The organism is Catellatospora aurea, assembly GCF_042663325.1.
Lineage (GTDB): Bacteria > Actinomycetota > Actinomycetes > Mycobacteriales > Micromonosporaceae > Catellatospora > Catellatospora aurea.
In genome coordinates, this window is record NZ_JBHTAC010000036.1 from 1 (window position 1) to 57,671 (window position 57,671).

Genomic DNA, 57,671 nt, shown 5'->3' on the forward strand with positions numbered 1-57,671 from the left:
GTGGGCCAGCGCCGCCGCGGTGACCAGCGCGGCCTCGGCGCGTGGGGCGGGATCCGGTCCGGTCCGCGCCCGGTCGGCCAGCCGCAGCGCGGCGTCGAGGTCGCCGGTCAGCGCGCCCGCCCGCGCCTGCCGGGCGGGTGAGGCCGGGCCGCCCGCGGCAGCGGCGGCGGCGAGCAGGTCCACCGCGAGCGCGGGCTCGTCGGCCAGGACCTCGTCCGCCGCCGCCGCGAGCGCCCTGGTCAGCCGGGTGTCGGCGAGCCCGGCCCGGCGCAGCAGCCGGACCACCGGGAGTGCGGGCGCGCCGCGCTGCAGGTGGAGTTCGGCCAGGCGCTGCCAGATGCTCTCGCGTTCGGCCGTGGGGCTGTGTGCCACGACCGCGTGCCGCACCAGCGGCGACAGCCGGCCGCCGGGCCCGAGCAGGCCCGCGGCGCGGGCGGCCGCGTGGGTCGCGTCCAGCTCGTCGGCGGTGCGGCCGAGCAGCGTGCCGGCGAGCGCCAGCGGCAGGTCCACCCCGGACGCGGCGGCCAGCAGCCGGCGGCGTACGTCGGGGCCGGCGTCGTCGAGATCGGCGGCGAACGGGGCGAGCGCCGCGGGCGGCAGTTCGGGCAGGTCGGCGGCTCGCCGCTCGGGCGCGTCGGCCAGCGCCCGGGCCAGCCGGTCGACGTGGCCGGGCACGCCGGCGGTCTGCGCGTGCGCGAAGCCCACGATCGTCTGCGCCGGGGCTTCGCCGAGCACGGCCGCCAGGTGCGCCGCGGTCTGCTGCTCGCCGTACGGGCCGAGGACCAGGGGCGGGCGGTGCCGGCGCAGCACGTCGGCCAGCTCCGCCAGCCCTGCCGGGCGCGGCCAGGGCCGATAGGCGGCCACCAGCCGGCAGCCGTTGCCGGTGACCAGTTCGCGCAGCTCGTGCAGGCTGTCGGCGGTCAGGGCGTGGGCGTCGTCGACGAGCAGCACGCTGCCGGGGGTACGCGGCGTGGTGCGGTCTCGCCAGTGGTCGATGACGACGGCTCCGGCGGATTCGTGGGCGCGGGCCAGTTCCCGCAGGACGGTGCTCTTGCCGTGGCCGCCGGGGGCCTGCACGGCGAAGCACGCCCGAGGGGGTGCGTCGGCGGTGAGGAAGTCGCGGACGCTGCCGGGCAGGTAGGGGGAGTGGGGGGTCGTCCTCGGGCGGGGCACGGTGGTTCCTTACTGGGCGGGAACGGATGATCCGGTCTGGTCGGCCCGGCCCTGCCGGGCGGCGCGGCCGCGGGCGTGGGCGAACATCGCCGACGACCTTCGGGGCAGGCTCAGGTCGGTGATGCGCACCGGCGGGCGGGGCGGCGCGATGTCGTGCCACGCGCCGGTGTCGGGCGGCAGCGGGTCGTCGTCCGCGACGGCGTGGTGGGCGGCGTGCCGTCGCGGCTCCTCACGCTGCGGCTGCCCGGCGGTGGCGACCAGCCGCTGAGCCACCAGCGCCGCGCCCATGGCCGCCGTCGGCTGGGTGTCGGCGTGCACCGTGACGTCGCCGGACAGCTGCTCGCCGAGCAGTTCGGGCAGCAGCGGCAGCTGTGCCGCGGCACCGGTGAGCAGCACGCCGTCGAGCCGGTCCGGCTCCAGCCCGGCGGCGCGCACGGTGCGCAGCAGGGTGTCGGCGACCAGCAGCAGCATCGGGCGGACCGCCTCGCCGTACGCGGCCCGGCCGACCGGCACCGCCGTCAGCCCGAGCGGCAGCGGGACCAGGACCTCGGTCTCGGCGGCGGTGGTGAACGCCGACCGTGCCCTGGCACAGGCCGCCTGCAGGTCCAGCAGTGCCAGCTGGATCTGCGGGTTCTGCAGGTAGCCGCGCCCGAACTCGCGGGTCAGCCGGGCCCGGACCAGCTCGGCCAGCGCCTCGTCGAAGTCGTCGCCGCCGAGCGGGTCGGCCCCCTGGCGGCAGCTCGGCATGGCGAACCCCGACGGCGTCCGGCGCACCACGGCCGTCTCGAATCCGTTGCCGGACATGCCCAGCACGGCCAGTGTCCGGACGCCGGACTCGCCCCGGGCATGGGCCGCCGCTGCGGCGACGGGTGCGGGCAGCAGGGTGACCTCGCCGAGCCCGATGTCCCACAGCGCCCGCCGGAGCAGGCCGCGGCGGTGCTCGCCCCAGGTCGCCGGATGGCTGACCGCGAGGTGCTCGGGCCGCCGGCCGGTCTGCTCCTGTGCCCGCTCGACGGCCCAGCCGGCCAGCACGGCGGTGAGGGTGTGCGGCAGGCACGGCTCCCCGGCGACGAGCTGCGGCACGTCGTCGCCGACCCGCTGCACGAAGCCACGGGCGATGCGGTGGCCGTCGACCATCGGCCCTTCGGCGACCTGGTCGCCGACGGTGAACGCCCCGTCGGCGGCGACCCGGAGCACGGCGGGCACGGCGTACGCCTGCGGCCCGAGCCGCACGGGCTCGGGCGGGCCCCACGTCCGGTTCGCGAAGCTCGACCTGGCGACGCTCAGATGGGTGCCGCCGAGATCGATCCCCAGGACGTACGACATCAGGCTCCTTCCCCCGAGGGGCGATCGCCGCCCCCGGTGGGCCCCGGCCAGGCCCACGGGGTGTGTATCGCTCCGGCTCCCCCATTCGTTACAGCGGACCTCCCGAACGGTTTCCCACCTCACACCGAACAGGCATCCCCCCACCCCCTAACGCCCGAGTAGGGGATGATCCCCGGCCCCCTGCCGCGGTGATCGGGGCATCGTCCCCGACGCCCGGCGGCCCCGGCGGACCCTACGGTCGGAGCCGATCACGGATCGACCACCGACACCCCGAAGGAGATCGTCTGACATGGACGGACACCAGACGCTGCGCGAATTCGTGCTGGAACTGATCACGGATGCGCAGGCCCGCGCGGCGTTCGAGCTGGACCCGGAGGGCAGCCTGCAGGCGGCGGGCCTCGGTGACCTGACCCCCGCCGACGTGCAGGACGTCATCCCGCTGGTCGCCGATCTCGCGCCGGCCCAGGGCCTGACCAGCCCGGTCCAGTTCGCGCAGAACCTGGGGCTGGACACCCTGCCCGCCGACGGCACGGCCGCCGTCAACCAGCTGCAGCAGCTCGCCGACCTGCTGCCGGTCGGGACGCACTCGGTCAACAGCGACCTCAACTTCGCGACCCTCGGCGCGGTCAGCACCGCACCGGTGCTGTCCGCCGTCACCGGCAGCCTGTTCACGCCCGCCACCCTGAGCACCGGCGCCGACACCACCCTGAGCACCGGGGACGGGGGCGTCGGCCTGACCTCCGAGCACGACGTCTCCGGCACCCTGGACGCCGGTTTGACCGTCCCTGGCCTGACCGGCGCGGGCCTGCTCCCGGCCGGCGGCGACGGCGGGCTGCTGCAGCCGGTCGACGGCGCGCTCGGCGGCGTGGTCGACGGCACCGTCGGCTCCGTCGTCGACGGCGTGGGCGACCTGCCCGTGCTGGGTTCGGTGACCGGTGAGCTCGACAGCGTGCTCGGCGGTGTCGGCGGGCTGACCGGCAGCGTCGACGGCACGCTCGACGGCTCTGGCGGGGTCGGCGGCCTGCTCGACGGGGCCCTGCACGGGACCGCCGGCGTCACCGGCGATCTCGGCTCCACACTCGGCGTCGGCCACGTGACCGGTGACCTCGGCCTGGGCGGCGACGCCCACGCCGGCGGCACCGGCGTGCTCGGGCTGGCCGACGGGCTGCTCTGACCCGGCGGTCGACGCCACCCCGGCGGCCGGACCGCACGGCGACGAACGGTCCGGCCGCCCACTACTTGATAATTCCTCTGATATCGGCAGAATCCATCCCGTGATTGCACCAATCTGGCTTGATGTACTCGACGAAACCGCCCGCCTGAGCGCGGCCCACGGCCGCACCGACCTGGTCGAGTCCGTGCAGCACAAGCGCACCCAGCTGCTGGACCCCCGCCTGCGCGTCGTCGTGCTCGGCGAGCCCAGACAGGGCAAGAGCCAGCTCATCAACGGCCTGCTCAACGCCCCGGCCTGCCCGGTCGGCGACGAGGTCACCACGGTGCTGCCCACCGTCGTCACACACGCCGACACCCCGGCGGCCGCGCTGGTGCAGACCCCGCGTTACCGCCCCGGCGGCCCGGCCGCCGAACCGGACCGCACCCCGCTGCCGGTCGACCAGGCCGCCGCGGCGGTCGGCGGCAAGCTCGGCGGTCACCCCGGCACGGCACATGTCGAGATCGCCCTGCCCCGGGCCCTGCTGGGCAGCGGCATGGTGCTGATCGACACCCCCGGCCTGGACGCCCTCGATCCGGCCCAGCTCGACGCCCTGACCGCCTTCGCCCGCGCGGACGTCGTCCTGGTCGTCTCCGACGTCAACAGCGACCTGTCACCGTCGGAGATCTCGACCATCGGGCGCCTGGCGCAGTCGCACGCCCGCGTCGTCCTGGTGCTCACCAAGACCGACATGTCCGCGCGGTGGCGCGACGTCGCCGAGCAGTCCCGCCGCCGCCTCGCCGCGATCGGCGTACGACCGGCGGTCATCCCCGTCTCCGCCGAGCTGCGGCTGCGGGCCGCCGGCAGCAACGACAGCACCGTCAACGCCGAATCGGGGTTCCCGGCCCTGCTCGCCCGCCTCAACGCCGACCGCGCCGCCAAGACCGACGAGCTGGCCAGGGCCGCCGTCGGGCAGCTCACCCGCACCGTCATCGAGCAGCTGGCCGCGCCGCTGCGCGCCGAAGCGCCCGAGGCGCAACCCGCGCCCGCCCCCGGCCCGATCTCGCGGCTGCACGAGGCCCAGCGCACCGTCGACGAGCTGCGCCGGTGCTCCGTACGGTGGCAGCACACGCTCAACGACGAGATGGCCGACCTGCTCTCCGACCTCGAATACGACCTGCGCGACCGGACCCGCAAGATCCTGCGCAAGGTCGACGAGGTGTTCGACAAGGCCGACCCGCTGTCGGACTGGGACACCTTCGCGCAGTGGCTCGACGAGAACCTGCTCGAAGCCGACGAGGCCAACCAGGGCTGGATGCTGCAGCGCTTCGACGTCATCGGCGCGCGCGTCGCCGAGCACTTCCTCGCCTACGGCTACGGCGTCGACACCGCGCCGCGCTGGTCGCCGCACTCGCGCGACCACCTCACCGAGAACGTTCCGCTCATGGAGCAGCCCTACGTCGAGCGGTTCACCTACGCCCAGAAGTTCTTCACCGGCCTGCGCGGATCGTACGGCGGAATCCTGATCTTCGGCCTCGCCACCAGCCTGGCCGGCCTGCCGCTGATCAACCCGGTGTCGCTCGGCGCGGGCGCCCTGTTCGGCGCGAAGACCGTCCTGGACGAGAGCCGCACGCTGCTCAAACGCCGGCAGGCCACGGTGAAGGCGGCCTCCCAGCGCCACGTCGACGACTTCTTCCTGCTGGTCAGCAAGGACTGCCGGGACATGGTCCGCCGGCTGCAGCGGCTGCTGCGCGACCACTACACGGCACTCACCGAGCAGCTCCAGCAGGAGATCGTCGAATCCCTGCGCCGGGCCAAGCAGGCGGCCGACGCCGACGTCGCCGAACGCGACCAGCAGATGCGACAGCTGGCCGTGCTGCAGGAGCAGGCCCGCCGCCTGGCCGCCACGGGAACGCGCGGATGAGCCGCCACGCCCGCGCCGACACCCTCGACGACGCGGTACGGCAGCTGATGCAGGAAGCCTGGGACCTCAGCGGCGAGGACGCCCGCACCGCCGCGGAACTCGACCACCTGTACGGCCGGCTGCAGGAACCGGTGCGCCTGGCCGTCGTCGGGCCCGCCCGGTCCGGCAAGTCCACGGTGGTCAACGGCCTCGTCGGCGAGCAGGTCGCACCGCTGCCGCTCGGCGACGGCCACGACGTCGTCACCTGGTACGCCGACGGCCCGTCCCCGCGCGTCACCGCCTGGACCGCCGACGGCGCGGCCCAGGAACTCGCCACCACTCGCTCCGTCCACGGCCTGCGGCTGGACCCGCGCCCCACCCGGCGCTCGGGGATCACCGACCTGCGGGTCGCCTGGCCCGCCCGCTCGCTGCGCCACCTGACCCTCGTCGACACCCCCGGCCACGACTCCACCGCGGACGGGCACCGCGCCGCCGGTGAACCCGCCGTCGCCGAGGCCGACGCGGTCCTCTACGTGACCCCGGAGATCCGCGGCGCCGACCTGCAGATCCTGCAGACCGCCCAGGACGGCCCCGTGGCGGCGGCCGCACCCGTCAACACGGTCATCGTGCTGACCCGCGCCGACGAGGTCGGCGGCGGCCGCATCGACGCACTGCTCACCGCCCGCCAGCGGGCCCGCCGCCAGCAGCGCGACCCCGCGGTGGCCGCGATGTGCACGGGCGTCGTCGCCTATGGCGGCCTCGTCGCGCTGGCCGGGCGCACGCTGTCCGACGCCGACTTCACCGCCGTGGCCGCCATCGCCGGCGAGCCCCGCGACACCCAGGACGTCTGCCTGCTGTCGGCCGACCGCTTCGCCGGCGACGACAGCCCGCTGCCGGTCGACGCCGACCTGCGGCGGCGGCTGCTGCACCGGCTCGGCATCCACGGCGTACGCCTGGCCACGACGCTGGCCCGCACCGGCTGCGCCACCCGCGCCGAACTCGCCGCCGAACTCGTGCGGCGCAGCGGCCTGGCCGAACTCCGCGAGGTCGTCAACGGCTGCTTCATCGAACGGCGCACCGTGCTCAAGGCCCGCACCGCGCTGGCGGGCCTGGACCGCCTCGCCCGCCGGCTGCCCGGCCAGGACGGCGTCCACCTGCGCGCACGGGTGGAACAACTGCTGGCCACCGCGCACGACTTCCGCGAGCTGCGGCTGCTCGCGGCGATGCGGGCCGGGCAGGTCGCCTTCACCGGCGAGGCCGGCACGGAAGCGCACCGGCTGCTGGGCGGCCACGGCACCGACGCCGCGGTGCGGCTGGGGGCCGACCACGAGCTGTCCGGCGGCGAGCTGTGGGACCTGACCGCCGACGCCATGCACCGCTGGCAGCAGCACGCCGAGGACCCGCGGCTTGGCCTGCACCAGCGCCGCGCGGCCGCCGCCGTCGTGCGCAGCTGCGAAGGCATGCTGGTCGCCCTGGGCAGCTGACCGCAGGATGACCGGCCGGGTGCCGGAGCACCCGGCCGGAGACCGCTAGGCGGCGCGGTGCGGCTCGGAGCCGCGCGGGCGGAACATGGTGCGCGCCATGATCACCAGCATTGCCAGCAAGCCGCTGAGCAGGGCCAGCCACGACCAGGCCCAACCGACCGTCAAGGTCAGCACCACGAAGCCCGCGAGCGCGGCGAGCCAGATGGCCGCGGTGTAGATGCCGAACCGGGCGGCGGCGGCCGGGTCGCCCGCGAACACGTCGGCCATCTCCTGGTGCTCGCGCTGCAACCGGACCATCCACGGCTTGTGCCGGTTGGTCTGGGTCACGCCCAGGTAGGTGAACGCGACGGCGGAGGCGACCAGCAGCACCCCGGCGGCGACCAGCAGCCCGACCGGCCATTCGGGACGGGCGGCCGCCACGCATCCGGCACCGGCCAGGCCCAGTGTCGCGGCCGCGCCGTAGCCGAGTGCGCGAGCCGCGGGCAGGGGATAGCTGGAGGTGGTCTCCTGCCGCAGCGCGTCGGCCACGATGACGCCGCCGGTCAGTGCCAGCACCGCGGCGGCGAGCGGCTGCCAGCCGTGCACGGCCGTGTCGAGCACGGACCAGACGAGCACGGCCAGCGCCGCTGCCGCCGGCAGCGAGAGCAGCAGTGTTCGGATGACGTACGCCGGTCGTGGCCGCACCCGCTGGTCGAGCCAGGGCGCGGCGGTCGGCGTCGCGGCGGCCTCGGTCACGATCGCGCGGATGTCGCCCAGTTCCGCCATGGCGCGGCGGGCGGCCTCGGCTCCGCTGACGCCGGATCCTTCGAGTTCGGCCATGCGGGCGACCAGGTTGGCGCGCATCTCCTCCTTGAGGTCGCGTGCCTCGGGGGTCATCTCGATTCCGGCGTACGCCTCGTCGAGCAGGCGGTGGATCGCCAGGCTGTCGTCGGTCATCATGGCCGCCTTCCGGGTCGGGGGATGCCCGTGCGGGCGGGCTTGCCCAGTTCGAGCAGGGTGTCGATGAGGCCTCGGGTGATCTCCCAGGCGTTGACGTTGTCGTGGTACACGGCGCGTCCGGCGTCGGTGATGCGGTAGTACTTGCGCCGCCCGCCCTGGGTCTCGTCGCCCCAGTAGGCCTCGACCAGGCCGTCCTTGAGCAGCCGGCGGTAACTCGCGTAGAGGGTCGCTTCCTTGATCTCGTAAGCGCCGCCGGTGGCGTCGCGGATCGTCTTGAAGATCTCGAAGCCGTAGCTCTCGCCCTGGCTGAGGACCGCCAACACGATCGTGTCGGTATGCCCTCGCAGGAGGTCGGCGGCGAACGCGTCGCTCGCCAGGAAGGTATCGCTGTCAGGTATCTCGGGCACGTCGAGTACTGTAACAGATAAAGTACTAGTGCAAGAAGAGTCGATGTGAAGGTCGCCTGTCGCCACGTCAGCGCAGGTCGCGGCGCAGCGGATGGTCGGGGGGCACCTCGACCAGCACGATGGGCACCCTGTCCGGATCCTCGATCCACATCTCGTCGAGGCCCCAGAACTCGCGCCGCGGCTCGCGCACGATCGTCGCGCCCAGGGCCGCGAGCCGCTCGTGCTCGGCCCGCAGGTCGCGCACCTGCAGCCAGATCCGGACCGGCCCGGCGGGTCCGATGTCGGACCGGCCGGACACCTCCAGCAGCCCCTGGCCGAGGAAGAACACCACGCCGGGGTGCTCGGGCGGCCCGAACTCGCGGTACACCGCCAGCCCGAGCACGTCGCGGTAGAAGCGCAGCGACGACTCCAGGTCGGCCGGGCGGATCAGGACGCGGCTGCTGAGAACCTCCATGCCCCCGATCATCGCGCGGCGGAGTCCAGGACCACCGGTGAACCGAGACGACGGCGTCGCGGCATCGTCGAATGTCTCTGTCAGGACAGTCGGCAGATCGACTGATGCTGGACCGTGCATACGACCGCGACCAGCATCTGCTCCATGGGGGATCTACTCCGGTGGCCGGTGCGCGCCACCACGGTGGCACTGGTGTGCGGGCCGCTGCTGGCGGCGTACTGGACGACGCCGTGGGAACTGGCCTGCCTGGCCGCCGCCGGTCTGCTGCACACCGAAGTCGGGCTGTGGCTCTGGCGCGAGCGGCCCGCCGCGCGGATGGGGCCGCTGCTGGTCGTCTCCGGCCTGGTGTGGCTGCTCGACGCCTGGGGCCGCAGCGCACTGCCCGCCCTGTGCGCGGGCGGGCTGATGCTGAGCGTGCTGCACGACCCGATGCACCTGCACGCGGGCCTGGTCGTGACGTCCGGCCGCCTGCGCGGACGGTGGGACCGTGCGGTCGCCGCCGCCGGATACGCCTACTGGCCGGTGCTGGCCGCCGCGGCACTGGCCGCCGGGCAGTTGAGCCTCCCGAACCTGCTGCACCTGCGCGCCCTGACCTATCCCTTGGTCGGCGTGTTCCTGGCCGCTGTGTTCCTGGTCCGCCACCGCCGGGCCGGCCGCGACGACCGGCACGCCTACGCCCCGTTCTGGGCCGCGCTCACCGCCAACGGGCTGTGCACCGCCGCGCTGAGCACCCTCACCTACGGCCCCGGGCACTGGCCCACCGTGCTGTACGCCCTCGGCGCGAGCCTGATCCCGGCCGGCGCCGCGCTCAGCGCCCACCGCGCCGAACGCCGCCGCCTGCTGCAGGCACGCGACCACGAGCGCCGCCGCGTCGAACGTGACGTGCACGACGGGGTGCAGCAGCGGCTGCTCGCCGCCGCGATGATGCTGCGCCAGGACGATCCGGCGCTGGTCGCCCGGGGCGCGGCAGAGGTGGACAACGCCATCGCCGACCTGCGCGACCTGGTCCGCGGCATGAACCCGGCCGCGCTGGTGTGCCACGGGCTGTCCGGTGCGGTGGCCGCCATCGCCGAGCGCGCCGGGATCCCGGTGGCCGTCGACGACCGCGTCGGGCACGTCACCCTGCCCGAACCCGTCGCGACCACCGCCTACTTCGTCACCATGGAGGCCGTCGCGAACAGTGCCAAACACGCGCGGGCGGGCCGGGTCACGGTCACCCTCGCGACCGAGGGCGACCGGGTGGCGGTGACCGTCCACGACGACGGGATCGGGGGCGCCCAGCCGGTGCCCGGCGGGGGGCTGCACGGCCTGCGCGAACGCGTCGAGTCGTGCGGCGGGACGTTCCGGGTGTCCAGCGTCCGCGGCCGCGGCACCGCGGTGCGCGCCGTGCTGCCGCTGGTGGCGGTATGACCACCGCGGTGCTGGCCGACGACTCGGTGCTGCTGCGCAGCGGGCTGAAGCTGCTGCTGGAACGGCACGGGGTCACCGTGGCCGCCGACGTCGGCGACGGCGAGCAACTGCTGGCGGCCGTGGCCGAGCACCGGCCCGACGTCGCGATCGTCGACATCCGCATGCCGCCCACCTTCACCGTCGAGGGCGTACGGGCGGCGCTGGCCGTGCGCCGCCATCACCCCGGCGTCGGGGTGCTGCTGCTGTCGCAGCACCTGGAGCACCGCGAAGCCCTGGCCGTGCTGCAGCAGCCCGGCGGCGGCATCGGCTACCTGCTCAAAGACCGGATCACCGACATCGCCGCGTTCGCCGCCGACGTGCACGAGGTCGCCGCGGCGGGCACGGCGATCGACCCGATCGTGGTGGACCGGCTGCTGCGGCGCCCCCGCGCGGCCGACGGCATCGGTGTGCTGTCACCGCGCGAGCGCGAGATCCTGGCCCGGATGGCCGCCGGGCGGTCCAACGCCGGGGTCGCCGCCGACCTGCACCTGGCAGAACGCACCGTCGAAGCCCACGTACGCAGTGTGCTGGCCAAACTCGGCCTCGCCGACGAGCCGGAGACCCACCGGCGGGTGCTCGCGGTGCTGACGTTCCTGTCGTCCTGACGGCTGCCCGACTCCGATTAGGTGCCTGCACTGATGTGTCGCGACCTGCGGATTTCTAGTGTCGATCACATCAAACGGCACCGAACCAAGGAGAAGGACATGAACGTCCGAACCGTACTGACCCGGCTCGCGCTCGTGACGGCAGTGGTCGGCGGCGCGCTGGTCGGCGTGACGCCCGCGCACGCCGCGGCCACGGCGTCGGTCGTCTGCGACGAGACCATCCAGGTCGCCGAGGCGTCCTGGGACGTCAACACCGGCTGCGCGCTGCTCAACGGCGACCGCGTGCAGATCAACGCCTCCGGGCTGATCTGGGCCGGGGTCTGGTTCACCGGTGACAACGGCCCGCAGGGCTGGACGAACATCGCCAACGACACCAAGTTCCCGATGGCCAGCGCCCGCGTCTACTCGCTGCTGGCCAAGACCAACGGCAACTACCGGTACGCCGGCACGGGTCTGGCGTTCACCTACGCCGGCACCGGTAGCCCGCTCTACCTGCGCATCAACGACGACAAGCCGGGCAACGGCAACGGCGCGTTCACGGTCGACGTGATCGTCACCCGAGGCTGACTAGCCAACAGGCGCGGTCCCGGGAGCGAGCAGTTGCTCCCGGGACCGCCCTCGCATGTGGTCGTACGCGTGGTCGAGACGGCGCCTACCGCCTACCGCCTACCGCCTGCGGCCCAGCCACCAGGTGCAGGCGGCGCTGCTGTCGGAGTGGGGACGCTGCCGGTTCCTCTGGAACGAGGCCGTCCACCAGCAGAAGACCGGACGTAAGCCGACCCTGTGCAAACTGTCCAGGCTGCTCACCGAGGCCCGCGGCCGGCATGTACCTGCTGATGGTCGACGCGCCGAACTGGGGCCAGGACTGGCGGTACGTCATGCGCGACAACGACCAGACGGTCTTCAACGCCACCACCGCCGCGCCCTCACGTGGCATCGATGCGGGCGGATCGGCCCGGCCCGGCAGGCCGGGACCGGGCACACGGCCTTGCCACGGCCTGGCATGCTCGGTCCGTGCCGACCGTGTACCGCAGCAGCAAACGCCATCGCGGCAGCCGCCGACGTACCCGCGTGCTGCGCACGCTCGGCATCGTCGCGGCGATCGCCGTCGTGGCCGGCGCGGCACTGTGGCTGTGGCCGGCCGGGCCCCGCCCGCTGTTCCAGTTGCCCGTCGCGTGCGGCGAGAAGTGGCAGCTGGGCACCTATCCCGGCCACGGCGCGGACGACGTGGACATGTTCCCGATGTCCGGGCAGTCCTGGGGGCGGCCGGTGCTGGCGTCCTACGGCGGCACGGTCGTCGAGGCGGGGATCAACGGCGAGCTGGGCGGGCGTACGCAGAAGAATCCGCAGGGCCCCCGGGGCAGCGGCGGCGGCTACTGGGTGAAGATCGACCACGGTGGCCGGTGGACGACGGTGTACATGCACCTGCTCGAACCGCCGATGGTGGAAGAGGGCCAGGACGTCGAGCAGGGCCGGCAGATCGGCAAGGTCGGCAGCACCGGCGACTCCGGCGCGGCGCACCTGCACTACGAGCAGCGCCGCGGCCTGCAGACCGTGGAGAGCTGGTTCGACGGCGCGCCGTCGGGCATCACGAACGACGACCGGGAGTACACCGTCCTGCGCACCAGCAACAACTGCACCGGCACGAAGCCGTAGCCCGTCAGCGACCCCGGCCCGCGCCGAAGCGGTGCACGGCGGCGCGCCGGCCCCGGTAGGGCGTCCAGCCGTGCGCGGTCAGCGCGGCCGCCCCACCGGCGGCGAACGACAGCCACGCCGAGCGCAGCGGCCTGCCGTGCTCGTGCACGTCGTCCCAGAGCTGCCCGGCCAGCATCGGCACCTGCGCCCACGCCGCTTCGTCGCCCAGCAGCCACGGCAGGTCGCTGCAGTGACCGGCCCGGTACGGCGAGGTCGAGGCCGCGCCGTCGATGCCGTACACGAACACCCGCGCCCCGGCCGCGGCCAGCAGCCTGGCGAACCGTTGCGTCGGCCGGGTGAACGCCGTCCAGGTGAACACGCTGATCAGGCTGTTCTCCACGGCCCGGCCGAGCAGCGGCACCCGCTGCGACAGCGGGCCACCGGCCAGGAAGTACGCCATCTCGCGGCGGGTGGTGCCGAGCACCACGTCGAGATCGCCGGCACCTGCGCGGCACGCGGCGAGCCAGCCGTCGGTGTCGGGCAGCGGATCCGCGCCGGCCACCGGCCCGTATGCCGGGGTGAAGCCGCGTCCGGAGACGTCGCGCTCAGCTGCCTGCTGGGCGGCCAGCACCTGATCGAGCGACGCCGTCAGCGGATCGCCGCCGAGCCGGGCGAGGAAACGCTCGCCCAGCCGGCCGGTGTCGGCCGCGCCGCCGAGGCCGAGTCCCAGCGGCGGGCTCTGCAGCACGACACGGCGGAACAGCGGCCGGGCCGCCGCCACACCCAGCAGGCAGGCGATCGAGTGCGCGCCCGATGACTGCCCCACCAGCGTGACGTTGTCCGGGTCGCCACCCAGGTCGGCGGCGTTGTCGCGGACCCAGCGCAAGGCCTCGATCTGGTCGAGCAGGCCCAGGTTGCCGGGGGAGACGCCCGGCGCGGCCAGGTAGCCCAGCGCCCCGAGCCGGGAGGTGACGCTGACCACGACCACGTCGCCCTCCCGGGCGAGCCCGTCGGTGCGGTAGCGGTCCCAGGAGCCCGCGCCGGACCGGTACGAGCCGCCGTGCAGCCAGACGATCACCGGCCGGCGGGCTCCGTCGGCGGCCGGGGTGACGATGGTCAGGTTGAGGCAGTCCTCGGACTGCACGCCGATCTCGGGCCGGCCGCCGGCGGAACCGGGCCGGGCCTGCGGCTGCGGGCTGACCCCGCCGTGCTCGATCGCGTCGCGCACGCCCGGCCAGGGCTGCTCGGGCACCGGCGGGCAGAACCGCGCCGCGGTCGCATACCGTACGCCGCGCAGCACCGTCAGCCCGTCCTCCCGCCTGCCGCGCAGCATGCCGCCACGGACCGTGACCAGCACGTCCGGCGCGGCCAGGCTGGTCGCGCCGCGCGTTTCGTCACCGGGGGCGGGGGACTGGGAAAGCACTGGTGAACTGGCCTTTCGCTCGGAGGTCGACGCCGCGCCGGCGGCCGGAGGGGCCGTGACGCGACGTCGCCACCATATGCCGGAGACGTCCGTTGATGCACCGCACCGGCAGGCGAGGTCAGCCGGCGGCGAGCGCCTCATCGTCGTGCCGCGCGGCACGCCGCTGCGCGCCCGGCAGCGCCCTCGCGCCCAGCGCGCTCTCCAGTTGCTCCCACCGGGTCACCAGATCCGAGATCATCAGCATCATGACGTCGGGGAACGCGTAGAGGAACGTCTTGTACCGGTAGTGGTCCAGGTAGTACACCTCGACGTCGCCGACGGCCGTGACGGTGGCGGTGCGGGCGCTGAAGAACAGGTCGTGACCGCCCAGCAGGGCCCCGCGGGCCATCGTCGCGCGTTCGTACACGCCGCCGAAGTCGACCTCGACCTGTCCGGCGGCGATCAGGTAGACCCCGTGGGCGGCGTCGTCCTCGCGGCACACGGCCTCGCCCGGGGCGAAGGACAGCTCGTCGAACATCGAGGCCAGCGTCTCCAGTTCGGCGTCGACCAGCGGCGCGAACAGCCGCACGCCGTACGGGTCGACGCCGTCGCGCAGGCAAGCCACCCGCTCTTTCAGGTCGTGGTTGGGCAGGTGGCTCATGCGCATGCGCGCGAACCGCTTCATGCGGTCGATGTCGCGGCGCTGGCGGCGCGGGGTCTCGGCGCTCGGCGCGGTGTAGAGGGACGCGTCGCCGCTGATCCGGGCGGCTTCCCGCAGGCCCGACTCGTAGGCGCTGTGCACGCAGCCCCAGTGGTAACCGTTGGTGGCCTCACCGGCGAAGAACAGCTGCTCGCCGACCGGTTCGGCGAGCACACCGAGGTCCTTCGGGGACGCGTCGACGCCTATGCACGCGTACGAGCCGCGGGCGAACGGGTCGGCCGACCAGCCGGTGCGGGAGACGTGCTCGGGGGCGGGCGCGTCGGGGCCGAACAGGTCCCGCACGACGGTGGCGCTGTAGTCGGCGACCTGCTCGTCGGGCCAGGTCTCCAGGTCGCGGCCGAGCGAGCCGCCGAGCAGCATCACCAGCACGGGTTTTCCGTGCGACTTCCACATGCTGATCACGACGGTGGGGTGGCGGTCGGTGTCGCGGCACAGGTAGCCGAACGCGTACTGCTCCTGCGGCCAGAACGGCTCGGCGAAATGCAGTGCGATCTTGTTGAGGGTGCCGAAGCCCAGCCGGGCGATCGCCGACCGCTTCGCCTCGGGCAGCGGCGGGTCGAAGACCACGGCCCCGGCCTTGAGGACGCCGAGCGGCAGGGTCACCAGCACCTTGTCCGCCGTGAAGTCACCCAGTCCGGTGACGACCCGCACGCTTGCCGCGCCGGTCTCGACCCGGGTCACGACGTGGTCGCGCCGGATGTCCAGGCCGTCGGCGAGCGCGTCCACGACCGACTGGTAGCCGTGGTGCAGGACGCTGTCGCCGTGGCCGTAGACCAGGTAGCCGTCCTCCCAGAATTTCAGCGACAGCCGGTCGGCGTCCTCGGCGACGTCCTCGCGCAGCACGACGTTGAGGTGGTAGCGCACCGCGTGCTCGTCATCGGGGCTCAAGCCGCGGGAGGCGAGGATCTGCCCGATGGCCTCGGCGAGCGAGACGTCCGGGTGCCCGTGCCTGCGGGCGTGGTCGGCGCGCTGTTCGAGGTCGTGCAGCACGCCGTCGGCGAGCTCCAGGGTGCGGTTCTTCGCGGCCTGGCTGGTGATCCGCCGATCGGGGCCGAACAGGTCCAGGTTGTCGAAACCGCCGGTGTAGGAGCTGTCGCCGCCGACGTAGCTGTAGGGGATCTCCAGCCGCTCGACCAGCTCGGTGATCGGGTTGCCTTCGGTGCCGTGGATCCAGTGCGCGCCGAGGTCGACGCCGTCGGCGTCGGTCCAGATGCGCCCGCCGACACGGTCGCGGGCCTCCAGGACGGTGACAGGATGGCCGAGCCCGTGCAGTGCCCGTGCCGCCGCGAGCCCGGAGATTCCGGCCCCGATCACGAGCACGCGTGGCAGATGGTGACCGATTTGATCCGACATAGGGCGATTGTCAGGGAATCCGGTCGGCAGGGGAAGGGTCGCATGACGGACACCAGGTGCGCGCCGCCGGCGTCGATCACCCGAGGTCGAACACGAACCGATGGACACTCCGGCCGGCCGGTGCCGTGGTCCTGCAGCTCAGCCGGTACACCCGGTCCGGCCGCGCATGGTGGTCGGCGGCGGTCACCTCCTCCACCGAGGCCCGCGGGCATTCGTGCCCGAGCCTGACCAGTCCGCCCCAGTCCGCCGCGCCGGCCGACAGCGTCGGCTCCACGCGGCTGACGAAGACCTCCTCGACGGGCAGCTCCCGGTCGGCGTCGATCTCGTCGACGAGTTCGAGACGGCCGTCCGGCCACCACCGGAAGCGCCGGACCAGCGACCACAGGCCTGCCACCTGGTACGCCGCGGTGAGGTCGAGGTCGAAGTTGACCGTCTGCCCGTCGTCGCGGTAGCGCAGCACCTTCGCCGTCCGGTCCGCGCCCGGCAGCTGGACCTGCCCGTCGATGACGGGAACGGAGTGCCCGCGCGCCGACGGGTGCAGGTGCTCGTAGCGGCCGGGACCGAAGTAGCCGGCGGTGTATTCGCCCGCGCCGAGGTCGTCCAGCACGCTGCGGCCACCGGTGTGCAGTACGAAATGGCCCAGGTCGTTGTGGTTGTGCGGCTCGTCGTTGTGGCCGCCCTTGGCCGCGAACGCGAACCGGCCCCGGCTGACGACCCAGGCCAGGTCGGGCAGGAAACTCGTCGCCTCGACCGCGGTCGCGGGCGGACCGGGCCGGAACCAGGCGAGGGTGCGCGACAGGTGCCCCCACCGGTAGCAGTGGTCGTCGTGCAACGACGGCACGACCCGCGCGGCAGGTGTGCCGAACCGTTCGGCCAGCCGTGTGAGCAGCCCCGCGGGCAGCCATGGCCGCTCCGAGGCGTCCGAGAACGGGGCGTACGCGCCCGCGCCCAGCGCCACCCGGTGCGGGAACGCCGCGATCTCGGCGACCTTCGGGCCGGCCAGCAGGTCCTTGCCGGTGTGCTCGCGCAGCGCCTCGGCGAAGTACACGAAGTAGCCGAAGCCGTAGACCCAGTAGTCCACGCCTTCGGCGCAGCCGCCGTCGCCGCCGAACCCGGCCAGGTAGCGGTCCATGGCCGCGCGGCTGCGGCCGAGCATCGCGGCCAGCCGGTCCGCGTCGGTGGGGGAGTCGCGCAGCAGTGCCAGGGCCGCCATACCGGCCGCGCCCGCGCACACCGCCTCCCAGTTGTTGCGGTAGCCCTCCCAGTTCAGCGGCCGGGGGTCGGTGAAGGGCACGAAGACGCGGCGCTCCACTTCGCCGCGGACCCGGTCGGCGACGCGCCGGTCGAGGCGGCCGTCCAGGGCGGCCACGGTCTCGGCGAGGGTGTGCGCGGTCTCCGCGGCGAACAGGTCCAGGCACTGCTCGGGGCCGCGGTCCTGGTCGGCGCTGTGTCGCACGTGCGCGGGCAGCGCCCAGGTGTACTCGTCGCAGACCGACCACAGGGTGTCCGACAGCGGCCCGAGGTCGGTGTCCGGGTCGAGCAGCGCCTGGGCGGCGCGGGCGGCCAGGCGGGCGCGGCGGCGGAAGTAGTGCCGCTCGTAGCGCAGCCGGTTGCCGGTGTCGAAGTAGTCGCGGTAGGCGCGGTAGCCCAGTTCGGGCATCGTGTCGTCGGCGGCCGCGGCGCGGATGTCGCGCAGCAGCGAGGTCAGCTCGCCCGCCGGGCGGGGGAAGGCGCTGCCGGTCACGTCAGCCGCGCGGGCCGCTGGAGTCGCGCACGATCAGTTGCGGGCTGATCAGCACCCGGTGCACGGGCCGCGCCGGGTCCTGCAGGCGTTTGGACAGCAGCTGCATCGCGCTCTCCCCGATGGTGTACTTCGCCGGCCGGACCGCGCTCAGGGCCGGGTTGGCCAGGCCCGCGACCTCGTCGTCGAACGCGACCACGGCCAGGTCGTCCGGGACCCGGATGCCGCGCTCCTCGCAGCGGGCGACCAGCGAGATCGCCTCCCGGTCGGAGTGCGCCAGCAGCGCGGTCGTGCCGGTGGCCCGCCAGGCGTCGATGCCGCGCTCGATCTCGTCGTCCCAGCGCGGGTCGCGGTGGTCGGGGCTGATCAGCTCGGGGGCGTCGGGGTCGAGCCCGATCGCGGTGACGGTCTGCTGCCAGCCGCGCCGCACCGCCGGAGTGTGCGGGCTGCTGGCCGAGGCCAGGAAGCCGACCCGGCGGTGGCCGCGCGCGGCCAGGTGCCGCACGGCCAGGCTCGCGCCGAACGCGTGGTCGGTGGACACGGACTCGACGTGCTCCTGATACAGGCCGACGGTGGCGGTGCGTTCGAGGAACACCACGGGGATGTCGAGCCCGGCCAGCCAGTCGATGAGCCGCGCGGCCTCGTCGCCGATGGTGGGCGGCGCGATGAGCAGGCCCTGGATGCCGGCGGTCTCCAGCAGCCAGGCGGTCTGCCGGCGTACGTCGGCGACGTCGTCGTAGGACGATCCGCGCAGCACGATGCGCACCCCCGCGTCGGGGGCGGCGTCGCGGGCACCGCGCACGATCTCCGGCCAGTAGTAGTCCAGCGACGGCACGACCATGCCGACGGCGGGCAGGGACGCCTCGTCGGCGCTCGTCGAGCGGCCCGGCTCCTCGACGGCGACGCTGAACTGCGGCTGGCCCTCGCCGCCGCGGGGCAGCCGGATGCCACCGTGGACCCGCTCGATCGCGCCCTCGTCGGCGAGCTGGGCGATGTCGCGGCGCACGGTGACCGTGGTGACGCCCAGCGCGCGGGCGATCTCGCTGACCCGCAGCGTGCCGTGGGTGTGCAGGTCGGCCAGGAGCCGTTCGCGGCGCTGGTCCGGCAGCAGCGGGGGCTCGGACAGGGTCACGGCTGGGCCTCCACGGTGGTGTCGCGCACGTCGGGCTCGATTGTGCACGGACGCGGGCGGTGGCACGGCACGCGGCATGCCGCCGTCCGGACGGACCTGACCGGCCCGGACGGGTACCGGCGGCGGTCTGCTCGCACCGTCGTCCCCTTCCCTCGCCCTCGAAACGAACATATTCGTTCACAAAGAAAAGCGCAGGTCTACGCGTTCCGTGTTACAGCTTCGTAACGGGCCCTTGTCGTGCAGTTTCCGGGCTGGTCTACTCATCGCACTGTTCGAATGAACATAAACAAACATATCAGCAACGCTGGGGAACCTGGGGAGAGGCCACCGCATGTACCGTCCGCAGGCACTGCTCGTGATGGGGCCCGAACCGTTCCGGCTCCAATTCGGGCCCCAGGAGCTGCAACGGCTGCGGGCACTCGCCGACCTCGGCGATCCGATCTGGACCGACGACCTCGACGACCCGCGCGTGCGCGCCCGCCTGGCCGACACCGAGGTGCTGCTCACCTCCTGGGGCGCACCCCGGCTCACCGCCGACCGGCTGGCCGCCGCACCCCGGCTGCGGGCCGTGCTGCACTGCGCCGGCAGCGTGCGCAACCTCGTCTCCGACGAGCTCTGGCGGCGCGGCATCCTGATCACCAGCGCCGCCGAGGCCAACGCCACCCCGGTCGCCGAGTACACCCTCGCCGCGATCGTGTTCGCGGGCAAGAAGGCCCACGTGCTGGCCGCCGAGTCCCGGCTGCGCCCGGCGAACTGGGACGCCGTGCACCACCGCGAGGACCTGTCCAACTACGGACGCACCATCGGCATCGTCGGCTTCTCCCGCATCGGCCGGCGCGTGCTCGAACGGCTGCGCACCCTCGACACCGCACAGGTGCTCGTCACCGACCCGTACGCCGACCCGGCCGCCGTCGCCGCCGCCGGGGGCCGCCTCGTCGACCTCGACGAGCTGCTGACCAAGGCCGACATCGTCTCGCTGCACCTGCCCGAACTGCCGCAGACCCGGCACGCCATCGGGGCCCGGGAGCTGGCCCTGCTGCCCGACGGCGCCACGGTCATCAACACCGCCCGCGGCGCCGTGCTCGACACCGCCGCGCTGGAACGCGAATGCGCCACCGGCCGGCTCAACGCCATCCTCGACGTCACCGACCCCGAGCCGCTGCCCGCCGGATCGCTGCTGGCCCAACTGCCGAACGTCATGATCACCCCGCACATCGCCGGGTCGCTCGGCTCGGAGACCCGCCGCCTGAGCGCCCAGGCCCTCGACGAACTCGACCACTTCGTCCACGGCCGCCCCCCGATCGACGCCGTCACCAGCGAAGCGATGGAAGTGATCGCATGATCTCCCCGTACACCGGTTGGACCCGGACCGAATGGGCGGCGCTGGCCGACCAGCTGCTCGCCGCCGCCTGGCGGCACGCCTCGCCGACCGGCGCGCGGATCACCCCGCCCGGCGCGCCCGGCGGCTACGGCACCGCCGTCGACGGCCTCGAAGGCTTCGCCCGCACGTTCCTGCTCGCCGGGTTCCGCATCGCCGGCGAACACGGCCGCGACCCCGGCAACCTGCTCGAACGCTACGCACAGGGCATCGCCGCGGGCACCGACCCGCACTCGCCCGAACGCTGGGTGACCCCGCGCGAGCACGGCCAGGCCAAGGTGGAGGCGGCGTCGATCGCGCTGATCCTCGACCTCACCCGCCCCTGGCTGTGGGACAACCTCGACCCCGGGGTACAGGCCCGGACCGTGGACTACCTCGCCCAGGTCGTCGGCGACCACACCTACCCGCAGACGAACTGGGTCTGGTTCCGCATCGTCGTCGAGCAGTTCCTCGCCTCCGTCGGCGGCCCCTGGTCACCCGACGACATGGCCGCCGACCTCGCCCGGCACGAGTCGTTCGCCCGCGACGGCGGCTGGTACTGCGACGGAAGCGAACGCAGCTACGACCACTACGCGGGCTGGGCCCTGCACCTGTACCCGATCCTGTGGAGCCGGATGACCGGCGCGCAGGCGCAGGCCGCGCCGCTGCTGCCCGAGTACACCCGCCGCCTGGACCGCTACCTGCTCGACGCGGTCCGCCTGGTCGGCGCGGACGGCTCGCCGCTGATCCAGGGCCGCAGCCTGGCCTACCGCTTCGCGGCCGCCGCCCCGTTCTGGGCCGGCGCGATCGCCGGCACCGAAGCGCTGCCACCCGGACTGCTGCGCCGGGCCGCGTCGGGGATCGTCAAGCACTTCGCCGACCGCGGCGCACCCGACGAGGACGGTCTGCTCACCCTGGGCTGGTTCCACCCGTGGCGGCGCATCGCCCAGCGCTACTCCGGGCCCGGCTCGCCCTACTGGGCGTCCAAGGGCCTGCTCGGCCTCGCCCTGCCCGCCGAACATCCGGTGTGGACCGCCGTCGAGCAGCCGCTGCCCGTCGAGCAGGCCGACCAGCTCGCCGTCATCACCGCCCCCGGCTGGGCGCTGTCGGCGACGGCAGCCGACGGGGTCGTCCGCGTCTACAACCACGGCACCGACCACGCCCGCCCCGGCGACCGCAGCACCGACTCACCGCTGTACGCCCGGCTCGGCTACTCGACCGCGACCGCGCCCGCGATGGACGACGACGGCTGGGACTCCCCGCTGGACCAGTCCGTGGTGCTGCTCGACGCGCACGGCGAGGCGACCCACCGCAGCGGCTTCACCACCCTCGACGTACGGGAGCTGGACGGCGCGGCGGTGCTGGCCTCGCGAGCCCGCTGCCACTGGGTCAAGCCCGACCGCGACGCCCCCGACCACGGCTCCGGCTACCCGGGCGACGCCCTCGACGCCGCCACCGTCACCACGGTGTCGGTGGTACGGGGCGCGTGGGAGGTGCGACTGATCCACCTCGACCCGGCCGGTGCGCCCGGCTGGGAGCAGGTCACGGCACTGCGGGTCGGCGGCTGGCCGGTCCCGGCGGCCGCCGACGACCGGTCGAGCTCCGCCGGCCCGGCGGCCCGGCCCGGCCTTTCCTCGGCTGCTTCCGAAACACCCGACCGGCCCGTCGTCGAAGCCGTCGGCACGACGCTCACCTCGACCGCCGTCGGCCTGCACGGACTCGACGTCGCCGGCGTGCACACCGTGCACGACGCCACCCCGCTCGCCGAGCACACCGCCATTCCCTGGCTGCAGACCAGACCGGGTCAGGCGGCCTGGCACGTCGCGGCGTTCGCCCTCAACGGCGGCGACCGGTGGCCGCTGGCACAGATTTCGGGACCCGAGGACGCGCCGGTCGTCCGGGTCACCTGGCCCGACCAGGCCACCACGACGGCGGCGCTGCCCGTGCCGCCGACCGGCCCGCACCACCACGCACAGAACAGATCCTCCGCCGCGTGAGCGGCCGTCCTTAGGAAGGAACGTTCGTGAAAAGAAGGAAGATGCTGGCAGCGGTCGGTCTGGCGATGGCAGTCGCGCTGCCGCTGACCGCGTGCGGCTCCGGTGACGACAGCACCGAGAGCGGCCCCGTAGAGCTGACCGTCGCGGTGTGGAGCCTCGCCTCCACGCCCGAGTTCCAGACCCTGTTCGACGCCTTCCACCAGGCGAACCCCGACATCACCATCAAGCCCGTCGACATCCTCGCCGCCGACTACCCGACCAAGGTCACCACGATGCTCGCCGGCGGCGACACCACCGACGTCATCACCATGAAGACGCTGGCCGACTACGTGCGCTTCGCCGGCCGCGGCCAGCTCAAGGACGTCAGCTCGCTGGCGACCTCGGCCGACGCCGGCAAGCTCGCCGGGCTGGACCAGTACAAGCAGGACGGCGACAAGTACTACGCGCTGCCGTACCGGCAGGACTTCTGGGTCCTGTACTACAACAAGAAGATGTTCGACGCCGCCGGCCAGCCCTACCCGACGAACCTGACCTGGGACCAGTACGTCGAGCTGGCCAAGAAGCTCACCACGGGCACCGGCGAGAAGAAGGTCTACGGCGCCTACCAGCACACCTGGCGCTCGATCGTGCAGGCGATCTCCGCCGCGCAGACCGGCGGCGACCAGCTCGGCGGCGACTACAAGTTCTTCGCCGACCAGTACAAGACCGCGCTGGCGCTGCAGGAGGCCGGGGCCACGCTCGACTTCGGCACCGCGGTCACCCAGAAGACCGGCTACGCCTCGATGTTCGAGTCCGGCAAGACCGCGATGCTGCCGATGGGCACCTGGTACATCGCCAAGGTGCTGTCGGAGAAGAAGAAGGGCACCACCGACGCCGACTGGGCCATCGCGCCCCTGCCGCAGCGCACCGGCTCGGCCGGGATCACCACGTTCGGCGCGCCGACCGCGTTCGCGGTGAACAAGAAGGCCAAGCACGCCGCGGCGGCGGAGAAGTTCGTCCAGTTCGCGGCGTCGGCCGCGGGCGCCAAGGCGATCGCCGGCATCGGCGTGGTCCCGGCATACTCCAGCGACGAGATCCGCTCGCAGTACTTCGCGCTGCCGGGCATGCCCACCGACGAGCTGTCGAAGAAGGCCTTCACCCCCGACAAGATCAACCCTGAGATGCCGGTCAGCGACAAGACCGCCAAGGTCGACACCATCCTCAACGAGGAACACCAGCTGATCATGACCAAGCAGAAGTCGATCGACGACGCGATCAAGGAGATGGAGACCCGCGTCAAGAACGAGGTCAACTGACGAAGGCACGCGGGGACGGCCGGCCGGCCGTCCCCGCGCGACCCGGGAGGACGAGATGGCAGACCTGCTCACCGCGACGCCGGCGACCGCGAGCGCCGCGCCCCCGCCGCGGGCCCGCGACAGGCGGCGCGCCCGGCGCAACACGCTCATCGGCTGGAGCTTCATCCTGCCGAACTTCCTCGGCTTCGCCGTGCTCACCCTCGTGCCGGTGCTCGCCGCGTTCGCGCTGTCGTTCATGGAATGGGACTCCTACAACCCGCCCGAGTGGGTCGGCCTGGACAACTTCGAACGCCTGCTCAACGACGAATCCACCAAGATCGCGCTGCGCAACACCGCCTACTACGCCCTGGGCCACGTGCCGCTGACCATGCTCGCCGCCCTGGGCCTGGCCCTGCTGCTCAACCGGAAGATCGCCGGCCTCGGCTTCTTCCGGGCCGCGGCGTTCTTCCCGTACGTCACCTCGCTGGTCGCCGTCGCCATCGTCTGGAACATGCTGTTCAACCCCGAGGTCGGGCCGGTCAACCAGTTCCTGCAGTTCCTCGGCGTGGACAGCCCGCCCGGCTGGACCACCAGCACCACCTGGGCCATGCCCGCGGTCATCCTCACCAGCGTCTGGCGCGACATGGGTTACTACATGGTGCTGTTCCTGGCCGGACTGCAGGCGATCCCCGTCGAGCAGTACGAGGCCGCCAAGGTCGACGGCGCGAGCACCTGGCAGCGCTTCCGCGCGGTCACCCTGCCCGGCCTGCGGCCGGTCACCTTCCTCGTGCTCGTCCTGCTGACCGTGCAGAGCTTCAAGGTCTTCGACCTCATCGTCGTCATGACCGACGGCGGGCCCGGCCGGGCCACCCTGGTGCTGTCGCAGCAGATCTACCGCCGCGGCATCGTCGAAGGCGAGTTCGGCTACGCCTCGGCGATCTCGTTCGTGCTGTTCCTGCTCGTGCTGGTCCTCACCCTCGCCCAGTTCTGGTTCAACAACCGCCGGGAGCGCAGATGACCACCGCCGACACGGCTGCCGCCCCGCGCGTACGCGGCCCGCTCGCCCTCGCCCGCCGGATCGCCCTGTACGCGGTGCTGGCCCTGACCGCACTGGCGATCCTGGTCCCGTTCCTGTGGATGGTCAGCGCCTCGCTCAAACGCAACAACGACGTGTTCACCATCCCGATCAAGTGGATCCCCGACGAGTTCCAGTGGGGCAACTTCACCGAGATCTGGAGCCGGGTGCCGCTGTCGACCTACCTCGGCAACACCGTGTTCCTCAGCCTGGTCATCACGTTCCTGCAGGTGCTGACCGGCAGCTTCGCCGCGTACGGGTTCGCCAAGGTGCGCTTCCGGGGCCGGGACACGCTGTTCGTGCTGTACATCGCGACCATCGCCGTGCCGTGGCAGGCGTACATGATCCCGCAGTACATCATGATGCAGAAGGCGGAACTGACCGACACGTTCCTGTCGCTGATCCTGATCCAGGCGTTCGGCGCTTTCGGCGTCTTCCTGATGCGCCAGTACTACCTGACCATCCCCGACGAACTGTGCGAGGCGGCCCGCGTCGACGGCCTGTCCGAGTACGGCATCTGGGCCCGGATCATGCTGCCGCTGTCCAAGCCGGCGCTGGCCAGCCTCGCTCTGCTGACCTTCGTCAACACCTGGAACGACTACATGGGCCCGTTCATCTACCTGACCAGCAACGACCTGTGGACGATCCAGCTCGGCCTGCGCTCGTTCGTCGGCCAGTACGACGCCGACTACGCGATGATGATGACGGGCTCGGTGCTGTCCATCCTGCCCATCACCATCATCTTCCTGCTCGGGCAGCGGCACTTCATCCAGGGCATCGCCTCCTCCGGCATGAAGGGCTGACCGACATGCGCCTGCTCGCCCGCCTGCCCTACGACACCGTCTTCGGCACGGTGTACGCCGCCCTGAAAATCAACCTCTGCCTCGTCGCCACCTGCCTACCGCTGCTCACGGCCCTCGCCCTCGGCGGCGGCAGCCCTCTGCAGGCCTGGCCGTTCTACACCGCGCTGTCCGCACTCTGCGGCCCGGCCGCCGCCGCAGCCTTCGCCGCCTTCCAGGCGCTGTCCGAAGGCGAACACCACGTCGGCCGCACCTTCTGGACCGCCTACCGCACGAAGTTCGCCCGCTCCCTGGCGATCGCCGCCGCCGCAGCCGCCGCAGTCATCGTGCTCGCCGCCGACTTCCAGCTCGCCCTCGGCAGCCCCTTCGGCGCGGTCACCCCGCTGCTGGCCCTGCTCATCACCCTGGTCGTGGCGACCGCCACCGCACTGCTGGCCGCAGACACCAAAACGACCTGGAAAACAGCCCTGGCCTGCGCCTACCTGTCGACCCGCCACTGGTACCTCACCCTGGCAAACCTCGCGATCCTCGGCATCCTGGTCGCCGCAGTGGTCGCCAAACCCGCGATCGGCCTGTTCCTCCTGCCCGCCCCCGCCCTCTACGCCGTCTGGGCCAATACCCGCCACCTCACCGCCCCCCTCCGCTAGACCAAAGGAAGGGCACCTTCACATCGCCATGCGATGTAGAAGGTGCCCTTCCTAACCTTCAGGCGCTGTCGCGGCAGGTCCGAGGCCCGCGCTCACTCCGAATCCCGGACCGGCTCAGCTCGCCGGGTTCGAGCGCAGGTACGCGAGCACGGCCAGGACCCGCCGGTTCGTGTCGTCGTCCGGTGGCAGGCCGAGCTTGGCGAGGATGTTGCCGACGTGTTTGCCGACGGCGGCCTCGGTGACCGTGAGGCGGCGGGCGATCGCGGCGTTGGAGTGGCCTTCGGCGACCAGGGCCAGCACCTCCCGTTCGCGGCCGGACAGCTCGGCGACCGGGTCGCGGCGGTGGGCGAGCAGCCGCCGTACCACGTCGGGGTCGATGACGGTGCCCCCGCCGAGCACCGAGCGCAGCGCCCCGACGAAGTCGGCGATGTCGACGACCCGGTCCTTGAGCAGGTAGCCGACCCGCCGCCCGTCGCCGCTGTCGAGCAGCCGGGACGCGTACTCGGCCTGCACGTACTGGCTGAGCACCACGACCGCGCGGCCCGGGTCCGCGGCCCGCAACGCCAACGCGGCGCGCAGGCCATCGTCGGTGAAGTCGGGCGGCATGCGGATGTCGGTGATCACGAGGTCGGGGTTCTCGGCGGCCACGGTGGCGAGCAGCGCGTCGGCGTCGCCGACCGCGGCCACCACCGTGAACCCGAAGCGCTCCAGCACCCCGGCCAGGCCCTCGCGCAGCAGGACGCCGTCCTCGGCCAGCACGACCCTGGTCACGGCAGGCACGGCAGCTCCACCCGTACGAGCGTAGGGCCTCCGGCCGGGCTGGACAGCAGCAGCCGTCCGCCGACCGCCGCGACCCGGTCGGCCAGGCCAGTCAAGCCGCTGCCGCGAGCCGGGTCCGCCCCGCCTTTGCCCTCGTCGCGCACCTCGACGACGAGGGCGTCGCCGTGCCGGGCCAGCCGGATCGCCGCCGCCGCAGCCCCGGCATGTTTGGCGACGTTGCCGAGCGCCTCGGAGGCTGCGAAGTACGCGGTGTTCTCCACCCGCGGCGGGTAGCGGTCGGCGACGCCCGGTTCGACGGTGACCGTGACGTCGAGCGGGCTGCGGTCGGCGAGGTCGCGCAAGGCGGCGGGCAGGCCGAGGTCGGCCAGCGCCTGCGGGCTGATGCCGTGCACGAGGTCACGCATCAGCACCATCAGATCCTTGGCCTCGGCGTGTGCCCGGTCCAGCGCCTGGGCGGCAGGGGTGTCGTCGGGCAGGTCCAACCGGGCGACGCCGAGTTGCAGCGTGAGGCTGGTGAGCCGGTGCTGCGCGACGTCGTGCAGGTCGCGTTCGATGCGGCGGCGTTCGGCGTCGAACGCGTCGACCAGGCGGCTCCGCGACCGGGCCACCTCTCGCAGCTCGGCCTGGCCGCCGCCGCCGAGCAGCACCCGGGCGGTGGCCGCGTGACCGGCCGCGACCAGGCCGGTCAGATAGGCCAGCGCGGGCAGCAGAGCCAGGCCCAGCAGCGCGACCGGGATCGCCTGAGCGGGCGTGCTCGCCTGCCATGGGCCGAGGCTGATCGCGCTGTCGACCCCGTACAGGCCGTCGGCGTTCCGGGGCACCAGCAGCGGGCTGACGATCAGCGTGCCGACGATGAACGCGGTGAAGGCCAGGGTGGCATAGACGAGTGGGGCGACCGTCGCCAGCAGTACCAGGTACAGCAGCTCACGCCAGGCGGCGGGCTCGGCGTAGCGGGCGGCGAACCAGGACGCCACGTTGCCGGCCCGGGGCATGTGGTCGACCGGGCGCGGGTCGACGATGCCCACGCGGCGACGCTCCAGCGCGGCGAACGGTGCGGCCAGCAGCGTGCCGAACATGGCGAGCCCGGCTGTGGTGAGCCCCGACACCAACACCAGCGGCGCGGTGTGCAGCCCGCCGTTGGAGAACTGCACGAGCCAGCCCGCCCACGGCAGCGTGATCGGCGACAGCAGCAGCGCGGCGACGCCGAGTACGGGCAGCGCGGTGAGCACGGACAGCAGGGCGCGCCAGGGCCATTCCGAGATCAGGTAGCGGCGGGAGGTGAGCGCGGCGAAGAGGTGATGTGGCTGCTCAGAGGGCATGTGGACACGCTAGCCAGCGGGAGCGTCCCGGCCCAGCCGCCCAGCGGGCCGATCCGAGGTAGTGCCAGGCATACCTGCCGCGGCGGCAACGGCGCCCACCGCCTCAAGGTCGTCGGACTTGCCGGGCAGGTGTGCGTATCTTGAGGCCGGTTTCGCCCAGGTGCCTGGCAAGTCCGACGATCATGGCGCGCTGGACGTCCACCCGGCGAAGGCGGATGGCGCGAAAGGGCGAGTCACATCTGCGCCATCGCCGACCTGTCCCGTGTGGCCTGCGACGTTGCGACGATCTTCGGGCGTTCACCCCCCGCACGATCGGAGTCCGCCTCGTGGCAGCACTTCCCTCACCGAGACGCCGCGCCCCCGCGCACGCCCTGCTGGCGATAACGCTGGCACTGGGCACGATCTCGGTACTTTCTCCCGGCAGCGCCGTCGCCGCCGGATCCGCTGGGAAAGCTCCGGCGAAGCCCGCCGGTTCACACACCATCACGCTGATCACCGGCGACCGGGTCACCGTCACCGCACTGCCCGGCGGCCGCACCACCACCAGCGTCCGCAGCAAGCACGGCGGCCCTGTCGGCGCACACGTGCTGACCTACGGCACCGACACCTACGTCTACCCCGACGCGGCCGCGCCGTACGTCGCCGCGGGCCTGCTCGACGAGCGGCTGTTCAACGTCACCGACCTGATCGCCGAGGGCCACGACGACGCCCGCCGCCCGCGCCTGCCGCTGATCGTGCAGTACGCCGACGCCGCGACCGCCCGCCGTACCCGGCTGCCCGGCTCGGTGCAGGTGCGCGGCCTCGACTTCGTGCACGGCGGGCTCGTCGAGCAGCAGCGCGGCGGCGCCGACCGGTTCTGGGCGGCGCTGACCGCCCCGGCCGCGGCCAAGCGCGCCGACGCCCGGCCCGCACTGGCCGGCGGCGTCACCAAGGTGTGGCTGGACGGCAAGGTCCGCGCCGCACTGGCCGACACGACCGCGCAGATCGGCGCGCCGCAGGTCTGGGCGACCGGCAACACCGGCTCGGGCGTCGCGGTCGCGGTGCTCGACACCGGCGTCGACGTCACCCACCCGGACCTGGCCGGCCAGATCGCGCAGACCGCCAGCTTCGTACCCGGGCAGGAGGTGACCGACAAGCACGGCCACGGCACCCACGTCGCGTCGACGATCGCGGGCACCGGCGCGGCGTCCGACGGCCGCGAGCGCGGCGTCGCCCCCGGGGCGCGCCTGCATGTCGGCAAGGTCCTCAACGACCTCGGCGAAGGCCAGGACTCCTGGATCATCGCCGGGATGGAGTGGGCCGCCCGCCAGCAGGGCGCGAAGGTCGTCAGCATGAGCCTGGGCGGTGCGCCAACCGACGGCACCGACCCGCTGAGCAGCGCCGTCAACGAGCTCAGCGCCCAGACCGGCGCGCTGTTCACCATCGCGGCCGGCAACTCCGGCCCGGACATGCAGACCGTCGGCGCACCCGGCGCGGCCGACGCCGCGCTGACCGTCGGCGCGGTCGACAGCCTCGACCGGCTCGCGTTCTTCTCCAGCCGCGGCCCGCGCCGCGGCGACAACGCCCTCAAGCCCGACATCACCGCCCCCGGCGTGGACGTGTACGCGGCCCGCTCGCAGCAGTCGAGCGAGGGCGAGGGCCTGTACACCACGATGAGCGGCACGTCGATGGCGACGCCGCACGTCGCGGGCGTGGCGGCGCTGCTGGCGGCCGCGCACCCGGACTGGACCGGGCAGCGGCTCAAGGACGTGCTGATGAGCACGAGCCGCAACGGCGAGCGGATCGACCCGTACTTCGAGGGCATCGGCCGCGTCGACGCCGTCGCGGCGACCGGCGCGACCGTGTTCGCGACCGGCACCGACTTCACCGACCTGGCCTGGCCTTACCAGCCGGGGCAGCGCGTCGACCGCAAGGTCGTCTACACCAACACCGGCGACGCGCCGGTGGACCTGGACCTGTCCGTCCGCGCGCCCACCGCGCCGGCGGGCCTGTTCACCCTCGACGCTCAGCGGATCACCGTGCCCGCGTACGGCACCGCCGACGCGACCGTCCACATCGCCCTGGACAACGCGCAGGACGACACCTACGCCCACGTCGCGGTCGACGCGACCGGCCCCGGCGGGCAACGGCTGCGCACCCTGGTCGGGCTGAACAAGGAGGGTGAGCGCGCCGACCTGACCTTCCAGACCCGTGACCGCGCCGGGCGCGGCCTGGCCGGGGTGATCCTGCTCAAGGACATCACCCGCAACACCGTGCCGAAGCTGTACACGGTGGACGGCACCGGCCGGCTCACCGCGAGCCTGCAGCCGGGCACCTACAGCGCGATCATGCACGCGGACCTGCCCGGCATCGCCGGACCCCACTCGCTGGGCCTGGGCGTGCTGCTCGCCCCGGAGATCGTGCTGACCGGCGACCGGACCGTCGTGCTCGACGCCCGGCAGCTGCGGCAGGTCTCCGCCGAGGTGAAGACGGCGACCGCGCGGGCCGAGGTGCGCATCGACTACGGCCGCACCTACGCCGACCTGTCGCCGTTCTTCGACAACTACACGGTCCACAGCCGCTACCACGGCATCTGGGCCACCCCGACCGGCCGCGCCGTCAAGCAGGGCGCGTTCAGCCTCGGGTTCCGGTGGAGCCTCGTCGAGCCGCCGCTGACCATCAGCGGGTACGGGCAGCGCTACGACGACCTGCTCCTGCAGACCGCCTCGCGCAGCCTGCCGGACGGCCGCGAGCAGCTCGACCTCGCCTACGCGGGCCTCGGCACCGCCGCCGAGCTGCAGCGGGCCCGGGTCCGCGGGAAGATCGCCGTGGTACGGCACCGGGCGGGCGGCGACGTCGTCGCGCAGGCCGACGCGGCGGCGGAGGCCGGGGCGCGGATGATGCTGCTGGTCAACGACGGCGACGGCCGCCTGGACGCCTGGTACGAGCTGGACAACCCGAACCCGGCGCTGCCGGTCGCCGCCATCGGCCGCGACCAGGGCGAGCAGCTGATCACGCAGCTGGCCAAGGGCAGGCAGCACTACGGCGTCGAGTCGCACCCGGTCCCGTCCTACGTGTACGACCTGGTCCACCGCTACCGCGGCGCGGTGCCCAAGGACGTGTCCTACCGGCCCGGACCGCGTGACCTGGCCCGCATCGACGTCGCCTACCGCAGCCCGGTGCCCGGTTCGGGATTGGGGCTGCGCTACGACGTGTCTCCGGACCAGCCGGGGTCGGCGCTGGGCGGCGCGGTGCTGCCGGTGCCCGCGCAGGGCGCCCGCACCGACTGGGTGTCGGCCGACCACGGCAACCAGTGGTTCGAGCAGGCCACCGTGCAGCCGCTGATGTACTCGTCGGAGCTGCTCGGGTACCGGCCGGGCAGCCGCAGCCAGGTGCGCTGGTTCGCGCCGGTCGGCCGGCCCGCCATGCTGCAGGACAGCCTCGTGTCCGGCCGCCCGACGATGCTCGGCAACGACCTGATGGTGTGGGCGCTGCCGAACTGGGGCGACTCCGACCCGCACCACCAGGCACTGGTCTGGGAAGGGGAGATCAGCCAGAAGACCAGCCTGTACCAGGGCGACGAGCTGATCGCCGAGAACCCGGGCAGCAGCATGTACGGCACGCTCACGCCCGGCCCGCGGCCGGTGCGGCTGATCACCGAGACCAGCCAGTCGGTGGTGTCGCCGTACTCGGTCAGCACCCGCACCGAGTGGACGTTCCCGTTCACCGGGGCCGCACCGGACGAGATCCGGCGGCTGCCGCTGATGGGCGTGCACTACACGGTCGACACCGACCTCGCGGGCCGGGCCGACCGCCGCGCCCGCCTGGAGGTGAGCGCCCGGCAGTTCGAGGGCGTGCACCAGGGCGGCAAGGTCGGCAAGGTCGGGCTGGAGGTGTCGTACGACGACGGCCGCACCTGGCAGCGTGTGCCGTTCGACCGGCGTGACGGCGCCTGGCAGACGACCCTGCACGCGCCGGGATGGGCGAAGTTCGCCTCGATCCGCGTCAGCGCCGCCGACTCCGCGGGCAACACGGTCACCCAGACCGTGGTCCGGGCCTTCGGACTGCGCTAGTTCCTGAATCTTGGAGAGTTGTGGTCGTCCTGGCGACCACAACTCTCCAAGATCTGCTCAGACCCGGGTGATGCGGATCGCGTCGGCGATCACCAGGCCGGTGCCGTTGGTCCAGCGGCTGACGGCGACCTTGTTCTCGTCCCCGGCGGTCAGGGTGAAGGTGCCCAGCGTGCGCCAGGAACCGCCGTTGAACCGCTGGTCGACGTTGACCGTCTGGTTCCCGCTCGCGGTGACGATCACGTACGGCGCCTTCGTGCTGTACCCGGACAGCGACGGCCACCACGCGTCGACCCGGTACGTGCCGGTCTCCGGGATCGCGAACCGGTACCAGGCCGCGTCACTGGCCGACACCGGCTCGGCGAACCGGTAGTCGGCCCCGTACCGCTGCACCGAATACGACGACACGCCCCAGTTCGCGCTCGCCGTGAACCGGCCCTCGGTGGTGTTGTCGACGATCGCCGACCAGGCCGTGGACGGGTTGTCCGGGTCACCCGACGGCGGCGTCAGCGCCGTGCCGAGCGCCACCGGCCGGCCGAGGTTCGGCGTGCCGTCGCCGTTCCAGCCGATCTTCTGCGCCCGGGTGGTGCGGCCCGCGTACGTGTACGCCGACGTGGTCTTGCCGTGGTAGACGATCCAGTCCTCGGCGCCGTCAGGCGACTTGAAGAAACCGTTGTGTCCCGGGCCGTACACGCCCGCGGCGTCGTTGCGCCAGAACACCGGCCCCGCGTGCTGCACCCAGTTGCCCGCCACCAGCGGGTCCGCCCCGTCGGCGATCGACTTCATCCACAACTGGTAGTCGGGCTTGCCGGTGTCGCAGGTGGAGTACACGAGGAACAGCCGCCCGCTGCCGCGCAACCCGACCGCGCCCTCGCGCACCTCGGCGCAGCCGCCGCTCGCGGGCAGCGCCATCCGCGAACCCGTCGTCGACCAGGGCGTGTCCATGCGCTGCAGGTAGATCTGCGCCGGGCCGCCCATGCCGCGGCCGGGACCGCTCCACGCGAAGTACATCTGCCCGTTGTGCACGAACGGCTCACCGTCGATGGCGTACTCGCCGTGGTCGGCGATGCGGGCCTTGAAGTGGTACGGCCCGAGCGGGTCGTCGCCGTCGGACTCGATCACATACGTGCGGTGGTTGGCGTCGACACCGTTGCTGGCCGTGTAGTAGATGTACCAGCGCTGCCCGAACCGGTACAGCCCCGGGGCCCACATCTGCTGGTTGCGGCTGGGATCGCTGTCGCGCCACACGGTGGTCTCGCCGGCCGTGGCCAGCCCCTTCAGTGTCGGCGACTTCCAGATCCCGATCCGGTCCCCGAGCGTGGTGGCCAGGTAGTAGTTGCCGTTGACGTAGGTCAGCGTCGGGTCCGCGCTGCCGTTGAGCGGGTTGGTGAACGTGCCCGCCGCCAGCGCGGGCGCGGCCGGAACAAGCAGCACGAGGGTCAGGAACAGCAGCGCCAGGCGTCGCATCGGATCAGCTCCCGTCGTCGGATGGTGCAGCGTGGTCGCGACAGAGCATGCGACCCGCCCGTCCAGCCGAGCCAGTCGCTTCGGCCAGGACCGAAGCGTGCCCCGGCAGCAGCGGTGATCGCCGCATGTACATCACTGATTGCCCGCATTGCCGGTATCGCGGTAGAGTCCGCGCAGCGGAGGCCCGACCATGCTGCGTATCCATTTCACCGCCGCAGACCTGGGCTCGCTACGGCTGGCCGCAGGCGCCGATCCGCTGTGGGAATCCCTGCTCAGCCAGCACGCCCTCACCAGCGGGCACGCCCCGGCCGCCCTCGGGGCGTGGCGGCGGCGGGCGATCGCCCGGCTCACCCCCGAGATGCGGGCACTGCTCAGCCTCGCCCCGCCCACCGGCTACTCACCGGACTTCCTGACCCCGACCAGAGGCCTGCACGACATCGACGACGCGCTCGACGCAGGCCTCGGCGAAGTGCTGGCCACACCCGTCGACCACCTGCGCGCGGATCTGCGCCGGGTGCTGCCGCGGCACTGCCCGCGCGAGCGGGCCGAGCGGCTGGCCGACGGCGACCGCACGGCGGTGGCCGCGCTGGCCTCGGCGATGCGCGCCTACTTCGAGGCGGTGCTCGCCACGCACTGGGAACTGATCTCGGGACAGGTCGCCGGGGCACGGGCGCGGGCAGCCAGGTTCCTGGTCGACGGCGGCGTCGACCGGCTGCTCGCCACGCTGCATCCGACGATCCGGTGGGACGCGCCGACCCTGCACGTGGCCTACCCGGCCGACCGCGACATCCACCTCGCCGGCCGGGGGCTGGTGCTGCTGCCCTCGTACTTCTGCCGGAGCACGCCCGTCACGCTGCGGGCCGCCGACCGGCCGCCGGTGCTGGTGTACCCGATCGACCACGATCCCGACTGGGACGCCGAGCGGGCGCCGCCGCCCGACGCCGAGCTGGTCGCGCTACTGGGCAGCACCCGCGCCGCGGTGCTGCGGGCGGCGCAGCTGCACCCGCACGGCTGCACCACCACCGAACTCGCCCGCCGGGTCCGCATCTCGCTGTCCAGCGCCAGCGAGCACGCCACCACGCTGCGCCGGGCCGGCCTGCTGCGAACCCGCCCCTACGGCCGACACATGCTCCACGTCGTCACCCCGCTGGGCCGCGCCCTGCTCACCGGCCGCCCCCGATGAAAGCAAGGGCACCTTCACATCGCCATGCGTTGCGGAAGGTGCCCTTCCTAACGTCAATCGGCCGCTGCCTGCGGGAACGACCGCCGTAGCAGTGTGCGGATCAGCGGCGGCGCTGCCACCAGCGGCGGAGCGTAGCAATCTTGACCGACAGCCGCGGGCTCCGCTTCGCGGTCTCATTCGACGGTGACGACCACCTTGCCGCGGGCGCGTCCCGTCTCGACATGGCGGATCGCCTCCGGCAGCTGCGCGAACGGGAACGTGCGCTCGACGACCGGCTTGACCGCGCCGCTGTCGAACAGCGTGGCGAGTTCCGCCAGACCGCGGGCGCTGGCAGGGCCGATGGGGGTGCCGGTGACGGCGACGCGCTGGGAGGTGATTTTGCCCAGCGCGGTGGTGGCGATCATGTGGTCGACGGGCCGGAACCACCTGCCGGCGTCGCCGCCGACGACGACGTGGACGCCCCCTGGGCGCAGCACGCGCCGGGCAGCCCGGGCCGGCGGGCTGCCGGCGATGTCCACGAGCGCGTCGAATCCGCGGGCGACCTCGGTGAAGTCCTGCGTCGTGTAGTCGATGACCGCAGCGCCGAGGGATCGGACGAGGTCCACGTTCCGGCTGCTGCACACGCCGGTGACCTCCGCGCCCGCCGACCGCGCCAACTGCACCGCGAACGTCCCGACGCCGCCGGAGGCCCCGTTGACGATGACGCGCTGCCCGCTGCGCGCCGCGGCGTCGTCGCGGATCGCGACGAGCGCGGTCATCGCCGCCATCGGCACGGCGGCGGCCTGCTCGAACGTGAGGGTGTGCGGTTTGGTGGCCAGGTGGTCCTCGGGGATGCAGGTGTACTGCGCGAAGGCGCCGTGTTTCACGAGCGCGTAGACGTCGTCGCCGGGCCGGAAGCGGGTCACGCCCGGTCCGACCGCGGCCACCTCGCCGGCGACGTCGCAGCCGAGGATCGGGTGGTTCGGACGGCGCTTGCCGAAGCCGCCGCCCATGAACCGCGCCACGACCGGCTCGCCGCGCAGGTGGTGCCAGTCATACGGGTTGATCGAGGTGGCGCGGACCCGGACGAGCACCTCACCGGGCCCCGGCACGGGCTCGTCGACGTCGGTGAGGTGCAGATTCTCGGGCGGGCCGTAGGAGCGGAGCACGTACGCCTTCATCGAGGTCTCCTGACCTTACGTTGTAAGTCTTACGCTGTAAGGTAGCCTTACGCCGTAAGGCGGTCAATGGGGGAGAACCCGTAAGGTCAGCGCCGCCGGTCGAGGCCGTCGAGGAGCAGATCCAGTCCGAACTCGAACTCCGCCTGGTCGTCGCACCAGCCGATCGTCGAATCCGGATCGTCGTGCATGACCTCCGCCAGCATGCCGACCAGATGCGGCAGCCGCCCGGCCATACCGGCCAGCACCGGATCGGGCTCACCCGCGGCCGGCCCGGCACCCGGGGTGAACAGCTCCTGGCTGAACCCGATCGCCCGGCTGCCCAGCGCGTGCATCGCGTGATGGGCCAGGTCGTTGGAGAACCCGCCGTCGCGCATGATGCCGACCAGGCCGTCGAAGTACAGCAGCACCTCGGGACTGGTCGCACTCCGCGACTCGAACAGCGCCGCCGCCCAGCGATGCCGCAGCAGCACCCGCCGTGCCGTCAGGATGCGCTCGCGGGCCGCGCTGCGCCAGGCCGCGCCGCGAGCCGGCAGCGTGAGCCGGCCGACCGCCTCATTGATCTCCGCGGCGATGACGTCGACGACGCCGTCGAGGACCTGCTCCTTGTTGGCCACATGGTGGTAGAGCGACATCGCCTCGGCGTCCAGGCTCTCGGCCAGCCGGCGCATCGTCACCGCGGCGATACCGCCCTCGTCGGCGATCTCGATCGCCGCCCGCAGCACGCGGTCCCGGCTCAACGCGGGCCGTGACTCGGTGCGCTTGCTTCGGGTAGCCAACGACATCAGGCCCTTCACTCGCAGGTCATCGTACAGCCAAGGTTACGAGCGGCCGGTCGTGCGAAGTCCGTCCGCAGACGATGATCGTCGCGGACGGTGATATGGCGGGCGACCGCCCGATGATCGCCGTTTCAGGTCAGGAGCTGTGGTCAGATCGCAGCATCTGTCCTGAAACGGCGATCATTCGCTGGTCGGCGGCCGGTGCGCCTGCGTCGGTTCAGTGGGCGTCGTGGAGGGTGATCTCGGCACCGGCCAGGATGCGGCCGTTGACCTGGATGTCGATGCGGTGCGGGCCTGGGTACAGCTGGCGCACGCTGACGTGCTGGAAGGTGTGGCGGCGGGTGATCTGGCGGGGCAGGCCCGGCTCGATGTCGGCCGTGGTCAGTTTGAACACCTTCGGGGCACGGGGGCCGCGCGCGCCCGCGTGGTGCACGACGTAGTCGACGGCGGCCCGTACGCCGGTGTCCGCGGTGAGCGTGAACGCGATGGTGACCTGCCCGCCGATCGGTAGCGTCGCCGGTGTGACGGTTAGGCCGGTCACGGTCACGTCCGCGCCGTGGTCGAAGCCGAGCAGTCCCAGCGCCTCGGGATGGCCCTGCTTGACCAGCGAGCGCAGCGCGTGGCGGACCACCCAGGCGGTGCCGTCGCCGCCGCTCGCGGACCAGCGCCGGGCCGTGGCGAGGGCGACGTCGGGGTGGTCCTTGGTGATGTCGTTGAGGTGGTTGGCCACCGAGCGCCGGACGTAGAGCTCAGGGTCGTCGTGCAGCCGGTCGAGCACCGGGATGGTGACCTGCGGGTCGGCGAGCATGGGCACCCGCGACGCCCACGGCAGCCTGGGCCGGGAGCCCTCCGATGCCAGTCGGCGCAGGTGCTGGTCCGGATCGGTGGCCCAGATGTGCAGCTGGGCGAGGGTGCGTTCGGGGTGTGCGGCCAGGTAGGGGCGGATCGCGAACTCGGCGGTGGCGTGCGGGGTCAGCGCGGCGATGGCGGCCAGCGCGTCGTCGGGGTGGGCCAGGCCGTGCACGGCCACGTAGTCGGTGGCGGGCCAGCCGCTCCACATGTCCAGCGGGCCCGCCGCGACGGCTTCGCGCAGGACGCGCGCGGCGTGCGGGAACGACTCGGGCAGGAACCGGGCGAGCTGCGCGGACACCGCCGATACGCGCTGCTTGAGCGCGAGCGGTTCCAGCCCTCGACGGGCGGCGGCCCGGAAGTCCGCGGCGGGGAACGCGGGGTGGACCCGGGTGAGGGCCGCGGCCAGCCGGGTGATGCTGGCGTCGTCGATGTGGTCCTTGAGGTCGGCCATGGCGGTCGTACTTCCCCTTCGTGCCCTGCTCGGTCCGGTGCGATCAGTAGACACGACCCCTCTGACATGCCCGGATACTGCGGCGTGGTCAGTGCGGGGCGAAGCGGGCTTCGAGCCGGTCGAGGGTGCGGGTGATCGCCCGGCGGTTGCGGCGCGGGAACCAGCTGATGCTGATCAGCAGCGGCACGCGGGCGGTCGACCAGTCGAACTCCTCGGTGACCAGGGTGGTCCCGTCGTCGGCCGGGTCCAGCCGCCAGCGCCAGCGGTGCCCGTTGAAGTGCCGCCACGCGATCAGGCGGCCCTCCTCGAACTCGACCACCGTGTTGAGGATGCGGTAGCCCGCGCCCATGCGCATGTCCATGCCGAACTTCATCCCGAGCGCCAGCCGGCGCGGCGCGCCCCGGGCGGCCAGCACCGACCCCGACCCGTCGATGAGGGGGTGCTGAGCGGGGTCGGTGAGCAGTTCGAAGATCTCCGCAGGTGGGGCGGAGACGATCCGGCTCTCCCGGATGAGACGGCGCATGCGCGCACTCTATCGACCGGCCCGAGTTCACCGGTTGCACCCTTTTAGTTCGATCTGTCCCGATACGATCCTGGGATGATCAGGTCGATGGCGGGAGCCGTCCGCCGCGCGGCTGTCGCCGGAGCCGCGGCGATGCTCGTGCTGAGCGGGTGCACCGTCGCCGCGGACGTGTCGACGGCGACGGTGGCGCGGCCGCTCCCGACACCGCAGGCGCAGGGGATCGCCGACATCGTGCGCAAGGCGATGGCGGACCAGTCGCTGCGGGCCGTCATCGTCAAGGTGACCAGGGGCGACGAGGTCGTCACGACCCAGGCGTTCGGCGAATCCCTCGACGGCGTGCCCGCCACCACGGACATGCGCTTCCGCAACGGCGCGGTCGTGTTCGCGTACCTGGGCACGCTGCTGCTGCTGTTCGTCGAGGAGGGCAAGGCCAAGCTCGACGACACCGTCGGCCGCTGGCTGCCGGAGCTGCCCGAGTCCGGCAAGGTCACCCTGAAGATGCTGACCAACCAGACCACGGGCTACCCCGACTTCGAGACCGACCCGGGCTGGAACGCCGCGTTCAACGCCGACCCGTTCCAGTCGTGGACGTTCGAGCGTCGGCTCAAGTACGCGTTCTCCCGGCCGATTCAGTTCGCGCCCGGCACGAACTGGAGTTACTCCCACACCAACTTCATGATCCTCGGGGAGATCCTGGCGAGGATCGGCGGCAAGCCGCTCGACGTGCTGCTGGGCGAGAAGGTCATGGAGCCGATGGGTCTGAAGAGCACCGTCGGCAGCCAGACCGGGGCCGTGCCCGAGCCCGCGCTGCACTCGTACAGCTCGGAGCGGCGTGCGGCGCTGGGCGTCCCGGCGAAGACGGCGTTCTACGAGGAGGCGACGTACTGGAACTCCGACTGGGGCACCCCGGTCGGCGCGAACCAGACCTCGACCATCGACGACCTGGCGACGACCGCGATCGCCGTCGGCACCGGCATGCTGCTGTCGGAGGACAGCTACCACGCGATGACCGACCCGAACCTGCTGGGCTTCGGGCAGGCACAGGCCGACTGCGCCCCGTCGTGCTTCAAGCAGATCGTCGGCTACAACTACGGCCTGGGCGTGGTCCGCTCCGGCGACTGGATCCTGCAGGACCCCCTGCTCGGCGGGTACAGCGCGACGGAGGCGTTCCTGCCCCAGGAGAGGATCGGGATCTCGGTGGCCACCACGTTCCTGCCGGGCGCGTTCGACTGCAAGGGCGTCTACCCGAACTCCAGCGACACCGTGTTCCGGCTGATCGGCGCGTACGTGGCCCCGGACAACGCCCCGCCGATGCCGCCGCCGTACAAGAAGGCCTGCTGAGGCGGCTCAGAACAGGGTCAGCGGCTCGACCGGCTCGGGCTCGGGCAGCGGACGCAGTTCCGGCACCCGGGCCCGCACCTCGTCGTGGAAGCGGCGGCACAGCTCGGGCACGTCGGCGTTGTCGGGGGTATGGATGAACACGGTCGGCGAGCGCCCCTCGCGCAGCCAGCCGGTGACCGTCTCGACCCACGGCTGCCAGCCCTCGACGGTCGCGGCGGTGTCGTCGCGGCCCAGGTAGCGGACGATCGGCCGGTCGGTGAGCGCGCAGGAGCGGTGCGGCATACGCGGCTTCTTGGTCCACGCGTCGCGTTCGGCGTCACTGGTCGGCGGGGACCGGAAGAGCACGCGGGTGTCGAATGGCACCCACTCGGCGTCCGCCGCGGTGAGCACGTCTTCGAGCAGCCGCGCCGAGCGCTGCTCGTCGAAGAACGCGCGGTGGCGGACCTCGACGGCGTACCGGTGCCCGGCGGGCAGGTTCTTCAGGAACGCCGCCAGCACGGGCACGTCCGACGGTCCGAACGCGCCCGGCAGCTGCAGCCACACGGCGTGGTTACGCGGGCCGAGCGGTTCGACGGCGTTCAGGAACGCGCGCAGTTCGGCGTCGGCGCCGACCAGGCGGCGTTCGTGGGTGATCGGCTTGGGCAGTTTGACCACGAACCGGAAGTCCGGGTCGGTCTGCTGCGCCCAGGTGGCGACGGTGGCCCGCGCCGGGGTGGCGTAGAAGGTGGTGTTGCCCTCGACCGCGTTGCACCAGCCGGCGTACGCGCGCAGTCGCTGCTCGGCGGTGGCCGGATGCGGCAGGAAGCGTCCCTGCCAGGCCTTGAGGCTCCACATCGCGCCGCCGACGTGCAGGCGTGGGGTGTGCTCGCCGGTCACTTGTCGTCCGGGGCTGCCGGTGCGGCCTGGGGCAGGCGGGCCTTGCCGCGCCGGGCGGCGGGTGCCGACGGCGGCGGCACGACCGGCCCGATGTCGCCGTCCGGGGCCTCGTCGAGGTCGACGATGACGGGGGCGTGGTCGCTGGGGCCGGTGCCCTTGCGGGCGTGCCGGTCGACCCAGGCGGCCTTGACCCGTTCGGCGACCGGTGTGCCGGCCAGCACCAGGTCGATGCGCATGCCGAGGTCCTGGTGGAACATCCCGGCGCGGTAGTCCCAGTAGGAGTAGACCCGCTTGTCGGGCCAGTGGTCGCGCACGACGTCGTGCAGCCCGGCCGATCGGAGGTCGGCCAGGGCGGCTCGTTCGGGGGCGGTGACGTGGGTCTGGCCGGCGAACGCGTCGGGGTCGAACACGTCGGCGTCGGTCGGGGCGATGTTGATGTCGCCGGCCACGATCACGTTGTCGGGCCCGGCGGTGACGAGGTCGCGCAGCGCGCCCAGCCAGGCGAGTTTGTACTGGTAGTGGTCGGAGTCGGGGGTGCGGCCGTTGGGCACGTACACCGAGTGCACGCGGATGCCGCCGCAGGTCGCCGACACGGCCCGCGCCTCGGGGTGGGGGAAGCCGGGGCCGCCGGGCAGTCCCGTCACGACGTCGTCGAGCCCGATCCGGGACAGGATCGCCACGCCGTTCCACCGCGCCTCGCCGTGCGCGGCGTACTCGTAGCCGCGGTCGGCCAGTTCCTTGCTCAGCAGCTCGGCGAAGGCGGCGTCGGCGAGCTTGGTCTCCTGCAGGCAGAGCACGTCGGGTCGGCGCTGGTCCAGCCAGGGCAGCAGCCGGGGCAGCCGCTGCTTCACCGAGTTCACGTTCCAGGTCGTCACCCGCATCAGGTCCACGATATACGCCGTGGCGGTGGCGGTGCCGGGCACACGGAGACGCGGCGGGGACCAGCCCCGCCGCGTCCGCGCTGTGGTGGTCAGCAGGCGTTGGTGCGGAAGTCCGAGATCGCCGTGCCGCTGTAGCCGCAGGTGAACGGCGTGAAGCGAGAGTCCTGGTTGAGGTAGCGCTTGAACCAGGAGACCAGCGCCCGGGACAGGGTCGAGTTGGTGGTCTGCGGGAAGAAGTGGCTCGCGCCGTTCAGCTCGACGTAGCTCTTCTGCCCGGCGAGGGAGTTGTAGAACGGGATCGAGTGCGAGCTGACCCCGGCGACGGTGTCGTCCTCGCCGCCGACGATCTGCACGGCCTCGCTGACGTTGTTCCAGGTCTTGTCGGAGTTCCACGGTGCGATCGGCACGCCGGCCTTGACGTTGCCGGTGGTGTCGGCGGCCAGCGCCTCCAGGGTGCCGCCGCCGCCCATGGAGTGGCCGGCCACGCCGCGGCGGCTGCCGTCGGCGCGGGAGGTGATGGCGCTGGGGGCGGAGTTGACGGCCCAGTTCAGCGCGGCCAGCAGCTGGCTGCCGCGGCTGGCGGGCTGGTCGTAGATGCTGTTGGTCTCGATGCCGACCACGACGAAGCCCCACGAGGCCAGGCGCGGGCCGATCCAGCTGATGCTGGACCAGCGGGCGGTGAAGCCGGGCGAGATCGCGATGACCGGGTAGCGGCCGGAGGTGCTCGGGTAGTACGCCACGCCGCCGCCGAAGCCGCTGACGAGGCTGGAGATGCTGTACGTCGAGACGGAGAAGCTGCCGTTGCCGGTGATGTTCGACGAGGTCGGCGCCTGGCCGATCTCGTCGGCGTACGCCGGTGCGGCGGCGCCGAGCGCGGTTCCGCCGGCCAGAGCGGTGGCGACGAACGCGGTGGCGATCAGGCGGGTGAGCCGCCGGCGGGGGGACGAGACGGATTGCTGCACTGTTCCACTCCTGACGGTGAGGAACCAGCTGCCCAGCAGCGGTGCTGCGGGGGACGGGAAGCTGGTCGATCGAGCAGTGGAGTCAGTTTCATCGATGTTAACGGGACCGGCATCGGCAGAATCGCCGGTCGAACCGGTGGCATCGGGGCGTTGGTGTCAATCCGGGCGATGGGCGGAATCACCGGCCGGGATCGGCCTGCCGCGGCGGCGCGGTGCTGGCGCGGACCTCCAGGCGGGTGGGCACCAGTGCGGTGCCGGGCCCGGTCTCGCCGCGGTCGATCTGCTGCAGGATGCCCTCCACGCAGCGGCGGCCGACCTCGGCGAAGTCCTGGTGCACGGTGGTCAGCGGCGGGATGAAGGAGCCCGCGTCGGGGATGTCGTCGAAGCCGACCACGCTGACGTCGGCGGGCACGGCGCGGCCCCGCTCGTGCAGTGCCCGCAGCACGCCGAGCGCCATCTGGTCGTTGGCCGCGAAGACGGCGGTACAGCCGGGTTCGTCGGCCAGGGCGAGCCCGGCGAGGTAGCCGGACTCGGCCGACCAGTCGCCGTGCAGCGGTGGGGGCACCTCGCGGCCGGCGGCGGTGAGGGTGTCGCGCCAGGCCTGGGCGCGGCGCTGGCTGGCGAAGGAGTCCTGCGGCCCGGTGACGTGCCATACGGTGCGGTGGCCCAGTCCGAGCAGGTGCGCCACGGCCTGGCGGGCGCCGTCGGCCTGGTCGGTGTCGACGACGGCGTACCGGTCGCCGGCGTCGGAGTCGACGACGACCACCTGCACGTTGGGCGGCAGGGTCACCGTCGCCGCGTCGAGCAGGTGCACCTCCATGATCACGATCACGCCGTCTACGGCGAGCTCGCCGAGGCGGGTGAACGCGCCGAGCACGCTGTCCTGGGTGGGCACGGCCACGGGGATGAGCGTGATGGCGTATCCCTGCAGCGCCGCGTGGGTGGCGATGGCCTCCAGGGTGCGGCTGTTGCCGGTGCTGGACAGGGTGAACAGGATCACGCCGATGGTGCGGAACTCGCCGCTCTTGAGCGCGCGGGCGGCGCTGTTGGGGCGGTAGTGCAGCTCTTTCATCGCTGCGAGGACCTGCTGGCGGGTGCTGCCGACGACGCTGGGGTGGCCGTTGGCCACGCGGGAGACGGTCTGCGAGGAGACGCCGGCGAGCCGGGCCACGTCGGCCATCGACACCCGGGGCGCCTTCGGCCGGCTCATCCCGTGCTCCCTTCGTGCGGCTCCCGCTGGCGTCGGAGTGCTTCGTGTAACGAATCCGAAACCGGTCCTTGACGCCTGTTCGGCGTCGGTGACACTATCACCGAGCTGATGTTTACGTAAACATTACGCAACGTGATCGAGTCATACCCTCATGTGCATGTCCGGGTGTGATTCGGCAGTGGCGCTATGTTTGCGTAAACATTTGGTCTGACCAGCCATTCTTGAGAACTTGCCGGAAGGAGGAGACATGACGGTGCTTGCCCCTCCGACCATCTCGCGCACCGGCCAAGCCGCCACCCGACCACCGCGCCGCCGCCGGTCCTGGACGGGATGGGCGTTCGTCGGCCCGTTCATGGCCGTGTTCGCCTTCGTCTTCGTCGCGCCGATCGCCTACGCGCTCTACCTCAGCGTGTTCCGCACCCGGCTGATCGGCGGAACGAGCTTCGTCGGCCTGGAGAACTACCAGCAGGCCTTCACCGACCCGCAGTTCTGGTCGGGGACCTGGCGGGTGACGCTGTTCCTGCTCGTCCAGGTGCCGATCATGCTGTTCCTGGCGCTGCTGGTTGCCCTGGCCATCGACAGCGGCCGGCTCTACGGCAAGGCCTTCTTCCGCGTCGCGGTGTTCATGCCGTACGCCGTGCCCGCCGTGGTGGCGACGCTGATGTGGGGCTTCATGTACGGCTCCCGGTTCGGCCTGATCGGCAACCTCAACGACGCGCTCGGCGTGATCCTGCCCGACCCGCTCTCCCCGGACCTCGTGCTCGCCTCCATCGGCAACATCGTGACCTGGGAGTTCGTCGGCTACAACATGCTGATCTTCTACAGCGCCCTGCAGGTCGTGCCGAAGTCGCTGTACGAGGCCGCCGAACTCGACGGCGCGAGCCAGTTCCAGGTCATCCGGGCGATCAAGCTGCCGGCGATCAAGGGCGCGCTGCTCATCGCCACCATCTTCTCGATCATCGGCAGCTTCCAGCTGTTCAACGAGCCCAGCATCCTGCAGAGCCTCGCGCCCAACGCGATCACCACGTACTTCACCCCGAACATGTACGCGTACTCGCTGTCGTTCTCCGGCCAGCAGTACAACTACTCCGCGACCGTCGCGATCGTCATGGGCATCCTGACCATGATCGTCGCCTACGCCGTCCAGCTGCGTGGCACGCGGAAGGACAAGTAGCCATGACGACGCAGACCACCCCCGTCACCGCCGCACCCCGCCCGGCGTCACCCGCCCGCAACCGCGTACGCCGCAAGGAGCAGCGGCGCAGCCCGCTGCTGACCGCGCTCACCGCGCTCATGCTGATCTACAGCCTGGTGCCGCTGGTATGGCTGCTCATCAACGCCAGCAAGACGCAGGAGGGCCTGTTCACCTCCTTCGGGCTGTGGTTCGACGACGACTTCGCGCTGTTCGACAACATCCGCGCCACGCTCACCTACGACGACGGCGTGTTCGTCCGCTGGCTGCTCAACACCCTGCTCTACGTGGTGCTGGGCGCCGGCGGCGCCACCGCGCTGGCGACGCTGGGCGGGTACGCCCTGGCGAAGTTCGACTTCCCCGGCAAGCGCGGCGTGTTCGCCGTCGTCATCGGCGCGGTCGCGGTGCCGGCCACGGCCCTGGCCGTGCCGACGTTCCTCATGTTCTCCAAGCTCGGGCTGACCAACACCCCGTGGGCGGTGATCATCCCGTCGCTGATCTCGCCGTTCGGCCTCTACCTGATGTGGACCTTCGCCGCCTCGGCGATCCCCGGCGAGCTGCTGGAGGCCGCCCGCGTGGACGGCGCGGGCGAGCTGCGCACCTTCATCCGCATCTGCATGCCGCTGCTGGCCCCCGGCATCGTCACCGTGGCGCTGTTCACCATGGTCGCCACCTGGAACAACTACTTCCTGCCGCTGATCATGCTCAAGGACCCGGACTGGTACCCGCTGACCCTGGGTCTCAACGCGTGGAACGACCAGGCCGCCACCGCCGGCGGGCAGGCCATCTTCCACCTGGTCATCACCGGTTCGCTGCTGACCATCCTGCCGCTGCTGGCCGCCTTCCTGTTCCTGCAGCGCTACTGGCAGTCCGGCCTCGCCGCCGGCGGCGTCAAGGACTGACCCACCGACCTCACCGCTCACGAAATGCGCCACACCCCGCTTGAGAGGACACCGATGTTCACCAACCGACGCGCGCTCCTGCGCACCGCGGCGCTCGCCACCGCCGCGATCACGACCGCGGCGCTCGCGGCCTGCGGCACCGACGACGGCGGCGACACCACCACCCCGGTGAGCGCCGACCAGGTGCAGGCCGCACTCGACAAGGGCGGCTCGATCACCGTCTGGGCCTGGGAGCCGACGCTCAAGCAGGTCGTCACCGCGTTCGAGGCCAAGTACCCCAAGGTCAAGGTCAACCTGGTCAACGCCGGCACCGGCAACGACCAGTACACCGCGCTGCAGAACGCGATCGCGGCCGGCTCCGGCGTGCCGGACGTCGCGCAGGTCGAGTACTACGCCCTGCCCCAGTTCGCCCTCGGCAAGTCGCTGACCGACCTGGCCGCGTTCGGCGCGGGTGAGCTCGACGGCACCTTCACCCCCGGCCCGTGGTCGTCGGTGAAGACCGGCGGCGGCACCTTCGGCCTGCCGATGGACTCCGGCCCTATGGCGCTGTTCTACAACAAGGAGGTCTTCGACAAGCACCAGATCGCGGTGCCGACCACCTGGGACGAGTACGCCGCCGCGGCCAAGAAGCTGCACGCCGCCGACCCCAAGGCCTACATCACCAACGACACCGGCGACGCCGGCTTCACCACCAGCCTGATCTGGCAGGCCGGCGGCAAGCCGTTCGCCGTCGACGGCACCAACGTGAAGATCAACCTCTCCGACGAGGGCTCCACCAAGTTCGCCGGCACCTGGCAGAAGCTGATCAGCGACAAACTGCTCGCCCCGGTCGGCTCGTGGAGCGACGGCTGGTACAAGGGCCTCGGCGACGGCAGCATCGCCACCCTGGTCATCGGCGCGTGGATGCCCGCCAACCTGGAGTCCGGCGTGCCCGGCGCCAAGGGCAAGTGGCGCGTCGCGCCGATGCCGCAGTGGACCGCCGGCGCCAACGCCGCGGCCGAGAACGGCGGCAGCTCGCTGACCATCCCGAAGGCCGGCGCCAACAACGCGCTGGGCTACGCGTTCCTCAAGTACGCCACCGCGGGCGAGGGTGTGAAGATCCGCGTCGACAACGGGGCGTTCCCGGCCACCACCGCCGAGCTGAAGTCCGCCGAGTTCCTCGGCAAGGAGTTCCCGTACTTCGGCGGCCAGAAGGCCAACGAGATCTTCGCGAAGTCGGCCGCCGACGTCGTGCCCGGCTGGTCGTACCTGCCTTTCCAGGTGTACGCCAACAGCATCTTCAACGACACCGTCGGACAGGCGTACGTGACGGACAAGCCGCTGACCGACGGCCTCAAGGCCTGGCAGGAGGCGTCCGCCAAGTACGGCAAGGACCAGGGCTTCACGGTCGGCTGACCGTAGCCCGGCGTCGCGGACGGGTCACCACCTGTCCGCCGCGTTCCCCGTGCCGCGGGCGGCACACCCCGACCGCCCGCGGCACGGCCCCTGGCCTGACTGAACAGCGCCCGCGGGCGGCACACCCCGACCGCCCGCGGCACGGCCCCTGGCCCGACCGCACCACCTCGCAAGGAGCCTCCCCGTGACCCACCCCGCCCGTCCCCAGTGGCTGCGCCGGCCCGACAACGTCGCGCCCGGCCTGGCCTACGGCGCCGACTACAACCCCGAGCAGTGGCCCCGCGAGGTGTGGCGCGACGACGTACGCCTCATGCGCGAAGCCGGGGTCAACATCGTCTCGCTCGGCATCTTCTCCTGGGCGAAACTGCAGCCCGCCGAGAACACCTGGCGCTTCGACTGGCTCGACGAGGTCATGGGCCTGCTCTACGACAACGGCATCGCCGTCGACCTGGCCACCGCCACCGCCTCCCCGCCGCCGTGGCTGACCGCCAAGCACCCCGAGATCCTGCCGGTCAACGCCCGCGGCGAGACGATCTGGCCGGGCGGCCGCCAGCACTGGCGGCCCACCTCGCCGGTCTTCCGCGAGCACGCCCTGGCCCTGGTCGAGAAGCTGGCCGCCCGCTACGCCGGGCACCCGGCGCTCACCGCCTGGCACGTGTCCAACGAGCTGGGCTGCCACAACGTCTACGACTACTCCGACGACGCGGCCCGCGCCTTCCGCGACTGGCTCCAGGCGCGCTACACCACCCTGGACGCGCTCAACCACGCCTGGGGCACCGCGTTCTGGTCGCAGGAGTACAGCGACTGGGCGCAGATCCTGCCGCCGCGGCTGGCCGCCACCCACCCCAACCCGACCCAGCAGCTGGACTTCAAGCGCTTCTCCTCCGACGCGCTGCGCGAGTACCTGCGGGCCGAACGCGACATCCTGCACCGGCACACCCCGGACGTGCCCGTCACCACCAACTTCATGGTCATGGGCGGCACCAAGGGCATGGACTACGCCGCCTGGGCCGCCGACATCGACTTCGTCTCCAACGACCACTACGTCGAGCCCGGCCCGCAGGCGTTCGACGAGCTGTCCTTCTCGGCCAACCTGACCGGCAACATCGCCGGCGGCCGGCCGTGGTTCCTCATGGAGCACTCCACCAGCGCCGTCAACTGGCAGCCGGTCAACGTCGCCAAGAAGGCCGGCGAGCTGGCCCGCGACTCGCTGACGCACGTCGCGCACGGCGCGGACGCGGTCTGCTTCTTCCAGTGGCGGCAGTCCGCGGCGGGCGCGGAGAAGTACCACTCGGCGATGGTCCCGCACGCCGGACCCGACAGCGACGTGTTCCGCTCCGCCGCCGCCCTCGGCGCGACCCTGCGCGAGCTCGCCCCGATCGCCGGCTCCGGCCGCGAGCAGGCTCCCGCCGCGATCGTCTTCCACTGGGAGTCGTGGTGGGCCGCCGAGGCCGACTCGCACCCCACCGACCGCCTGCGCTACCGGCAGGAGGCCCTGGACTGGTACACCGCGTTCCTGAACCTCGGCATCCGCGCCGACGTGGTGCCGCTGGGCACGCCGCTCGACGGATACTCCCTGGTCGTCGCGCCGATGCTGCACATGGTCACCGAGGCGGTCGCCAAGGACCTGCGGGGGTACGCCGAAGCCGGCGGTCACCTGGTCACGACGTACTTCTCCGGCATCGTCGACGAGCACGACCACGTCTGGCTCGGCGGCCACCCGGGCGCGCTGCGCGACCTGCTCGGCGTACGCGTCGAGGAGTTCGCGCCGCTGCTCGACACCGAGACCGCCACCCTCGACGACGGACTGCCCGCGACCCTGTGGACCGAACGGGTCCAGGTCACCGGCCCGGACGTCGCGGTGCTGTCGCGCTACGCCACCGGCGAGCACACCGGCCACCCGGCCGTCACCCGCCGCACCACCGGCGAAGGCTCCGCCGCGTACGTGTCGACCCGGCTGGGGGCGCAGGGCCTCACCGCGGTCCTGGACAAGCTGGCCACCGCCGCGGGCGTGACCAGTGAACTGCCGCCGGACTCGCGCGGCGACGTCGAACTGACCGTGCGTCGGCGGGGCGGGGAGCGCTTCGCGTTCCTCATCAACCGCACCGACCAGACGGTCACCGTCTCCGGCCTGCCCGGCGAGCTGCTCGCCGGGGCCCGGGGGCCGCAGGGAGAGCTGCCGCTACCGCCGCGGGGTGTGCGCGTGGTGCGGCTGGGCTGAGCGCCGACCGGTGCCGGACCGCGACCCCCGTGCCACGGTCGCGGTCCGGCACCGGCGGCGCTCAGTGCCGGTACTCGTGGTGCCGCCACAGCATCGCGGCCAGCATCGCGGGCAGCATCAGCAGATGCCCGCCCATCATCAGCGCCTCGCCGGAGACGGCCCCGAACGCATAGGGCACCAGCAGGATCAGGAACGGCACGTACATCGCGGCGGACATCTCGGCGATACGGGCCCAGCCGTGCCGCCGGAACCGCATCCACGCCGCCATGCCGATCGTCATGTTCGTCGCCATGACCAGCACACTCGCGACGGTCAGGTCGGCCAGGCCGGGCCACGCCAGGGACCACAACGGGCCCAGCGCGACCATCCCGACGACCATGGCGACGGCCATCTCGGCGAAATGCAGCGCGAAACGCAGGTTCTTGCGGGCGGTCGAACGCGCGGGCCGCTCGGCGGGAGTGTCCGGACCGGTCGTGGAGGTTGTCATGGCCACCATCCTGAACGGTCCGGGACGCGCGCACAGGTGCCGGAAGTCATGGCCGTGGTCATGGGTGGGCACGGCTCGTCTCGTGCGAGTGTCCGACCGCTCCGATGCGGGTCACAGCAGGCCGATGGCGCGGGCGCGCAGCGCCGCCTGGGTGCGGTCGCGGGCGTCGAGTTTGGCCAGCACGCCGCTGACGTGGTTCTTCACCGTGCCCTCGGCCAGGAACAGCGCGGCCGCGATCTCCCGGTTGGAGCGGCCGTCGGCGAGCAGCCGCAGCACGTCCAGCTCGCGTTCGGACAGCGGCACCACCAGCGGCTGCGGCCGGCCGGCCGGTTCCTCGTCGGGCAGCCGGGCGAACCGGGCCACCACCTTCGCGGCCACCGACGGCTGCAGCACCGCCTCGTCGCGGGCGGCGGCGAGGACCGCCTCCACCAGCTGCGCCGACGACGCGTCCTTGAGCAGGTAGCCCAGCGCCCCGGCGCGCAGCGCCGCGAACACGTCCTCGTCGTCGTCGAACGTGGTCAGCACGATGACCCGGACGGCCGGGTGCTCGGCCCGCAGCCGGCGGGTGGCCGCGACGCCGTCCAGGACGGGCATGCGCAGGTCCATCAGCACCACGTCGGGCCGCAGTTCGGCCGCGCGGTCCAGGGCCTGCGCGCCGTCGCCGGCCTCGCCGACCACCACGATGTCGTCACGTACGCCGAGCAGCACCGCCAGGGCCTCCCGGAACAGCGACTGGTCGTCGGCGAGCAGCACCCGCACCGGTGTGCGGCTCACCCGGGCACCTCCACGCGCAGCGTCGCGCCCCGGCCGGGCACGGACTCGATGCTCATCCGGCCGCCCGCGTGCGCGGCGCGTTCGCGTAGCCCCAGCAGGCCGTAGCCGGGCAGCTCGGCCGGGTCCGCGGCCAGGCCCGTGCCGTCGTCGCGGACCTCCAGCCGCACGGCGGCCGGGCGGGTGTAGTCGAGGACCAGCTCGGCCCGGGTCGCCCCGGCGTGCTTGCGCACGTTGGTCAGGCCCTCCTGCGCGGCCCGGTAGAGCGACTCCTGGGCGGCGGTCAGCAGCGGCCGGGCCTGGCCAGTGACGTCCAGGCTGGTCGGCACGCCCGCGGCCGAGGCCTGCTCCGCCAGCGCGCGCAGCGCCTCGGCCAGGGGAACCTGCGAGCGCGGCTCGCGGATCGCGCCCACCGAACGGCGCACCTCCGCCAGCGCCTCCTCGGCCTGGACCTGCGCCTTGGCCAGCACGGCGTCGGCCCGGTCCGGGTCGCTGCCCAGCACCGCCCGCGCCGCCTTGACCTGCATCTGCACCACGGTCAGCGAGTGGCCGAGGCCGTCGTGGATGTCGCGGGCGACCCGGTTGCGCTCCTGCGCCACGGCTAACCGCTCGACCTGCAACGCGTACTCCCGCAGCTGCTCGTGGGCGCGGGTCAGCTCCTGACGGGCCTGCTGCTCGCGCATGATCAGACGGGTGAGCACGGCGGCGAACGCGGCCGCGGCCAGCATGCCCAGCGCCTCCCGGAGCCCTTCGCGCCACTCCATGCCCGTGTGCGCGAACGGGACCAGGGCGACGATCACCAGCGCGCCGCGCGGCGGCAGCAGCAGCATGCTCTGGCTGACCAGCACCAGCAGCAGCAGGATCGCGCCGACCATCGCGCCCGAGGTCACGAAGACGGCGTACCCGAGCAGCAGCTGCGCGGCGACGAAGGCGATCCGCGGGCCGCGCCGGGCCACGCGGTGCACCCGGCTGAAACCGGCCGTGGCCGCCGCGACGTACACCGCGCCGAGCAGCACCGCCGCGACCGGGGAGTGCGGCATGCCCGGCGGCGGCTGCGCCACGACCACCCCGGCGACCAGCGTCAGATACGCGGCCACGGTCAGCGCGTGGAGAGCACGGTGCACGCCTCCACTGTGGCCGGTCGGCAGCGCCTGGTCAACGCACCGTCCGCTAGGGGGAGGCCGCCGCGTCGTGCGACGTGGCCGTCCACGACGCCAGCAGCTGGGCCGCCTCGCCGGTGCGCAGATGGTCGTCGCTCTGCACGGCCCGCATGTCGGCCAGCACCGCGGTCAGCTCGCCGACCGCGCCCGCCACGTCACCACCGCGGTGGCGCAGCTGCGCGTGCAGCTGCCGGGTGCGCAGCGCCCGCGGGTGGGTAGGCCCGAACACCTGCTCGACGACCGTCTGCAGCTCGGCCAGCGCCGCCATACCCGCCGCCGGGTCGTCGGCCAGGCCGGTCCAGTACGCCAGGTTGGTGCGGAACGTCAGCGTGGTCGGATGCCGGGGCCCGAGCGCCCGCTCGGCGTCCTGCGTGGCCACCCCGAACTCGGCGACCGCCGCCGCCGGCTGCCCGGCCAGGCCGCGCCAGTAGGCCAGATTGTGCCGGGCTGTCAGCGTGTCGTGGTGCAGCGGCCCGTGCACCGCGACCAGCCCTTCCACCGCGCGCTGGTACGTCTGCACCGCCAATTCCGCGTCCCCGGCCTCGCCGATCCACCGCCCCAGGTCGGACAGGGTGCTGACGGTGTCCGGATGCGCCGGGCCGCGCAGCCGCGCCAGCTCGGCTGCCAGCGCCTCGAAACCGTCTCGCGCTGCGGCCGCGTCGCCGGACATGCCCTGGCCGAGCGCCACGTACCGCCGTGCCGCCAGCGTCAGTGGATGCCCGTCGCCGAGCACCGCAGCCGCGTGCGCGCGCAGCGGCACCATCTCGGCGTGCATCGCCGCGGGCGCACCGAGCTCGAACGGCTGCAGCGCCTCGTGTAACCGGATCCACAGCGTGTCCGCGTGATCCGGGCCGAGCAGGCGTTGCGCGTCGTGCCGCAGGCGCGACAGGTCGGCGAGAGCAGCGGCAGGGTCACCGAGCTCGCCGACCGCCTGAGCCCGCTGCGCCGCCACGAAGATCGCATCCCGGTGCTCGCCGCCGAGCCTGGCTCGGGCCTGTTCCAGCAGCTCGTCCAGGACGTCACGGGCCGCGGCGGTGCGGCCCACCGCCATGAGGTGCTCGCCGAGCCGCCGCAGCACCGGATGCATGCCGCCGTGCCACAGGAACTCGTCGGCCGCCCGGCGCAGCGCCAGCAGGCTGTCGTACAGCGCGGCCACCGGCAGGCCGCCGTCCGGGGCCGCCCACGCCTCGTCCAGCGCGTCCGCGGCGGCGCGGGCCAGGCCGGGCAGGTCGGCGTCCGGGACCGACTCCCGGACCGCGCGCTGCACCAGGGCGTGCATCGCCACCGTCGCCGTGTCGTGGGTGAGCAGGCTGAGCCGGTGCAGCGCCCGCAGCGCGACCAGCGCCTCGCGCCGGTCCGCGCCGATCCGGGCCCGGGCCGCGCCGGTCAGCAGCAGCTCCTGCGGCACCCCCACCGGGGCCAGCAGCGACACCAGCTCCAGCAGCCGCTGCGCCGTGCCCGGCTTGGCCAGGGCGGCGGCGCGCTGCGCCGCCAGCTGCCAGGTGCTGGCCACCGTACGGTCGTGGCCGTCGGCCGGCGACGACGACGGGAACAGGTCGGCCAGCCGCTCGCGCTCGTCGTCGAGCAGCCGCCGGTATGCCGCCACGCCCGTGCCGGTGTCGATGAGGAACGCCGCGGCCTGCGACAGCGCCAGCGGGAAGTGCCCCAGCGCGGCCGCCAGCCCGGCCAGCTCGGCGTCCGGCGGCGGCTCGCCCTGCCCTGCCGCGGGGTCCAGCGACAGGCGGTTGCGCAGGTAGTCCACCGATTCCGGGCCGGTGAACATGCCCACCTGCACGACCCGCGCCGCCGGCCGCAGCACCATCGCGTCCCGGCGGCGGGTCGTCACGATGCTGCGCCCGTGCTCGCCGATCGGCCACAGCCCGTCCAGGTCGGCCGGGTCGTCGGCGTCGTCGAGCACGACCAGCCACGGCTGAGGCGTCGTGCGCAGCCACGCGACCAGCAGGTCGGCCTGCGTCTCCTCGTCGTGGCCGTAGCCGTCCGGGTGCGCGGCGCGCCCGGCCGCCGTGGGCCGGTCCAGGGCTCCGCCGGACACGGCCCGCCAGGCCCGCGCGTAGCCGGCCAGCAGGGACTGCCGCGACGACGCCGACACCCAGGCGAACAGGCCCCCGCCGCCGCGCGCCCGGTGGAACGCCGCCGCGGCGAGCTGCGACTTGCCCGACCCGCCCGGCCCCGTCAGCAGCACCTGGCGGACCGCGTCGTCGCGCAGCGCGTCGTCGATGGCCGTGGCCAGCTCCGGGCGCTCGCGCAGCGAGGAGGCGTCGCTCGGCGGGCGGCCGACGACCAGCTCCGCAACGGACTTGCCGGCCGGCGGGGTGCGCACCGGGGCGCGCTGCTGTTCGTGCGCGGCCCGCCACAGCTGCCGCCAGCGCTGCAGCGACTGGCCCGTCGCCGAACCGCCCGCGGCCGTCTCCACGGCCTGCACGAGCGCGTGCACCTGCTCGAAGTCGCGCGGCACCGACCGGCCGTTGATCCATTCGCCGAGCCGGCGGGCGTTGACGGCGATCCGCCGCCCCGACGGCAGCGCGATCCCGCTCGCGCGGCGGGCCAGCACCTCGTCGGACACGTCGGGCAGGCGGCGGCGCAGCTGTGCCAGCGCGGCCGTGAACGCGACCCGCGGTGCGGAGTCCTGATGGTGCGATCGCTCCGCCATCGTGGCCCGCGACCCCCTCCCCGGTTCGTCGTGCACCTGATTCTAGGATGCGCCGATGTGGACGGTCGGCCCGTGCCGGTCACCGGACCGGCCCGCACCGGGGAGCGGGCGCAGCGGTCACCTGCCCGCGCCGAGCTGGCCTTATGGCGGCGCTGCGAGCCGAGGTCCAGGCGGGCGGCGGTGCCGCGCGGTTAGCGTCGGCGCGCCGGGCGTGTCCCGCCGCGGCGGAGACCAGGCACGTTCACGAGTGGAAGGCATCGGTGACCATGCGCACGCTGAGTCCGGAGGACCTCGACCGGCTGGTCCGTTCCCACCGCAATCTGAAGATCTCGGTCTGGGTCTTCTGCATCGCCATGATCGGGGTGCTGGCCCTGCTCATCGCCAACAATCTGACGATCTCGCCGGGATGCGGCGCGGCGGTCGGCGTCGGCATCGGCGCGCTGCTGCTCATCCCGCAGAAGCAGCTGCTGTCCGAACTCGGCCTCAGCCGGCAGGAGGCCAGGCAGATCCTCAGCGACGAGCGCAAGCGGCGCAAGAACACCACCGCCTGAACCCGGGGGACGGGACGGGCCCTCGGGGCGGCGAGGGCCCGTGTCCCGGCCGCCGCGATCAGGGCAGTTGCAGGCTGACGATGCCCAGTTCGGTGCCGACGACCAGGTGGGACGCGTCGCGTACGGCGACGCAGTGCACCGTCGCGTTGAGCCGGATCCGGGTGCCGCCGGCCGGCCGGTCACCGGCCCCGCCCGGTGCGGGCCGCACCCACAGCGTCTGGTCGGCCCCGCCGCTGACCAGCACCGTGCGGTCGCCGCGCCGGTCGATCGCGGCCGCGTGCACCCAGCCCTCGTGGCCGGTGAACGGCGCACCGACCGGCTCACCCGTGGCCGCGTCCCAGGTCCGCACGGTGCCGTCGTTGCCCGCCGACACCACCAGCAGACGGTCGCCGGACTCGCCCGCCGCGACGGCGTTGACGTCGGAGGCGTGCCCGGTGAACGGCTCCCCGACCGGCTCGCCGGTGCGGGCGTCCCACAGCCGTACGACATGGTCGAAGCCTCCCGAGACCACGACCGGGCGGCCGCGCAGCGACGCGAACCCGACCGCGCTGACAGAGCCGTGGTGGGCGTCGACGGGCGGCCAGCGCAGCTCCCGGGTGGCCGCGTCCCAGACCTGCACCTTGTGGTCGTTGCTGCCGGACACGATCACCGGATGCCCGTCCAGCCGTCCGAACGAGACCGCGTTCACCGAGCTGCGGTGCCCCGTGAACGGTTCGCCGACGGGACGGCCGGTGGCGGCGTCCCAGATCCGCACGGTGCGGTCGTCGCTGGCGGAGACGACGACGGTCCGCCCGTTGACCTGTCCGAACACGACCGAGCGCACGCCGTCGGTGTGCCCGGTGAACGGGGCGGCCAGCGGCCGGCCGGAGGCCGCGTCCCACAGCCGCACCGTGTGGTCGGTGCTGCCCGACGCGACGACCAGGGCCCGGTCGAGGCGGCCGAACGCGATCGCGGTGACCGGGCTCAGATGCCCGGCGAACGGAGCCGCGACGACCTGCCCGGTGGCCGCGTCCCAGGCGCGCAACGCGCGGTCGGCGCCGCCCGCGACGACGATCGGCTGGCGGCCGAGCCGCCCGAACGCCACCGAGCGCACCCCGCCGGGCGTCGCGTACAGGGACCCGACGGTCTCCCCGGTGATCGCGTCACTGACCCTCACCTGCGCGCCGGTGCCCCCGGCGACGACGATCGGCTGCCGGCCGAGCTGCCCGAACGCCACCGACCGGATCGGCCCGGCACCCGTGATCGGCTCGCCGACGGGCTCGCCGGAGTCGGCGTACCACACGCGGACCGTCTCGTCGTCGCTGCCGGAGGCCACCGCGGGCAGCCCGTCGACGGTTCCGAAAGCCACCGCGGTGACCGCGCCGTCGTGGCCGGTGATCGGCTCGCCGACGGGCTCGCCGGAAGCGGCGTCCCACAGCCGCACCGTGTGGTCGTCACCGCCGGAGGCGACGACGGCCGACCCGTCGAGTTCACCGAAGACCACCGCGTTCACCGCCCCCGTATGCCCGGCCAGCGGCGGGCCTGCCTCCCGCCCGGACGCGGCGTCCCACAGGCGCACCGTCTCGTCCGCGCCCGCGGCCGCCACCATGGCCCGGCCGTCGACGCTGCCCAGGGCCACCGACCGGATCGCGCCCGCGCCGGTGATCGGCTCGCCGGCTGCCCGCCCGGAGGCGGCATGCCACACCCGCACCGTCTCGTCGTCGCCGGAGGCGATCGCGGGCTGACCGTCGACGGTTCCGTACGCCACCGCGGTGACCGCGCCGGTGTGGCCGGTGACCGGCTCGCCTACCGGCTGGCCGGAAGCGGCGTCCCACAGCCGCACCGTGTGGTCGTCACCGCCGGAGACGACGACCGGCTGGCCGGCCAGGTCGCCGAACGCCACGGCGTCGACGGCGCCGGTGTGCCCCGTGAAAGGCTCACCGACGGGCTCGCCGGACACCGCGTCCCACAGGCGCACCGTCTCGTCCTCGCTGCCCGACACGATCACCGCCCGGCCGTCGCGGACGCCGAACGCGACCGACGACACCCAGTCGTTGTGGCCGGTGAGCCGGACCCCGATCTGCCGTCCGGTGACCACGTCGGACACCTGCACGGTCTGGTCGTTGCTGCCGGACACGACGACGGGCTGCGAGCCGCGGCGGCCGAAGGCGACGGCGTTGACGTGGTCGGTGTGCCCGGTGTAGACGTCCGCGACGAGCCGTCCCGTCTCGGCCGACCACACCTGCACCGTCCGGTCCTCGCCGCCGGACACGACGATCGTGTCGTCGCCGAGCCGCCCGAACGCGACGGCCTTCACCCGGCCGGTGTGGCCGTCGTAGGGCACGTCGTACAGGCTGCCGGTGTTCGCCTCCCACAGCCGCACCAGGCCGTCGGCACCGGCGGTCGCCACGACGCCCTGCCCGCGGATGTCGCCGACCGCCACGGCGTAGACCCCGCCGGAGTGGCCCGCCAGCGGGCCGCCCACGAG

The 57,671-nt window shown here is 72.9% G+C and carries 46 protein-coding genes (1 of these 46 running past the window's edge); 21 read left to right on the forward strand and 25 right to left on the reverse strand.

The window, feature by feature from the left end; genetic code table 11:
- A partial coding sequence (locus tag ACFQO7_RS27325) for a hypothetical protein (protein ID WP_376809056.1) occupies positions 1–1,173 on the reverse strand: 1,173 nt, incomplete at its 3' end.
- Positions 1,174–1,182: 9 nt separating this feature from the next.
- On the reverse strand, positions 1,183–2,499 hold the full coding sequence (locus ACFQO7_RS27330; protein ID WP_376809057.1) for an Hsp70 family protein: 1,317 nt from the start codon (positions 2,497–2,499) through the stop codon (positions 1,183–1,185).
- 289 nt (positions 2,500–2,788) lie between these two features.
- Here ACFQO7_RS27330 and ACFQO7_RS27335 point away from each other — a divergent pair, with 289 nt between their 5' ends.
- The 3 genes from ACFQO7_RS27335 to ACFQO7_RS27345 all read left to right on the forward strand — a co-directional run bounded on the left by ACFQO7_RS27335 (position 2,789) and on the right by ACFQO7_RS27345 (position 7,036).
- Positions 2,789–3,673, forward strand: coding sequence for an IniB N-terminal domain-containing protein (locus tag ACFQO7_RS27335; RefSeq protein WP_376809058.1), 885 nt, complete (start codon positions 2,789–2,791; stop codon positions 3,671–3,673).
- A 100-nt stretch (positions 3,674–3,773) separates the two neighbouring features.
- Positions 3,774–5,573, forward strand: a complete 1,800-nt coding sequence (locus ACFQO7_RS27340; RefSeq protein WP_376809059.1) for a dynamin family protein — start codon at positions 3,774–3,776, stop codon at positions 5,571–5,573.
- Entirely contained in the window at positions 5,570–7,036 is a 1,467-nt protein-coding gene (locus ACFQO7_RS27345) for a GTP-binding protein (RefSeq protein WP_376809060.1), read from the forward strand. Before ACFQO7_RS27340 ends, ACFQO7_RS27345 begins: the two co-directional genes overlap by 4 nt.
- 45 nt (positions 7,037–7,081) lie before the next feature.
- Here ACFQO7_RS27345 and ACFQO7_RS27350 read toward each other — a convergent pair whose 3' ends face one another.
- The 3 genes from ACFQO7_RS27350 to ACFQO7_RS27360 all read right to left on the reverse strand — a co-directional run bounded on the left by ACFQO7_RS27350 (position 7,082) and on the right by ACFQO7_RS27360 (position 8,836).
- Positions 7,082–7,972: a permease prefix domain 1-containing protein gene (locus ACFQO7_RS27350; RefSeq protein WP_376809061.1), complete on the reverse strand. Its 891-nt coding sequence runs from the start codon at positions 7,970–7,972 to the stop codon at positions 7,082–7,084.
- Positions 7,972–8,382 (reverse strand): PadR family transcriptional regulator, encoded by a 411-nt coding sequence (locus tag ACFQO7_RS27355; protein WP_376809062.1) that lies wholly within the window; start codon positions 8,380–8,382, stop codon positions 7,972–7,974. The genes ACFQO7_RS27350 and ACFQO7_RS27355 overlap by 1 nt, the downstream gene beginning before the upstream one ends.
- Before the next feature lie 67 nt (positions 8,383–8,449).
- Complete coding sequence (locus ACFQO7_RS27360) at positions 8,450–8,836, reverse strand: VOC family protein (RefSeq protein WP_376809063.1); 387 nt, start codon at positions 8,834–8,836, stop codon at positions 8,450–8,452.
- A gap of 144 nt (positions 8,837–8,980) precedes the next feature.
- Here ACFQO7_RS27360 and ACFQO7_RS27365 point away from each other — a divergent pair, with 144 nt between their 5' ends.
- The 4 genes from ACFQO7_RS27365 (at position 8,981) to ACFQO7_RS27380 (ending at position 12,546) form a co-directional block, all read left to right on the forward strand.
- Positions 8,981–10,246 (forward strand): sensor histidine kinase, encoded by a 1,266-nt coding sequence (locus tag ACFQO7_RS27365; protein WP_376809064.1) that lies wholly within the window; start codon positions 8,981–8,983, stop codon positions 10,244–10,246.
- Positions 10,243–10,890 carry a response regulator transcription factor gene (locus ACFQO7_RS27370; RefSeq protein WP_376809065.1) on the forward strand — a complete coding sequence of 216 codons (648 nt, stop codon included), beginning with the start codon at positions 10,243–10,245 and terminating at the stop codon, positions 10,888–10,890. The genes ACFQO7_RS27365 and ACFQO7_RS27370 overlap by 4 nt, the downstream gene beginning before the upstream one ends.
- Positions 10,891–10,989: 99 nt before the next feature.
- Positions 10,990–11,457 carry a hypothetical protein gene (locus tag ACFQO7_RS27375; RefSeq protein ID WP_376809066.1) on the forward strand — a complete coding sequence of 156 codons (468 nt, stop codon included), beginning with the start codon at positions 10,990–10,992 and terminating at the stop codon, positions 11,455–11,457.
- Between the two features lie 447 nt (positions 11,458–11,904).
- Positions 11,905–12,546, forward strand: coding sequence for a M23 family metallopeptidase (locus ACFQO7_RS27380; protein ID WP_376809067.1), 642 nt, complete (start codon positions 11,905–11,907; stop codon positions 12,544–12,546).
- Between the two features lie 4 nt (positions 12,547–12,550).
- On the opposite strand, the gene ACFQO7_RS27385 is transcribed toward ACFQO7_RS27380, so the two are convergent.
- From ACFQO7_RS27385 to ACFQO7_RS27400, 4 genes are all read right to left on the reverse strand, one after another.
- Complete coding sequence (locus ACFQO7_RS27385) at positions 12,551–13,948, reverse strand: carboxylesterase family protein (RefSeq protein ID WP_376809068.1); 1,398 nt, start codon at positions 13,946–13,948, stop codon at positions 12,551–12,553.
- Positions 13,949–14,066: 118 nt separating this feature from the next.
- Complete coding sequence (locus tag ACFQO7_RS27390; protein ID WP_376809069.1) at positions 14,067–15,968, reverse strand: FAD-dependent oxidoreductase; 1,902 nt, start codon at positions 15,966–15,968, stop codon at positions 14,067–14,069.
- A gap of 109 nt (positions 15,969–16,077) precedes the next feature.
- Positions 16,078–17,745 (reverse strand): heparinase II/III family protein, encoded by a 1,668-nt coding sequence (locus ACFQO7_RS27395; protein WP_376809070.1) that lies wholly within the window; start codon positions 17,743–17,745, stop codon positions 16,078–16,080.
- Between the two features lies 1 nt (position 17,746).
- Positions 17,747–18,874 (reverse strand): substrate-binding domain-containing protein, encoded by a 1,128-nt coding sequence (locus ACFQO7_RS27400; RefSeq protein ID WP_376809071.1) that lies wholly within the window; start codon positions 18,872–18,874, stop codon positions 17,747–17,749.
- A 331-nt stretch (positions 18,875–19,205) separates the two neighbouring features.
- Between ACFQO7_RS27400 and ACFQO7_RS27405 the strand changes: the two genes are divergently transcribed.
- From ACFQO7_RS27405 to ACFQO7_RS27430, 6 genes are read left to right on the forward strand one after another with little or no spacing between them, the layout of a single operon-like run.
- Entirely contained in the window at positions 19,206–20,216 is a 1,011-nt protein-coding gene (locus tag ACFQO7_RS27405) for a hydroxyacid dehydrogenase (RefSeq protein ID WP_376809072.1), read from the forward strand.
- Entirely contained in the window at positions 20,213–22,228 is a 2,016-nt protein-coding gene (locus ACFQO7_RS27410; protein ID WP_376809073.1) for a DUF2264 domain-containing protein, read from the forward strand. The genes ACFQO7_RS27405 and ACFQO7_RS27410 overlap by 4 nt, the downstream gene beginning before the upstream one ends.
- Before the next feature lie 26 nt (positions 22,229–22,254).
- Entirely contained in the window at positions 22,255–23,523 is a 1,269-nt protein-coding gene (locus ACFQO7_RS27415; protein WP_376809074.1) for an ABC transporter substrate-binding protein, read from the forward strand.
- 55 nt (positions 23,524–23,578) lie between these two features.
- Complete coding sequence (locus tag ACFQO7_RS27420) at positions 23,579–24,520, forward strand: carbohydrate ABC transporter permease (RefSeq protein ID WP_376809075.1); 942 nt, start codon at positions 23,579–23,581, stop codon at positions 24,518–24,520.
- On the forward strand, positions 24,517–25,380 hold the full coding sequence (locus ACFQO7_RS27425) for a carbohydrate ABC transporter permease (RefSeq protein WP_360525114.1): 864 nt from the start codon (positions 24,517–24,519) through the stop codon (positions 25,378–25,380). The genes ACFQO7_RS27420 and ACFQO7_RS27425 overlap by 4 nt, the downstream gene beginning before the upstream one ends.
- 5 nt (positions 25,381–25,385) lie before the next feature.
- The gene (locus tag ACFQO7_RS27430; RefSeq protein ID WP_376809076.1) at positions 25,386–26,024 is read left to right on the forward strand and encodes a DUF624 domain-containing protein; all 639 of its coding nucleotides are present in this window, start codon (positions 25,386–25,388) and stop codon (positions 26,022–26,024) included.
- 114 nt (positions 26,025–26,138) lie between these two features.
- Here ACFQO7_RS27430 and ACFQO7_RS27435 read toward each other — a convergent pair whose 3' ends face one another.
- Positions 26,139–26,804, reverse strand: a complete 666-nt coding sequence (locus tag ACFQO7_RS27435) for a response regulator transcription factor (protein WP_376809077.1) — start codon at positions 26,802–26,804, stop codon at positions 26,139–26,141.
- Positions 26,792–28,123 (reverse strand): sensor histidine kinase, encoded by a 1,332-nt coding sequence (locus tag ACFQO7_RS27440; protein WP_376809078.1) that lies wholly within the window; start codon positions 28,121–28,123, stop codon positions 26,792–26,794. Before ACFQO7_RS27440 ends, ACFQO7_RS27435 begins: the two co-directional genes overlap by 13 nt.
- 326 nt (positions 28,124–28,449) lie before the next feature.
- Between ACFQO7_RS27440 and ACFQO7_RS27445 the strand changes: the two genes are divergently transcribed.
- Positions 28,450–32,175, forward strand: a complete 3,726-nt coding sequence (locus tag ACFQO7_RS27445; RefSeq protein ID WP_376809079.1) for a S8 family serine peptidase — start codon at positions 28,450–28,452, stop codon at positions 32,173–32,175.
- A gap of 57 nt (positions 32,176–32,232) precedes the next feature.
- Here the strand turns inward: ACFQO7_RS27445 and ACFQO7_RS27450 are convergent, their stop codons facing one another.
- Entirely contained in the window at positions 32,233–33,639 is a 1,407-nt protein-coding gene (locus ACFQO7_RS27450) for a family 43 glycosylhydrolase (RefSeq protein WP_376809080.1), read from the reverse strand.
- A 190-nt stretch (positions 33,640–33,829) separates the two neighbouring features.
- Here ACFQO7_RS27450 and ACFQO7_RS27455 point away from each other — a divergent pair, with 190 nt between their 5' ends.
- Positions 33,830–34,822 (forward strand): winged helix-turn-helix domain-containing protein, encoded by a 993-nt coding sequence (locus ACFQO7_RS27455; protein WP_376809081.1) that lies wholly within the window; start codon positions 33,830–33,832, stop codon positions 34,820–34,822.
- Between the two features lie 173 nt (positions 34,823–34,995).
- Here the strand turns inward: ACFQO7_RS27455 and ACFQO7_RS27460 are convergent, their stop codons facing one another.
- The 4 genes from ACFQO7_RS27460 to ACFQO7_RS27475 form a co-directional block, all read right to left on the reverse strand.
- Positions 34,996–35,982 (reverse strand): NAD(P)-dependent alcohol dehydrogenase, encoded by a 987-nt coding sequence (locus tag ACFQO7_RS27460; RefSeq protein WP_376809082.1) that lies wholly within the window; start codon positions 35,980–35,982, stop codon positions 34,996–34,998.
- Between the two features lie 86 nt (positions 35,983–36,068).
- Positions 36,069–36,764, reverse strand: coding sequence for a TetR/AcrR family transcriptional regulator (locus ACFQO7_RS27465; protein ID WP_376809083.1), 696 nt, complete (start codon positions 36,762–36,764; stop codon positions 36,069–36,071).
- A gap of 211 nt (positions 36,765–36,975) precedes the next feature.
- Positions 36,976–38,061: a DNA alkylation repair protein gene (locus tag ACFQO7_RS27470; protein ID WP_376809084.1), complete on the reverse strand. Its 1,086-nt coding sequence runs from the start codon at positions 38,059–38,061 to the stop codon at positions 36,976–36,978.
- 88 nt (positions 38,062–38,149) lie between these two features.
- Positions 38,150–38,584 carry an SRPBCC family protein gene (locus tag ACFQO7_RS27475; protein ID WP_376809085.1) on the reverse strand — a complete coding sequence of 145 codons (435 nt, stop codon included), beginning with the start codon at positions 38,582–38,584 and terminating at the stop codon, positions 38,150–38,152.
- A gap of 75 nt (positions 38,585–38,659) precedes the next feature.
- On the opposite strand from ACFQO7_RS27475, the gene ACFQO7_RS27480 reads away from it, so the two are divergent.
- Positions 38,660–39,925, forward strand: a complete 1,266-nt coding sequence (locus ACFQO7_RS27480; RefSeq protein WP_376809086.1) for a serine hydrolase domain-containing protein — start codon at positions 38,660–38,662, stop codon at positions 39,923–39,925.
- Positions 39,926–39,931: 6 nt separating this feature from the next.
- Here ACFQO7_RS27480 and ACFQO7_RS27485 read toward each other — a convergent pair whose 3' ends face one another.
- The 4 genes from ACFQO7_RS27485 to ACFQO7_RS27500 form a co-directional block, all read right to left on the reverse strand.
- Positions 39,932–40,759, reverse strand: coding sequence for a DUF72 domain-containing protein (locus ACFQO7_RS27485; protein WP_376809108.1), 828 nt, complete (start codon positions 40,757–40,759; stop codon positions 39,932–39,934).
- Positions 40,760–40,797: 38 nt separating this feature from the next.
- Complete coding sequence (locus tag ACFQO7_RS27490; protein WP_376809087.1) at positions 40,798–41,682, reverse strand: exodeoxyribonuclease III; 885 nt, start codon at positions 41,680–41,682, stop codon at positions 40,798–40,800.
- An 89-nt stretch (positions 41,683–41,771) separates the two neighbouring features.
- On the reverse strand, positions 41,772–42,644 hold the full coding sequence (locus ACFQO7_RS27495; protein WP_376809088.1) for an alpha/beta hydrolase family protein: 873 nt from the start codon (positions 42,642–42,644) through the stop codon (positions 41,772–41,774).
- Positions 42,645–42,822: 178 nt separating this feature from the next.
- Positions 42,823–43,854: a LacI family DNA-binding transcriptional regulator gene (locus ACFQO7_RS27500; protein WP_376809089.1), complete on the reverse strand. Its 1,032-nt coding sequence runs from the start codon at positions 43,852–43,854 to the stop codon at positions 42,823–42,825.
- 247 nt (positions 43,855–44,101) lie between these two features.
- Between ACFQO7_RS27500 and ACFQO7_RS27505 the strand changes: the two genes are divergently transcribed.
- The 4 genes from ACFQO7_RS27505 to ACFQO7_RS27520 all read left to right on the forward strand — a co-directional run bounded on the left by ACFQO7_RS27505 (position 44,102) and on the right by ACFQO7_RS27520 (position 49,564).
- The gene (locus tag ACFQO7_RS27505; RefSeq protein ID WP_376809090.1) at positions 44,102–45,028 is read left to right on the forward strand and encodes a carbohydrate ABC transporter permease; all 927 of its coding nucleotides are present in this window, start codon (positions 44,102–44,104) and stop codon (positions 45,026–45,028) included.
- Between the two features lie 2 nt (positions 45,029–45,030).
- Positions 45,031–45,948 carry a carbohydrate ABC transporter permease gene (locus tag ACFQO7_RS27510; protein ID WP_376809091.1) on the forward strand — a complete coding sequence of 306 codons (918 nt, stop codon included), beginning with the start codon at positions 45,031–45,033 and terminating at the stop codon, positions 45,946–45,948.
- 54 nt (positions 45,949–46,002) lie between these two features.
- Positions 46,003–47,343 (forward strand): extracellular solute-binding protein, encoded by a 1,341-nt coding sequence (locus ACFQO7_RS27515; protein WP_376809092.1) that lies wholly within the window; start codon positions 46,003–46,005, stop codon positions 47,341–47,343.
- 184 nt (positions 47,344–47,527) lie between these two features.
- On the forward strand, positions 47,528–49,564 hold the full coding sequence (locus tag ACFQO7_RS27520; RefSeq protein ID WP_376809093.1) for a beta-galactosidase: 2,037 nt from the start codon (positions 47,528–47,530) through the stop codon (positions 49,562–49,564).
- Between the two features lie 61 nt (positions 49,565–49,625).
- Here the strand turns inward: ACFQO7_RS27520 and ACFQO7_RS27525 are convergent, their stop codons facing one another.
- The 4 genes from ACFQO7_RS27525 to ACFQO7_RS27540 form a co-directional block, all read right to left on the reverse strand.
- Entirely contained in the window at positions 49,626–50,051 is a 426-nt protein-coding gene (locus tag ACFQO7_RS27525; RefSeq protein WP_376809094.1) for a hypothetical protein, read from the reverse strand.
- Positions 50,052–50,162: 111 nt separating this feature from the next.
- Complete coding sequence (locus tag ACFQO7_RS27530) at positions 50,163–50,825, reverse strand: response regulator (protein WP_376809095.1); 663 nt, start codon at positions 50,823–50,825, stop codon at positions 50,163–50,165.
- Positions 50,822–51,946, reverse strand: a complete 1,125-nt coding sequence (locus ACFQO7_RS27535) for a sensor histidine kinase (RefSeq protein WP_376809096.1) — start codon at positions 51,944–51,946, stop codon at positions 50,822–50,824. The genes ACFQO7_RS27530 and ACFQO7_RS27535 overlap by 4 nt, the downstream gene beginning before the upstream one ends.
- Before the next feature lie 46 nt (positions 51,947–51,992).
- Positions 51,993–54,653, reverse strand: coding sequence for a tetratricopeptide repeat protein (locus tag ACFQO7_RS27540; protein WP_376809097.1), 2,661 nt, complete (start codon positions 54,651–54,653; stop codon positions 51,993–51,995).
- A gap of 266 nt (positions 54,654–54,919) precedes the next feature.
- Here ACFQO7_RS27540 and ACFQO7_RS27545 point away from each other — a divergent pair, with 266 nt between their 5' ends.
- Positions 54,920–55,204 (forward strand): hypothetical protein, encoded by a 285-nt coding sequence (locus ACFQO7_RS27545; protein ID WP_376809098.1) that lies wholly within the window; start codon positions 54,920–54,922, stop codon positions 55,202–55,204.
- A gap of 58 nt (positions 55,205–55,262) precedes the next feature.
- Here the strand turns inward: ACFQO7_RS27545 and ACFQO7_RS27550 are convergent, their stop codons facing one another.
- On the reverse strand, positions 55,263–57,671 hold the 3' portion of the coding sequence (locus ACFQO7_RS27550) for an NACHT domain-containing protein (RefSeq protein WP_376809099.1). Its footprint extends 2,877 nt past the window's final position; the window shows 2,409 of its 5,286 coding nt (coding positions 2,878–5,286); the start codon falls outside the window, past its right edge — the gene reads right to left on this strand; it ends in the stop codon at positions 55,263–55,265.

Bases quoted from the DNA above. Each gene is read 5' to 3' on its own strand.
- ACFQO7_RS27330 (WP_376809057.1), bottom strand. From the start codon at position 2,499: ATGTCGTACGTCCTGGGGATCGATCTCGGCGGCACCCATCTGAGCGTC.
- ACFQO7_RS27335 (WP_376809058.1), top strand. From the start codon at position 2,789: ATGGACGGACACCAGACGCTGCGCGAATTCGTGCTGGAACTGATCACG.
- ACFQO7_RS27345 (WP_376809060.1), top strand. From the start codon at position 5,570: ATGAGCCGCCACGCCCGCGCCGACACCCTCGACGACGCGGTACGGCAG.
- ACFQO7_RS27350 (WP_376809061.1), bottom strand. From the start codon at position 7,972: ATGACCGACGACAGCCTGGCGATCCACCGCCTGCTCGACGAGGCGTAC.
- ACFQO7_RS27360 (WP_376809063.1), bottom strand. From the start codon at position 8,836: ATGGAGGTTCTCAGCAGCCGCGTCCTGATCCGCCCGGCCGACCTGGAG.
- ACFQO7_RS27365 (WP_376809064.1), top strand. From the start codon at position 8,981: ATGGGGGATCTACTCCGGTGGCCGGTGCGCGCCACCACGGTGGCACTG.
- ACFQO7_RS27370 (WP_376809065.1), top strand. From the start codon at position 10,243: ATGACCACCGCGGTGCTGGCCGACGACTCGGTGCTGCTGCGCAGCGGG.
- ACFQO7_RS27375 (WP_376809066.1), top strand. From the start codon at position 10,990: ATGAACGTCCGAACCGTACTGACCCGGCTCGCGCTCGTGACGGCAGTG.
- ACFQO7_RS27405 (WP_376809072.1), top strand. From the start codon at position 19,206: ATGTACCGTCCGCAGGCACTGCTCGTGATGGGGCCCGAACCGTTCCGG.
- ACFQO7_RS27410 (WP_376809073.1), top strand. From the start codon at position 20,213: ATGATCTCCCCGTACACCGGTTGGACCCGGACCGAATGGGCGGCGCTG.
- ACFQO7_RS27420 (WP_376809075.1), top strand. From the start codon at position 23,579: ATGGCAGACCTGCTCACCGCGACGCCGGCGACCGCGAGCGCCGCGCCC.
- ACFQO7_RS27425 (WP_360525114.1), top strand. From the start codon at position 24,517: ATGACCACCGCCGACACGGCTGCCGCCCCGCGCGTACGCGGCCCGCTC.
- ACFQO7_RS27430 (WP_376809076.1), top strand. From the start codon at position 25,386: ATGCGCCTGCTCGCCCGCCTGCCCTACGACACCGTCTTCGGCACGGTG.
- ACFQO7_RS27440 (WP_376809078.1), bottom strand. From the start codon at position 28,123: ATGCCCTCTGAGCAGCCACATCACCTCTTCGCCGCGCTCACCTCCCGC.
- ACFQO7_RS27450 (WP_376809080.1), bottom strand. From the start codon at position 33,639: ATGCGACGCCTGGCGCTGCTGTTCCTGACCCTCGTGCTGCTTGTTCCG.
- ACFQO7_RS27455 (WP_376809081.1), top strand. From the start codon at position 33,830: ATGCTGCGTATCCATTTCACCGCCGCAGACCTGGGCTCGCTACGGCTG.
- ACFQO7_RS27460 (WP_376809082.1), bottom strand. From the start codon at position 35,982: ATGAAGGCGTACGTGCTCCGCTCCTACGGCCCGCCCGAGAATCTGCAC.
- ACFQO7_RS27465 (WP_376809083.1), bottom strand. From the start codon at position 36,764: ATGTCGTTGGCTACCCGAAGCAAGCGCACCGAGTCACGGCCCGCGTTG.
- ACFQO7_RS27470 (WP_376809084.1), bottom strand. From the start codon at position 38,061: ATGGCCGACCTCAAGGACCACATCGACGACGCCAGCATCACCCGGCTG.
- ACFQO7_RS27475 (WP_376809085.1), bottom strand. From the start codon at position 38,584: ATGCGCCGTCTCATCCGGGAGAGCCGGATCGTCTCCGCCCCACCTGCG.
- ACFQO7_RS27480 (WP_376809086.1), top strand. From the start codon at position 38,660: ATGATCAGGTCGATGGCGGGAGCCGTCCGCCGCGCGGCTGTCGCCGGA.
- ACFQO7_RS27485 (WP_376809108.1), bottom strand. From the start codon at position 40,759: ATGTGGAGCCTCAAGGCCTGGCAGGGACGCTTCCTGCCGCATCCGGCC.
- ACFQO7_RS27490 (WP_376809087.1), bottom strand. From the start codon at position 41,682: ATGCGGGTGACGACCTGGAACGTGAACTCGGTGAAGCAGCGGCTGCCC.
- ACFQO7_RS27500 (WP_376809089.1), bottom strand. From the start codon at position 43,854: ATGAGCCGGCCGAAGGCGCCCCGGGTGTCGATGGCCGACGTGGCCCGG.
- ACFQO7_RS27505 (WP_376809090.1), top strand. From the start codon at position 44,102: ATGACGGTGCTTGCCCCTCCGACCATCTCGCGCACCGGCCAAGCCGCC.
- ACFQO7_RS27510 (WP_376809091.1), top strand. From the start codon at position 45,031: ATGACGACGCAGACCACCCCCGTCACCGCCGCACCCCGCCCGGCGTCA.
- ACFQO7_RS27515 (WP_376809092.1), top strand. From the start codon at position 46,003: ATGTTCACCAACCGACGCGCGCTCCTGCGCACCGCGGCGCTCGCCACC.
- ACFQO7_RS27525 (WP_376809094.1), bottom strand. From the start codon at position 50,051: ATGACAACCTCCACGACCGGTCCGGACACTCCCGCCGAGCGGCCCGCG.
- ACFQO7_RS27540 (WP_376809097.1), bottom strand. From the start codon at position 54,653: ATGGCGGAGCGATCGCACCATCAGGACTCCGCACCGCGGGTCGCGTTC.
- ACFQO7_RS27545 (WP_376809098.1), top strand. From the start codon at position 54,920: ATGCGCACGCTGAGTCCGGAGGACCTCGACCGGCTGGTCCGTTCCCAC.